General features: G+C 49.3%; 54 protein-coding genes and 1 tRNA gene (1 of these 55 running past the window's edge). 39 read left to right on the plus strand and 16 right to left on the minus strand.

The window, feature by feature from the left end:
- Positions 1-593: 593 nt before the first annotated feature.
- Both ACFVVF_RS16260 and gyrA read right to left on the minus strand, forming a co-directional pair.
- Complete coding sequence (locus tag ACFVVF_RS16260; RefSeq protein ID WP_387811538.1) at positions 594-1,664, minus strand: HD-GYP domain-containing protein; 1,071 nt, start codon at positions 1,662-1,664, stop codon at positions 594-596.
- A gap of 42 nt (positions 1,665-1,706) precedes the next feature.
- Entirely contained in the window at positions 1,707-4,244 is a 2,538-nt protein-coding gene (gene gyrA / locus ACFVVF_RS16265; RefSeq protein WP_387811541.1) for a DNA gyrase subunit A, read from the minus strand.
- Positions 4,245-4,612: 368 nt separating this feature from the next.
- Between gyrA and ACFVVF_RS16270 the strand changes: the two genes are divergently transcribed.
- Positions 4,613-5,389: a YheC/YheD family protein gene (locus ACFVVF_RS16270; RefSeq protein ID WP_387811544.1), complete on the plus strand. Its 777-nt coding sequence runs from the start codon at positions 4,613-4,615 to the stop codon at positions 5,387-5,389.
- Positions 5,390-5,468: 79 nt separating this feature from the next.
- Here ACFVVF_RS16270 and gyrB read toward each other — a convergent pair whose 3' ends face one another.
- From gyrB to dnaA, 6 genes are all read right to left on the minus strand, one after another.
- Entirely contained in the window at positions 5,469-7,385 is a 1,917-nt protein-coding gene (gene gyrB, locus ACFVVF_RS16275; RefSeq protein ID WP_387811547.1) for a DNA topoisomerase (ATP-hydrolyzing) subunit B, read from the minus strand.
- Between the two features lie 102 nt (positions 7,386-7,487).
- Positions 7,488-7,739 carry an extracellular matrix regulator RemB gene (gene remB, locus ACFVVF_RS16280; RefSeq protein ID WP_042169874.1) on the minus strand — a complete coding sequence of 84 codons (252 nt, stop codon included), beginning with the start codon at positions 7,737-7,739 and terminating at the stop codon, positions 7,488-7,490.
- 25 nt (positions 7,740-7,764) lie between these two features.
- Positions 7,765-8,877: a DNA replication/repair protein RecF gene (gene recF, locus ACFVVF_RS16285; protein ID WP_387811550.1), complete on the minus strand. Its 1,113-nt coding sequence runs from the start codon at positions 8,875-8,877 to the stop codon at positions 7,765-7,767.
- Between the two features lie 30 nt (positions 8,878-8,907).
- Positions 8,908-9,123 carry a S4 domain-containing protein YaaA gene (gene yaaA / locus ACFVVF_RS16290; protein WP_042169866.1) on the minus strand — a complete coding sequence of 72 codons (216 nt, stop codon included), beginning with the start codon at positions 9,121-9,123 and terminating at the stop codon, positions 8,908-8,910.
- Positions 9,124-9,174: 51 nt separating this feature from the next.
- The gene (gene dnaN / locus ACFVVF_RS16295; protein ID WP_387811554.1) at positions 9,175-10,317 is read right to left on the minus strand and encodes a DNA polymerase III subunit beta; all 1,143 of its coding nucleotides are present in this window, start codon (positions 10,315-10,317) and stop codon (positions 9,175-9,177) included.
- 375 nt (positions 10,318-10,692) lie between these two features.
- On the minus strand, positions 10,693-12,045 hold the full coding sequence (dnaA, locus tag ACFVVF_RS16300) for a chromosomal replication initiator protein DnaA (protein WP_387811557.1): 1,353 nt from the start codon (positions 12,043-12,045) through the stop codon (positions 10,693-10,695).
- Positions 12,046-12,614: 569 nt separating this feature from the next.
- On the opposite strand from dnaA, the gene rpmH reads away from it, so the two are divergent.
- The 12 genes from rpmH to ACFVVF_RS16360 all read left to right on the plus strand — a co-directional run bounded on the left by rpmH (position 12,615) and on the right by ACFVVF_RS16360 (position 23,859).
- Entirely contained in the window at positions 12,615-12,749 is a 135-nt protein-coding gene (gene rpmH, locus ACFVVF_RS16305; protein WP_387811560.1) for a 50S ribosomal protein L34, read from the plus strand.
- A gap of 148 nt (positions 12,750-12,897) precedes the next feature.
- A complete protein-coding gene (rnpA, locus tag ACFVVF_RS16310; RefSeq protein WP_042169855.1) occupies positions 12,898-13,254 on the plus strand; it encodes a ribonuclease P protein component in 357 nt (118 codons plus the stop codon).
- Between the two features lie 138 nt (positions 13,255-13,392).
- Positions 13,393-14,172 carry a YidC/Oxa1 family membrane protein insertase gene (locus tag ACFVVF_RS16315; protein WP_387811564.1) on the plus strand — a complete coding sequence of 260 codons (780 nt, stop codon included), beginning with the start codon at positions 13,393-13,395 and terminating at the stop codon, positions 14,170-14,172.
- Positions 14,169-14,816: an RNA-binding cell elongation regulator Jag/EloR gene (jag, locus tag ACFVVF_RS16320; protein WP_387811567.1), complete on the plus strand. Its 648-nt coding sequence runs from the start codon at positions 14,169-14,171 to the stop codon at positions 14,814-14,816. The genes ACFVVF_RS16315 and jag overlap by 4 nt, the downstream gene beginning before the upstream one ends.
- A 65-nt stretch (positions 14,817-14,881) precedes the next feature.
- Complete coding sequence (gene mnmE / locus ACFVVF_RS16325; protein WP_387811570.1) at positions 14,882-16,261, plus strand: tRNA uridine-5-carboxymethylaminomethyl(34) synthesis GTPase MnmE; 1,380 nt, start codon at positions 14,882-14,884, stop codon at positions 16,259-16,261.
- Positions 16,262-16,287: 26 nt separating this feature from the next.
- Entirely contained in the window at positions 16,288-18,174 is a 1,887-nt protein-coding gene (gene mnmG / locus ACFVVF_RS16330) for a tRNA uridine-5-carboxymethylaminomethyl(34) synthesis enzyme MnmG (RefSeq protein WP_387811572.1), read from the plus strand.
- Between the two features lie 9 nt (positions 18,175-18,183).
- On the plus strand, positions 18,184-18,906 hold the full coding sequence (gene rsmG, locus ACFVVF_RS16335) for a 16S rRNA (guanine(527)-N(7))-methyltransferase RsmG (RefSeq protein ID WP_387811575.1): 723 nt from the start codon (positions 18,184-18,186) through the stop codon (positions 18,904-18,906).
- 468 nt (positions 18,907-19,374) lie between these two features.
- Positions 19,375-20,196, plus strand: coding sequence for a nucleoid occlusion protein (noc, locus tag ACFVVF_RS16340; RefSeq protein ID WP_387811578.1), 822 nt, complete (start codon positions 19,375-19,377; stop codon positions 20,194-20,196).
- A gap of 191 nt (positions 20,197-20,387) precedes the next feature.
- A complete protein-coding gene (locus tag ACFVVF_RS16345; RefSeq protein ID WP_387811581.1) occupies positions 20,388-21,161 on the plus strand; it encodes a ParA family protein in 774 nt (257 codons plus the stop codon).
- Positions 21,142-22,002, plus strand: coding sequence for a ParB/RepB/Spo0J family partition protein (locus tag ACFVVF_RS16350; RefSeq protein WP_387811584.1), 861 nt, complete (start codon positions 21,142-21,144; stop codon positions 22,000-22,002). Before ACFVVF_RS16345 ends, ACFVVF_RS16350 begins: the two co-directional genes overlap by 20 nt.
- 146 nt (positions 22,003-22,148) lie before the next feature.
- Positions 22,149-23,336 carry an aminotransferase class V-fold PLP-dependent enzyme gene (locus ACFVVF_RS16355; protein ID WP_387813093.1) on the plus strand — a complete coding sequence of 396 codons (1,188 nt, stop codon included), beginning with the start codon at positions 22,149-22,151 and terminating at the stop codon, positions 23,334-23,336.
- A 10-nt stretch (positions 23,337-23,346) separates the two neighbouring features.
- Positions 23,347-23,859: a DUF4446 family protein gene (locus ACFVVF_RS16360; RefSeq protein ID WP_387811588.1), complete on the plus strand. Its 513-nt coding sequence runs from the start codon at positions 23,347-23,349 to the stop codon at positions 23,857-23,859.
- 8 nt (positions 23,860-23,867) lie between these two features.
- Here the strand turns inward: ACFVVF_RS16360 and yyaC are convergent, their stop codons facing one another.
- Positions 23,868-24,494 carry a spore protease YyaC gene (gene yyaC / locus ACFVVF_RS16365; protein WP_387811591.1) on the minus strand — a complete coding sequence of 209 codons (627 nt, stop codon included), beginning with the start codon at positions 24,492-24,494 and terminating at the stop codon, positions 23,868-23,870.
- Positions 24,495-24,635: 141 nt separating this feature from the next.
- Here yyaC and ACFVVF_RS16370 point away from each other — a divergent pair, with 141 nt between their 5' ends.
- The 3 genes from ACFVVF_RS16370 (at position 24,636) to ACFVVF_RS16380 (ending at position 26,065) form a co-directional block, all read left to right on the plus strand.
- Positions 24,636-24,881 (plus strand): putative Se/S carrier protein, encoded by a 246-nt coding sequence (locus tag ACFVVF_RS16370; RefSeq protein WP_387811594.1) that lies wholly within the window; start codon positions 24,636-24,638, stop codon positions 24,879-24,881.
- A 94-nt stretch (positions 24,882-24,975) separates the two neighbouring features.
- The gene (locus ACFVVF_RS16375; RefSeq protein ID WP_387811597.1) at positions 24,976-25,842 is read left to right on the plus strand and encodes a mechanosensitive ion channel family protein; all 867 of its coding nucleotides are present in this window, start codon (positions 24,976-24,978) and stop codon (positions 25,840-25,842) included.
- 1 nt (position 25,843) lies between these two features.
- Positions 25,844-26,065 (plus strand): DUF951 domain-containing protein, encoded by a 222-nt coding sequence (locus ACFVVF_RS16380; protein ID WP_387811600.1) that lies wholly within the window; start codon positions 25,844-25,846, stop codon positions 26,063-26,065.
- Between the two features lie 94 nt (positions 26,066-26,159).
- Here ACFVVF_RS16380 and ACFVVF_RS16385 read toward each other — a convergent pair whose 3' ends face one another.
- Genes ACFVVF_RS16385 through ACFVVF_RS16395 form a run of 3 tightly spaced genes read right to left on the minus strand, consistent with a single transcriptional unit; the run spans position 26,160 to position 29,078 of the window.
- Entirely contained in the window at positions 26,160-27,032 is an 873-nt protein-coding gene (locus ACFVVF_RS16385) for a glycine betaine ABC transporter substrate-binding protein (protein WP_387811602.1), read from the minus strand.
- A gap of 13 nt (positions 27,033-27,045) precedes the next feature.
- Positions 27,046-27,882: an ABC transporter permease gene (locus tag ACFVVF_RS16390; protein WP_387811605.1), complete on the minus strand. Its 837-nt coding sequence runs from the start codon at positions 27,880-27,882 to the stop codon at positions 27,046-27,048.
- Positions 27,879-29,078, minus strand: a complete 1,200-nt coding sequence (locus ACFVVF_RS16395; protein ID WP_387811608.1) for a quaternary amine ABC transporter ATP-binding protein — start codon at positions 29,076-29,078, stop codon at positions 27,879-27,881. The genes ACFVVF_RS16390 and ACFVVF_RS16395 overlap by 4 nt, the downstream gene beginning before the upstream one ends.
- Before the next feature lie 243 nt (positions 29,079-29,321).
- Between ACFVVF_RS16395 and ACFVVF_RS16400 the strand changes: the two genes are divergently transcribed.
- Positions 29,322-29,879 carry a GbsR/MarR family transcriptional regulator gene (locus ACFVVF_RS16400; protein ID WP_387811611.1) on the plus strand — a complete coding sequence of 186 codons (558 nt, stop codon included), beginning with the start codon at positions 29,322-29,324 and terminating at the stop codon, positions 29,877-29,879.
- A gap of 68 nt (positions 29,880-29,947) precedes the next feature.
- Here ACFVVF_RS16400 and ACFVVF_RS16405 read toward each other — a convergent pair whose 3' ends face one another.
- Complete coding sequence (locus ACFVVF_RS16405) at positions 29,948-31,162, minus strand: DUF418 domain-containing protein (protein WP_387811614.1); 1,215 nt, start codon at positions 31,160-31,162, stop codon at positions 29,948-29,950.
- A 140-nt stretch (positions 31,163-31,302) separates the two neighbouring features.
- Between ACFVVF_RS16405 and ACFVVF_RS16410 the strand changes: the two genes are divergently transcribed.
- From ACFVVF_RS16410 to ACFVVF_RS16425, 4 genes are all read left to right on the plus strand, one after another.
- A complete protein-coding gene (locus ACFVVF_RS16410) occupies positions 31,303-32,019 on the plus strand; it encodes a response regulator transcription factor (RefSeq protein WP_387811617.1) in 717 nt (238 codons plus the stop codon).
- On the plus strand, positions 32,016-33,758 hold the full coding sequence (locus ACFVVF_RS16415) for a sensor histidine kinase (protein WP_387811620.1): 1,743 nt from the start codon (positions 32,016-32,018) through the stop codon (positions 33,756-33,758). The genes ACFVVF_RS16410 and ACFVVF_RS16415 overlap by 4 nt, the downstream gene beginning before the upstream one ends.
- 69 nt (positions 33,759-33,827) lie before the next feature.
- Positions 33,828-33,918, plus strand: a tRNA-Ser gene (locus tag ACFVVF_RS16420).
- A 404-nt stretch (positions 33,919-34,322) separates the two neighbouring features.
- A complete protein-coding gene (locus ACFVVF_RS16425; RefSeq protein WP_387811623.1) occupies positions 34,323-37,076 on the plus strand; it encodes an S-layer homology domain-containing protein in 2,754 nt (917 codons plus the stop codon).
- 457 nt (positions 37,077-37,533) lie between these two features.
- On the opposite strand, the gene ACFVVF_RS16430 is transcribed toward ACFVVF_RS16425, so the two are convergent.
- A complete protein-coding gene (locus tag ACFVVF_RS16430) occupies positions 37,534-37,716 on the minus strand; it encodes a YjzC family protein (RefSeq protein ID WP_387813096.1) in 183 nt (60 codons plus the stop codon).
- Positions 37,717-37,915: 199 nt separating this feature from the next.
- Between ACFVVF_RS16430 and rpsF the strand changes: the two genes are divergently transcribed.
- The 7 genes from rpsF to ACFVVF_RS16465 all read left to right on the plus strand — a co-directional run bounded on the left by rpsF (position 37,916) and on the right by ACFVVF_RS16465 (position 43,699).
- Complete coding sequence (rpsF, locus tag ACFVVF_RS16435) at positions 37,916-38,200, plus strand: 30S ribosomal protein S6 (RefSeq protein ID WP_387811625.1); 285 nt, start codon at positions 37,916-37,918, stop codon at positions 38,198-38,200.
- 37 nt (positions 38,201-38,237) lie between these two features.
- Positions 38,238-38,789, plus strand: coding sequence for a single-stranded DNA-binding protein (gene ssb / locus ACFVVF_RS16440; protein ID WP_387811627.1), 552 nt, complete (start codon positions 38,238-38,240; stop codon positions 38,787-38,789).
- Between the two features lie 18 nt (positions 38,790-38,807).
- On the plus strand, positions 38,808-39,092 hold the full coding sequence (gene rpsR / locus ACFVVF_RS16445) for a 30S ribosomal protein S18 (protein ID WP_042169765.1): 285 nt from the start codon (positions 38,808-38,810) through the stop codon (positions 39,090-39,092).
- 255 nt (positions 39,093-39,347) lie between these two features.
- The gene (locus tag ACFVVF_RS16450; RefSeq protein WP_387811629.1) at positions 39,348-39,785 is read left to right on the plus strand and encodes a helical membrane plugin domain-containing protein; all 438 of its coding nucleotides are present in this window, start codon (positions 39,348-39,350) and stop codon (positions 39,783-39,785) included.
- A gap of 23 nt (positions 39,786-39,808) precedes the next feature.
- Positions 39,809-40,987 carry an NAD(P)/FAD-dependent oxidoreductase gene (locus tag ACFVVF_RS16455; RefSeq protein WP_387811632.1) on the plus strand — a complete coding sequence of 393 codons (1,179 nt, stop codon included), beginning with the start codon at positions 39,809-39,811 and terminating at the stop codon, positions 40,985-40,987.
- Between the two features lie 202 nt (positions 40,988-41,189).
- Positions 41,190-42,365, plus strand: a complete 1,176-nt coding sequence (locus tag ACFVVF_RS16460; protein WP_387811634.1) for an AI-2E family transporter — start codon at positions 41,190-41,192, stop codon at positions 42,363-42,365.
- A gap of 179 nt (positions 42,366-42,544) precedes the next feature.
- Positions 42,545-43,699: a cation:proton antiporter gene (locus ACFVVF_RS16465; protein WP_387811637.1), complete on the plus strand. Its 1,155-nt coding sequence runs from the start codon at positions 42,545-42,547 to the stop codon at positions 43,697-43,699.
- A 76-nt stretch (positions 43,700-43,775) separates the two neighbouring features.
- On the opposite strand, the gene ACFVVF_RS16470 is transcribed toward ACFVVF_RS16465, so the two are convergent.
- On the minus strand, positions 43,776-45,107 hold the full coding sequence (locus ACFVVF_RS16470; protein WP_387811640.1) for a hemolysin family protein: 1,332 nt from the start codon (positions 45,105-45,107) through the stop codon (positions 43,776-43,778).
- A 265-nt stretch (positions 45,108-45,372) separates the two neighbouring features.
- On the opposite strand from ACFVVF_RS16470, the gene ACFVVF_RS16475 reads away from it, so the two are divergent.
- Both ACFVVF_RS16475 and ACFVVF_RS16480 read left to right on the plus strand, forming a co-directional pair.
- The gene (locus ACFVVF_RS16475) at positions 45,373-46,104 is read left to right on the plus strand and encodes a DUF1836 domain-containing protein (protein WP_387811643.1); all 732 of its coding nucleotides are present in this window, start codon (positions 45,373-45,375) and stop codon (positions 46,102-46,104) included.
- A gap of 25 nt (positions 46,105-46,129) precedes the next feature.
- A complete protein-coding gene (locus ACFVVF_RS16480; RefSeq protein ID WP_387811646.1) occupies positions 46,130-46,477 on the plus strand; it encodes an MmcQ/YjbR family DNA-binding protein in 348 nt (115 codons plus the stop codon).
- 52 nt (positions 46,478-46,529) lie between these two features.
- Here the strand turns inward: ACFVVF_RS16480 and ACFVVF_RS16485 are convergent, their stop codons facing one another.
- Entirely contained in the window at positions 46,530-46,883 is a 354-nt protein-coding gene (locus tag ACFVVF_RS16485; RefSeq protein ID WP_387811649.1) for a DUF4870 domain-containing protein, read from the minus strand.
- A 238-nt stretch (positions 46,884-47,121) separates the two neighbouring features.
- Between ACFVVF_RS16485 and ACFVVF_RS16490 the strand changes: the two genes are divergently transcribed.
- The 9 genes from ACFVVF_RS16490 to ACFVVF_RS16530 all read left to right on the plus strand — a co-directional run.
- Positions 47,122-48,189, plus strand: coding sequence for an LCP family protein (locus tag ACFVVF_RS16490; protein WP_387811652.1), 1,068 nt, complete (start codon positions 47,122-47,124; stop codon positions 48,187-48,189).
- A gap of 25 nt (positions 48,190-48,214) precedes the next feature.
- The gene (locus ACFVVF_RS16495; RefSeq protein ID WP_387811655.1) at positions 48,215-48,637 is read left to right on the plus strand and encodes a CBS domain-containing protein; all 423 of its coding nucleotides are present in this window, start codon (positions 48,215-48,217) and stop codon (positions 48,635-48,637) included.
- 104 nt (positions 48,638-48,741) lie between these two features.
- Positions 48,742-50,679, plus strand: coding sequence for an amidohydrolase family protein (locus ACFVVF_RS16500; RefSeq protein ID WP_387811658.1), 1,938 nt, complete (start codon positions 48,742-48,744; stop codon positions 50,677-50,679).
- A 264-nt stretch (positions 50,680-50,943) separates the two neighbouring features.
- Positions 50,944-51,861 carry a DUF2232 domain-containing protein gene (locus tag ACFVVF_RS16505; RefSeq protein WP_387811661.1) on the plus strand — a complete coding sequence of 306 codons (918 nt, stop codon included), beginning with the start codon at positions 50,944-50,946 and terminating at the stop codon, positions 51,859-51,861.
- A gap of 18 nt (positions 51,862-51,879) precedes the next feature.
- Positions 51,880-53,841 carry a DHH family phosphoesterase gene (locus tag ACFVVF_RS16510; RefSeq protein ID WP_387811664.1) on the plus strand — a complete coding sequence of 654 codons (1,962 nt, stop codon included), beginning with the start codon at positions 51,880-51,882 and terminating at the stop codon, positions 53,839-53,841.
- Positions 53,838-54,284, plus strand: coding sequence for a 50S ribosomal protein L9 (gene rplI, locus ACFVVF_RS16515; protein WP_387811667.1), 447 nt, complete (start codon positions 53,838-53,840; stop codon positions 54,282-54,284). The genes ACFVVF_RS16510 and rplI overlap by 4 nt, the downstream gene beginning before the upstream one ends.
- A 222-nt stretch (positions 54,285-54,506) precedes the next feature.
- A complete protein-coding gene (gene dnaB, locus ACFVVF_RS16520) occupies positions 54,507-55,871 on the plus strand; it encodes a replicative DNA helicase (RefSeq protein ID WP_042169723.1) in 1,365 nt (454 codons plus the stop codon).
- Positions 55,872-56,070: 199 nt separating this feature from the next.
- The gene (locus ACFVVF_RS16525; RefSeq protein WP_387811671.1) at positions 56,071-57,360 is read left to right on the plus strand and encodes an adenylosuccinate synthase; all 1,290 of its coding nucleotides are present in this window, start codon (positions 56,071-56,073) and stop codon (positions 57,358-57,360) included.
- Between the two features lie 239 nt (positions 57,361-57,599).
- On the plus strand, positions 57,600-57,671 hold the 5' portion of the coding sequence (locus ACFVVF_RS16530; RefSeq protein WP_387811672.1) for a hypothetical protein. Its footprint extends 633 nt past the window's final position; only the first 72 of its 705 coding nucleotides appear in the window; the start codon lies at positions 57,600-57,602; its stop codon lies beyond the right edge, outside the window.

Raw genomic sequence — 57,671 nt, forward strand, 5'->3', positions numbered from 1 at the left:
TTTCTTTTGTGTGTCAACCGCGTGTGTCTCAGCGGCGACTCATATAATATATCACGGGTGCCTATAGCATTGCAAGTCTTTTTTTAAAGTTTTTTCATTCTTTTTTAATTCATCTATGTATACTCTCTATACTATAGAAGATCAGTCCATCCCGTCCTGCTAACAGGGTAACATTTATGTGCGGCATTCATCACTCCCTTTCAATATAATTCCCTTAAATCCTGCACTGTTATGGTCAGCTTTGCATTTCCTCTTAATCGTAATTACCCGAACGGTCTAGCCATGAAACACCCACACAATCATAACGCTGTCTAGGTTATGACAACCCCATTGTGAGATAACACAGGATAATACATGTGAATGACCACCGTCATGTAACGCCACCCCGCGTGCTGGGAACTACGCGCGGGGTGAATTAAGAACCATACAATAGCCATGCTGGCATAAACCAGCCAAGCTACTCCTCGTGGTTGACCACCGAAGTATGACCAAGCAACATGCCCTGGGAGACGCGATTACACATTATTATGTTAAAACCCGGTGCCCTACAACAAAACACCCCGCCAGAACGATTTCTGGCGGGGTGAAAGACTTTATCGAAGTACCTCTGTAATATGCAGCTGCCGTTCAATGGATAGATTAATGATTTTCCCATTGACGTTGACCCATGGACGGGTCGGGTGCATCGCATCCGAAAACACAATCTCACCGACACGATCATCGCTCAAGCGGACGATTGTACCGTTATGGAACTGCGTTACCTTCTCAATAAAGACCCGTACATAGGACGGCTCCAGTTTACCGAAGGAATCGCTTTGTATTTGCTCAAGAACAATATACGGCGAAGCTGCCTTCCGGTAAGACTTATTAAGCGTCATCGCGTGAAAGATATCTGCAATGGCAACAATCTTCGCATAAGGATGAATCAGCGAGGAATCCAGTCCCAGCGGATAGCCGCTGCCATCTACACGTTCATGATGCTGCAGAGCGGACAGCTTAACCCCTTCGTTAAGCGCCGTGACATTTTTGAGAAGCTGGTTGCCGTGCAGCGTATGCCGCTGAACCTCTTCTTGCTCTTCGGTTGTAAGCTTAGTAGGCTTCATCAATATCGCACGTTCGATCCGGATATTGCCGATATCATGCAGCAATCCGGCAAGCGCAACTTGCATCCACTCTTTTTGCGGCAGCTTCACCCATTGGGCAATCAGATAAGACGTCATCGCGCACGCAACGCTGTTATGAAGCCAGTAGTCCTCCTCATTAAAGCTGCGCGGCGCAAAGGTCAATACGTTGTAGCTGGGCAATTGCTGAAGCAGCTTCTCAAGCTGCGTCCGAATATCCAGAATCGGAAAAGGAAATCCGGGCGTAAATTGGCTAAATGCCCGCTTCAGCAGCACGACCATTTTCTCGTATTCATCCTGCAGTGGTGATACGGCTGCCTGCTTCGCAGAATTCGGCTCCGGCTGTGAATCTCCCTTAGGTTTGATCGCAGCACCTATAGGCGAATCAACGGTGACTACCGTAACAAGAAATGCCTGCAAAATGTCCAGCTCGCGAGACGTAACGATCTTCCCTTTATGAAACAAAACTCCGCCATGCGGGGTGAGGACATCTTCGCCAAGCTTATCGCCTAACTTCACCTGTGATAATGGTACACTCATCATACCGGTCCCCTCCCCGTATACAATCTGTCGCTATTGGACCGTTTACTCGGCGGAATCGCCATCCGCATCGGTAATCGTTTCTGTTTCGTTCTCAACCGAAGCCTGACCTTGCTGTTCAGCACCTTCGGTTTCGTCGATTTCCTCATCTGTCTCTTCGCTGCGGGCAACACGCGTTACCGTCGCTACCGTATCATCCTCGCGGGTATTAATCAGCTTCACGCCTTGCGTATTGCGGCCCATCGTGGAGATCCCTTCCATGCTCGTACGAATCATCGTACCGAACGCGGTCATAATCATCAGATCCTCATCGTTCAAAACAACCTTCAGACTGACGATTGGCCCGTTCTTGTCAGTAACGTTAAGCGTCTTGATCCCTTTACCGCCACGGTTCTGAATCCGGTACTCGCTCATCGGCGTCCGCTTGCCATAGCCTTTGGACGTAACGATCAGCACGTCGTTGTCGTTCACAACTACATCCATATCGATTACAACGTCGTCGTCGTCGAGCTGGATGCCCTTCACGCCGGTTGCCGAACGTCCCATCGAACGAACGTCATGCTCGGAGAAGCGGATCGACATGCCTTGCGCCGTACCCATTACGATTTCCTGATTGCCGTCAGTAAGCTTAACGCCGATCAGATCATCGTCTTCACGAAGCGAGATCGCGATCAATCCGACTTTGCGGATATTTATATAATCATCGAGCGGTGTTTTCTTCACAACGCCTTGACGGGTAGCAAAGAACAGGTAATGCTCGGCATCGAACTCCTGCACCGGAATAACGGCATTGACCGTCTCACCCTGCTCGATCTGAATCAAATTGATAATCGGCGTGCCGCGTGCGGTCCGGCTGAGATCCGGAATCTCGTACGCTTTCAGCTTGTACACCTTGCCTTTGTTCGTGAAGAACAGCAAGTAGTGATGCGTATTGGATACAAAAAGATGCTCGACGAAGTCGTTCTCCTTCGTATCCATGCCTACTACGCCTTTGCCGCCCCGTTTCTGGCTGCGGTAAGTCGTAACCGGCAGACGCTTGATGTAGCCGCTGTGCGTAACCGAAATAATAACATCCTCGCGCGGAATGAGATCCTCATCCATGATCTCTTCTTCGCTGATTGTAATTTCGGTGCGGCGCTCGTCGCCGAAGCGTTCCTTCAGTTCGGCAAGCTCTTCGCTAATAATGTTCAGCACGAGCTGCTCATCTGCAAGAATCGCTTTGTATTCGGCGATTTTCTTCAGAAGCTCTGCGTACTCGGCTTCGATCTTGTCACGTTCCAAGCCGGTCAGACGCTGCAGACGCATATCGAGAATCGCTTGCGCCTGCTCGTAGCTGAGCGAGAAGCGCTCGATGAGTCCTTCACGGGCAATATCAGCCGTTTGGGACGCCCGAATCAATGCGATAACTTCATCGAGATGATCAAGTGCAATTCGCAAGCCCTCTAGAATATGAGCGCGGGCTTCTGCTTTTTTCAATTCGAATTCCGTACGGCGACGGATAACCTCAATTTGATGCTGCAAATAGTAGTACAGCATTTCCCGCAGGTTGAGTGTCTTTGGCTCGCCGTTTACAAGCGCCAGCATGTTGATGCCGAAGTTGGCCTGCATTTGCGTCTGCTTGTAAAGGTTGTTCAATACGACGCTAGGCGTCACATCGCGGCGAAGCTCGATCACGATACGCATGCCGTTGCGGTCGGATTCATCGCGGAGATCCGTGATTCCGTCGATTTTCTTCTCGCGCACCAGCTCAGCAATCTTTTCTACCAGGCGAGCTTTGTTCACTTGGTAAGGCAGCTCGTATACGATAATACGCGCCTTGTTGCCGTTCTCCTCAATCGTTGCCCTTGCCCGCATCGTAACGGTGCCGCGGCCGGTCAAGTAAGCTTGACGAAGACCATGGCGGCCCATGACGAACCCGGCAGTCGGGAAGTCAGGTCCTTTGACATATTCAATCAGTTCAAGGGGTGTAATATCGGGATTCTCGATCAACGCTTGAATGCCGTCTACGACTTCTCCCAAGTTATGAGGCGGAATGTTCGTCGCCATACCGACTGCGATGCCTGTTACGCCATTCACCATCAGGTTCGGGAACCGCGATGGCAGAACGGCAGGCTCTTTCTCTTCACCGTCATAGTTCGGTATGAAATCAACTGTTTCTTTGTTCAGGTCACGAAGCATTTCCATCGCGATTTTGGACAGACGCGCTTCCGTGTACCGCATTGCTGCAGCCATGTCGCCGTCGACCGAGCCGAAGTTGCCATGCCCGTCAACGAGCATGTAACGCATCGAGAAATCCTGTGCCATCCGTACCATTGCCTCATATACCGAGGAATCACCGTGCGGATGGTACTTGCCGATAACTTCGCCTACGATCCTTGCCGACTTCTTATACGGCTTGTCCGCGGCCATGCCGAGATCCGACATTGCATACAAAATACGGCGATGCACGGGCTTCAAACCATCCCTCACATCGGGCAGAGCGCGGCTTACGATGATACTCATCGCGTAGCTCATAAAGGAATCGCGCATCTCTGTTCCGATTTCACGGTCTTTTATTTGCGAACGTTGTTGTTCTTCCGCCATGTTTTACCTCCCTGACGTCATCTATCTTCCATCCTTAAATCACGATAACCATTATATTACTTTCACAAACCGGGTACTGTTAAACCCTCGCACGCCATATTTCGCATTGCGAAGCGGTCTAGCTCTCTATCAATAACGGCCTATCTTAGCAAATCTTATACTTTTTGATCAAAAAAATAGGTAAATCACAGTTTTCGATAGCTTAATGCTGCCATAAAATAAACAGACCCAACTTCCATTATACCACTCAATCCAAAGTCTGTCTCTGCCTGATTCGCAATAACGTCGCATAAAACGGCCATTTGCCGTCCTCTTGCAGCGTTTCGCAGTTTGCAGATTCACAGGTAATTACGAGAGGAGAAAGCCGCTTGTCCATCCAACGCGTCACTAGCAAATGGGCGAAGACGAATGCACTGTTGAAGCTCGAAGAGATGAAAGAATATATCCCCGAGACGCAGCACTACAGCCGTGAATCTCTGTTCGTCATGCTAGAACAATACCAGATGGTTTATGTAAAGCCTAACAACGGCACTTACGGCAAAGGTGTTATCCGTGTGGAAAAGCTCCCCCCGCCGGAAACTGGCTATAAGTATCAGATTAGCACGACGATCCGCACCATCTCAACCTTCGACCAGCTCTTTTGGAGACTCAAACGGCATACAGTCAAAAAGCGTTACATCGTTCAGCGCGGCATTCATCTTCTGAAGCATCAGGAGCGCCGGTTTGACATCCGGGTTATGGTACAGAAAAACTTGAGCCGCAACTGGGAAGTGACCGGCATTATCGGACGCCTCTCTCATCCGGCCAAAATCGTCACCAACTATCATAGCGGCGGAACGCCCATGTCGTTTGAAAAGCTGATGTCGACGCATAAGAACGGCATTGAGCAGCAGCAATACAGAGAACGTCTGAATACGCTGGGCTTGACTATCGTTCGGACCTTGCAGCAAACCTATCCCCGTATAAAAGAAATCGGCATCGATATCGCCATCGACACCGACTTCCACCCATGGATTCTTGAAGTTAATACTTGCCCGGATCCGTTCATCTTCCGCAAGCTGGCGGATAAAACGATCTTTCGCCGCATTTATCGCTATGCGGTGGGCTACGGCCGGTACCGCCGTAAAAGCACTCGTAAAAAATAGCCGCCCGCAGCCAGCGGACGGCTCTATCAGAAAGGCTTCGCTTCTCTTTCGGGAATAGCGGCGCCTTTTTCGGTTTGTGTTAAATATCCAGGTCTTTAACGTTCTTAGCGAACTCCTGAATGAAATCGCGGCGCGGTTCAACGTTGTCGCCCATCAGCGTGTCGAAAATAACGTCCGCTTCAATTGCGTCTTCGATCGTCACCTGGAGCATCGTACGGCTCTCCGGATCCATCGTCGTCTCCCACAGCTGGGACGCATTCATCTCTCCAAGACCTTTGTACCGTTGGACATTGATCTTGGTGCCTTCGCCAAACTCGGCGATAATGTCATCCCGCTCTCTCTCCGACTGCGCATAACGGATCACCTTGTTGCGCTCAATCTTGAAGAGCGGCGGCTGTGCGATATAGATATAGCCGGCCTCGATGATTTTACGCATGTAGCGGAAGAAGAAAGTCAACATAAGCGTCCGAATATGAGCGCCGTCGACGTCGGCATCGGTCATAATAATGATTTTATGGTACCGCGCCTTGGATAGATCGAAATCGTCGCCAATACCAGTGCCAAGCGCCGTAATAATCGCGCGAATCTCAGCATTGCCCAGAATGCGGTCCAGTCTGGCCCGCTCTACGTTCAGGATTTTGCCCCGCAGCGGCAGGATCGCTTGGAAGTGACGATCCCGGCCTTGCTTAGCCGAACCGCCTGCGGAGTCGCCTTCGACGATATACAGTTCGCTGATCGCTGCATCCTTGGAGGAGCAATCGGCAAGCTTGCCTGGCAAGGAGCTGACTTCAAGCGCACTCTTGCGTCTTGTCAGCTCGCGCGCCTTCCGCGCCGCTTCACGAGCACGGGCAGCCTGCAGGCCTTTCTCGACGATCTTCCGCGATACGGAAGGGTTCTCGTCGAGAAACTCTTGCAGTTTCTCTGCCAATAGCGATTCGACAATACCGCGAACCTCGCTGTTGCCGAGCTTCGTCTTCGTCTGGCCTTCGAACTGCGGCTCAGGGATTTTGACCGAAATAATCGCCGTCAAACCCTCACGCACGTCATCGCCGGAGAAGTTGTTGTCATTGTCTTTGATCAGATTCGTCTTGCGCGCATATTCGTTAATAACACGCGTCAAGGCGCTCTTAAAGCCGGATTCATGCGTGCCGCCTTCATGCGTATTGATATTATTTGCAAAAGAATGAAGGTTCTCGCTGTAGCCATCGTTGTACTGGAGCGCAACCTCCACTTGAATGTGATCCTTCGAGCCTTCCACAAAGATCGGATCTTCGTGCATAGCTTCCTTGTTGCGGTTCAAATATTCGACGAACTCGATGATGCCGCCGTCGTATTTGAACGTATTGCTGACGCCGGTACGCTCATCCGTCAGGACAAGCTCAATGCCTTTATTCAAAAATGCAAGCTCGCGGACGCGAGTCTGCAGCGTTTCATATTCGTAAATCGTCGTATCCGTAAAAATCTCCGGATCCGGCTTAAAGCGTGTCGTCGTTCCAGTATCCGTCGCATCGCCGATTACTTTTACATCGTACTGCGGTGCGCCGCGGCGGTATTCCTGCTGATACATATGACCGTCGCGCTTGATCGTAACGGTAACGTGCTCTGACAGGGCATTCACTACGGATACGCCGACGCCGTGAAGGCCGCCGGATACTTTATAGCCTTCGCCGCCGAATTTGCCGCCTGCGTGCAAGACAGTCATGACGACTTCCAGCGTCGATTTTTTCAGCTTGGCGTTCTCGCCGACAGGAATACCGCGTCCGTTATCGATTACGGTAATGCTGTTGTCCTCATGTATGAAAATTTGAATTTTGTTGCAGTAACCGGCCAGTGCTTCATCGATACTGTTATCGACGACCTCCCAGACCAGATGGTGAAGACCTTTGCCGCTTGTGGAGCCGATGTACATCCCTGGACGTTTCCGTACTGCCTCTAAACCTTCCAGTACCTGTATCTGACTCTCATCGTACGAATTTTGCTGCTGATTTACTGACATTCGTGCTCTACTCTCCTCTCAACTGCTCTTCCTGTTCGCCAAGCCTACACGTCAATACCGGCTTGAAAAGCGGCAATCCCGTTCGGCATTAATCGTTAAGCGTCAGCCATTCGCCGCAAAATGATGGGCTCGTTTCTTCAATGTCGAGGATGATATCGGCGAATAATAGATTTTATTCTTCGTAACGACGATTGATTTCGGCTCTTCCTCGCCAATCGTCTCTACGTCTTTTCGTTTGCGGGCTCCGGCAACGAATTGCTTGGATAGCTTGGAGGATTGCTCTATAGATATATCAAAAATAGCTACCAGCTCGGCAGCCCTGATAATTTTCTCGCCGCCCAAATGGATGTACATATCCTCCGCCTCCCCATGTATGCGCCTAAGTGCGCGTGGCATGACCTGCCCGCACATCATAGATGCCGGCATCCTTCAGCTTGCTAATATTGACGCTCTCCAGTCCCGTCGTGGTAATGAATGTCTGCACTTTGCTTTGAAACGTCTCAATCAACTGCGTCTGGCGGTGCTGGTCCAGCTCGGAGAGCACATCATCCAGAAGAAGCAGCGGATATTCCCCGATTTCCTCGCAAATCAGCTCGATCTCAGCCAATTTCAACGAAAGGGCGGTTGTACGCTGCTGTCCTTGCGAGCCGTATACGGCCGCTTCTTTGCCGTTGATGAAGAAGGCCAGGTCGTCCCGATGCGGTCCGACAAGGGACATGCCTCTCCGAATCTCCTGATCTTTCACTTGTGATAACTTTAACATAAATTGTTCAAATAAAACAGTTTCATCTTCCGATCCGCCGCCGTCAAAGGAAGGGCGGTACTCAATCGTGAGGCGCTCGCCGCCCGCCGTAATGCCCGAATGAATCTGCTCGGCCCAACGCTGCAATTTATGAATAAAGTGTTTCCTTTTTTTCATAATTTTAACACTATGCTCGGCAAGCTGCGCATTCCACACCTCCAGCATCGTCTGCTGCTGCCCGCCCGGGGATGCGGTTTTCAAGAAATTGTTGCGCTGCACAAGCACTTTATTGAATTGCTGCAGCGTATGCAAATAGCCGGGCTGCACTTGGCCGATTTCCATATCGAGAAACCGTCTCCGTACCCCCGGCGTTCCTTTTACAATCTCCAGATCTTCCGGCGCGAACATCACGACATTCAACGAGCCGATAAAGTCGCTGAGCTTCCGCTGCTCCAGACCGTTAATCTTCGCTTTCTTGCCTTGCGTGGAATACATCAAGTCCAGCTTGACAGTTCCGTACCGTTTCTCTACCTCGCCTTGAATACGGGCTGAATCGGCTTCCCAGCCGATCAGCTCCTTATCCTTGGAAGTCCGATGAGACTTGGTTAGCGCAAGGGCGAAGATCGCCTCCAGCAAATTCGTTTTTCCTTGTGCGTTGGGTCCAACGAACAAATTAACCTGGTTGTCCGTTCGAAGCTCCAACTGTCCATAATTGCGGTAATTTTGAAGCTGAATGCTGTTTAGAAACAATTTCGCTCGTCCTCCCGGTTCACTGCCCGCTTACGCTCCAATAACCGTAAAGACGCCACAGCCTTCGACTTCCACACGGTCGCCTACATACAGCTTTCTGCCGCGCCGATTGTCGGCCTCACCGTTAATATGAACTTCATTCTCCTGCAAAAAAAACTTCGCATGCCCGCCTGTTGCTATGCAGTCAGCCAGCTTCAAAAACTGGCCGAGCGTAATATATTCGGTCCGAATGGCGACTTCCTTCATGGCCTGCCACCTTCCTTTCTGTCTCTTTCCATAGCCTTACTTGTACAACGATTAGCCTGTTGTACGGTAAGGAAGAATAACGTACGTGTTGTAAGCATGATCTGTCGGCTTGATGACGATAGGACTCATTGCACCGTTGAAGCCAAGTGAAATATTTTCGCTATCGATGACTTTAAGCACGTCCAGCATATATTTGGAGTTGAACGCGATACGCAGCGGATCTCCTGTAAATTGCGAAGGCTCGAGCTGTTCCGTTACACGGCCAAGCTCTGTGGAGCTCGACGAGATTTCGATCGTGCCGTCTTCAAGCGTCGTAAGACGAACGATATTCGTCTTTTCTTCTCTCGACATCAAATACGCACGGTCGATTGCATCGGTTACTTTTTTCGTATCCAGGACGAGTTCTGTTTTGAACTGCTGCGGAATAATCTTAGAAGTATCGGGATAAGTTCCGTCCAGCATACGAGTATAGAACAATACGTTGCCGATTTTGAACAGCACCTGATTGTCAGCTACGACGATATCGACAAGTCCGTTCTGCTCAGGAATGAGCTTGGACAATTCATTCAGTGTTTTGGCTGCAATAACGACATTGTGGAAACGGTAATCCATTGCCGTCTCCGCGTGAGCGGTACGGCTCGCCAAGCGGTGGCGGTCGGTCGCTACGAATTTGAGCTGCTGTTCATGCAAGCCCCAAAGCACACCTGTCAGAATCGGCGTCTGCTCATTAGTGGAAGCAGCCAGAACTGTCTGGCGGATCATCGATTTCAATAGATCGCCGGGCATTTGGAACAATTCATTTTCCTCAATGGAAGGCAAAATTGGGAATTCCTCAGGATCGAGGCCAACCATTTGAATATCGGTTGATCCGGAACGTATCGACGTTTGGAAGTGAGAGCCAACCTCGATCTCCACATTGTCGGAAGGAAGCTTCTTAACGATTTCCACAAAGAACTTAGCGGGAAGAACGACGTTTCCGGGCTTATCCACATGTGCATTAACGACGCCATCGCGTTCTACCGGAATGAAGCTTTGGATCGAAATATCGGTATCGCTCGCTGTCAGCGTAACGCCTTGATGGGTAACTTCGATTTTGATGCCTCCGAGAATCGGAATAGTCGGTCTTGAGGACGCTGCTTTCGATACTTGTTGAATCGCTTCGTTTAGTTCATGTTTGGAAATCGTTAATTTCATGTCTTCACTCCTAAATCGGGGGATAGGTTGGGTCGATCGCCGTATGCTTCGGACTGGAAGCAACACTTCGTTGTGCGTTTCGGTCCATGTGCCATTCTTGATTCCATATCATTTATTCTTACGAAATTTATGAATAGAATCTTCAAAAAGTCACCTGAACTCGAAACGCTTCACTTTGTGTTTTTTTTAAGGCGAAGCCTAAGGGCGTTTTCGCCCCTTATTGATGTTCTTTTTTATTAAAAAAAATAGTAGTAGAAGCAGTAGGCGGCGTGAATATGTGGATAACCGCCTGGAACACGGATAAAGCAAGCCTATCCACATGTGCATATCGTGTGCATAGGCTTGCTTGGTTGTCCCTATAGACGTGCATAACTTTTACGTATGATTTTTGATCTTCTCCGTAAGGTTCTGCAGTATTTTGTAAAGATCCTGGTCAATCTTCAATTGCTGGGTTATTTTCTCATGCGCATGAATAACCGTCGTATGGTCACGGCCGCCGAATGCTTCGCCGATTTTCGGAAGCGAATAGTCGGTCAGCTCGCGGGAAAGATACATCGCGATTTGCCGCGGATAGGCAACGGCCTTTGTCCGCTTGCGCGCTTTGAAGTCCTCCATGCGCAGGCCGTAGAACTCCCCGACCTTCTGCTGGATGTCGTTCATCGTAATCATTTTCGGCCGGCTTGAAGGAATGATATCTTTAAGCGCTTCCGCAGCCAAATGCGACGAAATATCCTGGTTGATCAGCGACGAATAGGCGACGACGCGAATGAGCGCCCCCTCCAGCTCGCGGATGTTCGTATCAATCTGATTGGCGATGTAGACCATCGCTTCGTTCGGAATGTCGAGGTTTTCGGCTTTCGCCTTTTTACGCAAAATGGCGATCCGCGTCTCCAGGTCAGGCGCCTGAATATCGGTGATCAGCCCCCACTCGAAGCGGGAGCGCAGCCGTTCTTCCAGCGTCGGAATTTCCTTCGGCGTCCGGTCACTGGAGATGACGATTTGCTTCCGCTCCTCGTGCAAGGCGTTGAACGTGTGGAAAAACTCTTCCTGCGTCCCGTCTTTACCGGCGAGAAATTGAATATCGTCAATGAGCAGCACGTCGATGTTCCGGTATTTGTTGCGGAAGCTTTCCCCGCGGTTGTCGCGAATCGCATTAATGAATTCGTTGGTGAATTTCTCGGAAGAAATATACATGATTTTTGTGCTCGGATTATGGTCCATAATATAATGTCCGATCGCATGCATCAGATGGGTTTTGCCAAGTCCAACGCCGCCATACAGAAACAGCGGGTTGTATGCTTTGGCCGGCGCTTCCGCGACGGCAAGCGACGCAGCGTGCGCAAACCGGTTGTTGGCGCCGATGACGAACGTATCGAACGTATATTTGGGATTGAGCATATGGGAATGGGTTTCTTCCTGTATGACAGGCGATTCAACGATTTTCGGAAAAATAGGGGCAACAGCCTCTGGGCTTCTCGCTTCTTCTATAGAGAAACGAACCTCGACCTGCCGGCCTAAAAATTCGAAAAGCGTCGTGCGGATTAATTTAGTGTAACGGCCTTCCAGCCATTCCGCGGCAAAGGTTGTCGGTGCCGTAACTTCCAGCAGAGAGTCATCAACAAAAGAAGCTTTAGTCGCTTTGAACCAAGTATCAAAACTTGGCTTGCTAAGCTTCGTCTGGATGATTGACAACACTTGTTGCCATAAATCATAGGTATGGCTGTCCACAGACGTCACTCCTTATCAAAAATCGCCCATTGGGCGCAGTTAAGCCATAACATGTCGAAATAACCTTTATTAGAACGAATACATCCACAATATGCAGGATCATGAATGGAAGAGTTATAAATAGGGGATTGTTTTGTTCACAATCTTATCCACAGGTTGTTGATAAAAATGGGGATGGAATGATCATATCCACATCGAAAACATATTAATCATAGCAAAAGATGCCTTATATTTCAACGAATTGCGGGATTTTATCCACATATTCAATAGCTTGTGTATAGAAGTTATATACAACACTAGATATTGTTTATATCTTGTTACCATTTCGACAAGGTTCGCCTAAATACCTAAAAAATTATGCACATGTTATTAATTTGATAAGAATTCGGACCTATGCCTGTTTTTTATCCACAATATTTGGCTGGGAAGCATCGGATTGACTTTTCCCCCTTCGCGTGGTTTAATAGAAAAAGCGTATTTTGTGCGAACGGTGATGTTTTCGGACTTGGACGAGGGCTGAATGCCGATCGTGATATACAGGGAATATGTTGTACGGGAGGTGCAGAATAATGAGACCTACATTTAAACCGAATGTTAGCAAACGCAGCAAAGTTCATGGCTTCCGCAAACGGATGGCTTCGAAAAACGGACGTAAAGTTTTGGCGGCGCGTCGTCAAAGAGGAAGAAAAGTTCTTAGCGCATAAGCAGAAGACCACGTCAGGTGGTCTTTTTTTTTGCCCTGATGGCGATACTGCAAAGGATTGGGGCAGAAAATCGGCATTTCAGGGACATTGAACAGCGAATCATTGGTTATGCAGGTGAACCATACAGGCAGGCGGAGGATTGGGAGTCGTGCAAAGAAAACTGCGTCTTAAAAACAGGGCGGACTTTAACCGGATCTATCGCTGGGGCAAGTCGTTTGCGAACGGCCAATTCGTCGTTTACTGGTCCAGGCAGCCGGTGGCTGAACCGTTCCGGCTTGGCGTATCCGCCAGCAAGAAGATCGGCAATGCCGTCGTGCGCAATCGGATGCGCCGCGTTATTAAGGAAATCGTTCGGTTGAATGGCGATAAAATCGTCCCCCATATCGATTTCATTCTAATAGTAAGAAAACCAGCGGTGGACATGGAAACGAAGCAGCTGGAGAAGAGCATTTTGCATGTGCTGAAAAAGGCGGGTTTATTGCGTAAGGAAGAGCGGTTTCATTGAAGCCGGACAAGGAAAGAGCACTGTTTCTTTGTCCTATAAATTATGGTATAGTTTAAAAGATCAGAAAGTGTAGGCTTGGGCAAGTTGTGGGCCTGCAATTTTTTTGGTGAACGCATTGGCCTTCAGAGAGGAGATTTCATGTTGGTTCGGAAAGTTAACCGCAAATGGCTAATAGTTCTCGGCCTCGTGCTTATGGTTGTACTGCTCGCTGGATGCGGCGGTCAAATCAATCAGACGACAAGCACGGAAGATTTGCAGCACGGGAACTTCTGGCAAAAGAATGTTGTGTACTATTTTGCGCTGACCCTTGATACGTTCGCGGATTGGTTCCATGGCTCATACGGTCTGGCCATTCTGTTGATTACGATAATTGTAAGGACAGCCATCTTGCCACTAACGCTGAAGCAGTATCGCAGCTCCAAAGCGATGCAGGCTCTGCAGCCGCAAATGGCCGAAATCAAGAAAAAGTACAAGGATAATCCGCAGAAGCAGCAGGAAGAAACCATGAAGCTGTTCCAACAGCACAAGGTGAATCCGATGGCAGGCTGTTTGCCGCTTATCGTGCAGATGCCGGTGTTCATCGCGCTGTATAATGCAATTTATATGAACCAAGAGGTTCGCACGCATGAATTTTTGGGCTTGGAGCTCGGGGAGCCGGGACCATGGTACATACTTCCGCTGATCGCGGCGGCAACGACCTTTATCCAATCCAAAATGATGCAAAAACAACAAACACAGACGATGCCGGGCATGGGCATGATGCTGGCGATTTTCCCGGTGCTGATCTTTGTAATGGCACTGAATTTCCCGTCGGCTTTGCCGTTGTACTGGATCTACTCTAACATCTACACAATTGTTCAAAACTACTTCCTGTACGTTCGTTCATCTGACAAGGGTAAGGAGGCCCTCGCGAAATGAAGAAAATCGTAGCATCAGGGAAAACGATTGAAGATGCGGTACGTAGCGGTCTGGCACAATGGAATGTAACCGAGGAACGTGTGAAGGTATCGGTCCTGGAGCATCCTGCAAAAGGGTTGTTCGGGTTAGGACTGATTGGCGTGAAAGAAGCGAAAGTCGAACTGGAGCTTATACCTGATCCAACGAATGAGGCCGAGCAGTTTCTTCTTGAAGTGGCAAGTGCGATGGGACTATCGGTCACCGTTGAACGGAAACAAACGAGAGAAGGAACGCTGCTGTCCATTTCGGGCGGCGGCGATCTCGGCATGCTGATTGGACGCCGCGGGCAGACGCTCGATGCGTTGCAGTACCTGGTTAATATTGTTGCAAATCGTTACTCCGATTCCCATCTGAGAATCGTACTTGATGCTGAGGATTTTCGCGAGCGGCGCCGCAAGACGCTGGAGGAATTGTCGGAGAGGCTGGCTGGCAGAGTGATCCGCACGAGGAAAGAGGTTGTGCTGGAGCCGATGTCGCCGCATGAGCGGAAGGTGATTCATTCGCAATTGCAAAACCATCCGAGGGTGAAAACCTACAGCAAGGGCGATGAGCCGAACCGGCGCGTCGTCATTGCCTTGAGAGAAAAGAGCAGTATAGCTGAATGACATCGATTCGCAGCAATGGCTACTATGGTCATTGCTGTTTTTCCATTTGAGAGGTGCTGAAACACGTGGTATATGATACGATAGCCGCAATTTCGACGGCAGTCGGAGAAGGCGGCATAGCGATAATACGGATTAGCGGACCGGATGCAATCGAGGCAACATCCCGAATCTTCCGTTCGCGGATCGATTTGCGGGAGGCAGAATCACATACGCTGCATTACGGGCATATTGTGGATCCGAAAACCGGGGAGCAGGTTGAAGAAGTTATTGTGACGCTGATGCGCGGTCCAAGATCGTTTACAGCAGAGGATGTTGTAGAGATCAACGCCCATGGCGGCGTCGTTGCGGTGAAGAAGGTGCTGGACGTCGTTCTGCTGCAGGATGGGCTGCGGCTTGCTGAGCCAGGTGAATTCACCAAGCGGGCGTTTCTGAATGGCAGAATCGACCTCATGCAGGCAGAGGCGGTTATCGACTTAATCCGTTCCAAATCAGACCGTGCTTTTTCCGTTGCACGCAAGCAGGCTGAAGGAACATTGTCCAAGCGAATTAAGGCGCTGCGGCAGACAGTCATTGAATTGCTGGCGCATATTGAAGTGAACATTGATTATCCCGAGCATGATGTTGAGGATTTAACGAGTGCTTATATTCGCGAGCAAAGCGATAAAGCGCTGGATGAGATCGGCAAGCTGTTAAAAACAGCAAACGAAGGCAAAATATTAAGAGAAGGCATTATGACGGCGATTGTAGGCCGGCCGAATGTAGGCAAGTCGTCATTGCTGAATATGCTGGCGCAAGAAAATAAGGCGATCGTTACCGACATACCGGGGACGACGCGTGATGTGATAGAGGAATATGTAACGCTGGGTCCGATTCCATTGCGTCTGCTTGATACGGCAGGCATTCGCGAAACGAATGATGTGGTGGAGAAGATTGGTGTCGAACGTTCCCATTCGGCTTTAGAAGAAGCCGACCTGATATTGTTCGTTCTGAATTATAATGAAGAAATGCATGAAGATGATCGGGTGCTGCTGGAGAAAATGGCGGATCGTCCGGTTATCGTCATTATTAATAAAATGGATTTGAGCGGCAAGCTCGATATGAATGAAGTAGAGCGGTTGTGCAAGCCGGAATCGATCGTCCGCATGTCGGTGCTTGAGGAAGAGGGGCTCGATCTACTGGAGAAAACGATCAGTACGATGTTTTTCGAAGGGCAGCTTGATTCCGGCGATTTGACATATGTCAGCAATGTTCGGCATATTTCTTTGCTGAAGCGGGCGCAGCAGTCGCTTGTGGATGCAATTGATGCGACTCATTCCGGCATTCCGATCGATCTGATCCAGATCGACGTGCGGTCGGCGTGGGAGTCTTTGGGTGAAATTCTCGGCGATGAGGTTGGCGATTCGCTAATCGATCAAATCTTCTCGCAGTTTTGTTTGGGTAAGTAAGGCAGCTAGGAAGTGGAGGGATAGAGATGAATTATGAAGCAGGACAATATGATATTATCGTCGTTGGCGCAGGGCATGCCGGCAGTGAGGCGGCGCTGGCCGCTGCGCGGATGGGCTGTGAAACGCTGCTGCTGACGATTAACCTGGATATGGTCGCATTCATGCCATGCAATCCGTCTATTGGCGGACCTGCAAAAGGTCATGTCGTGCGTGAGGTTGATGCGCTTGGCGGCGAAATGGGCCGGAATATCGATAAGACGTTTATTCAAATGCGGATGCTGAATACAGGCAAAGGGCCGGCTGTACACGCCCTTCGGGCGCAAGCGGACAAATTCGCTTATCAGCATGAAATGAAAAAGACGATCGAAGAAACTGACCATCTGACACTTCGTCAGGGCATGGCAGAGGAACTGATTGTAGAAGAGGGTAAAGTTGTCGGTATCGTAACGAGCACAGGTGCGATCTACCGTGCCAAAGCTATAGTTATTACGACAGGTACTTATCTTCGCGGCAAAATCATTATGGGCGAGCTGATGTACCAGAGCGGCCCGAACAATCAGCAGCCGTCTCTTAAGCTGTCGGCAAGTCTGAAGGACCAAGGCTTCGACTTGGTTCGCTTTAAGACGGGAACGCCGCCTCGCGTGCATAAGGATTCGATTGATTTCTCCAAGACGGAGATTCAGCCGGGCGATGACAATCCGAAATTTTTCTCCTATGAGACTGTCTCATCCGACAATGAGCAGCTGCCTTGCTGGCTGACCTATACGTCGGAGAAAACGCATCAAATCATTAATGACAATTTGCACCGGGCGCCAATGTTCTCGGGAGCGATTGAGGGAACAGGTCCTCGTTATTGTCCGTCTATTGAAGATAAAATCGTACGTTTTGCCGATAAGCCGAAGCATCAGATTTTTCTGGAGCCGGAAGGCAAGAATACGTCCGAATACTATGTGCAAGGCTTATCCACAAGCATGCCGGAAGATGTTCAATTAGGAATATTACGTTCTATTCCAGGATTGGAAAAAGTTGAGATGATGCGCAACGGCTATGCAATCGAATATGATGCCGTGAGACCAACGCAGCTTTGGCCATCCCTGGAGACAAAGCTCGTTGACGGGTTATTCACAGCTGGACAAATCAATGGCACCTCTGGTTATGAGGAAGCTGCTGGACAAGGCATTATTGCGGGTATCAATGCGGCACGTAAAGTGCAAGGGAAAGAACCTGTTATTATTGAACGCTCGCAAGGCTATATCGGTGTAATGATCGATGACTTGGTGACGAAGGGGACTAATGATCCTTACCGTCTGCTAACCTCACGTGCTGAATACCGGTTGCTGCTTCGTCATGATAATGCAGACTTGCGGCTTACGCCAATCGGTTATGAGATTGGTTTGATTCCGGAAGAGCGTTATGAAGCGTTTCTGAATAAGAAGGAGCTTGTATCCCAAGAGGTGGAGCGTCTTCGTACGACAAAGATTCGTCCAGATGTTGCAGAAGCGATGCTGGTAGCTGCAAACTCGGCGATTACGAATAATAGCATTGATGCGCTGACTTTGCTCCGCCGTCCTGAAATTACGTATGCGATGCTGGAGAAGCTGTCGCCTTCGGAGCTGCCGTTGACGGATGAGATGAAGGAGCAAGTCGAAATTCAAATCAAGTACGCGGGTTATATTGAGAAGCAATTGATTCAGGTAGAGCGCTTGAACAAAATGGAGAAGAAAAAGATTCCGGATGACATCGACTATTCTGACGTCCATGGTCTTGCTTCCGAAGCGAAGCAAAAGCTGGCTTCGATCCGTCCATTGTCAATTGGTCAGGCTTCGCGTATCGCTGGAGTTACACCGGCTGACATCTCCATCCTGATTGTCTATCTGGAGCATTATAATCGCGTTATCGCGGCGAGAGGATAACGATAACGAATGGATGAGACGCATAAATGGTTTACGCAGCTGATGGAGGAGAAGGGGATAACCCTAACGCCTCGTCAGCTGGAGCAATTTGATATCTATCACCGGTTATTGGCTGAGTGGAATGAACGAATGAATTTGACGGGAATTACGGAGAGAGATGCTGTATACGAGAAGCATTTCTATGATTCGATCTCGCTCTCCTTTTTCGTCAACATGGATGAAGCGGGCAGCTTGGCAGATATCGGATCAGGTGCAGGCTTTCCGAGCATTCCGTTGAAGATCTGTTTTCCTCATCTGAAAGTGGTCATCGTAGATTCTTTGAATAAACGTATTCAGTTTTTGAGCCATCTCGTTGAACAGTTGGGTTTGACTGATGTGGAATGCGTTCATGGAAGAGCAGAGGATCTCTCCAGACTGCCACAACACCGCGATAAGTATGATATCGTTACAGCAAGAGCTGTTGCGCGATTAAATGTGCTGAATGAGTTTTGTCTGCCATTCGTGCGTAAGCATGGAACGTTTGCAGCAATGAAGGGTTCGCAAAGCGGGGAAGAGGTTCGTGAGGCAGGGGCCAGCCTTCGTGAATTGAAAGGGAAGATTCGTGGAGAGCATGATTTTAAGCTTCCATTCGAACAATCCGAACGTCACATCGTTCTGATTGAGAAGCTGGACTCGACACCCAAGAAATATCCGCGTAAAGCGGGCACGCCAATTAAGCAGCCTATTGTATAAGAAATAAAGAGGCTGATAGAAGAGAGCAATGTTTCACGTGAAACATTGCTCTCTTTGTTTTATGTTTTGCAATATTTTCTTTAGTTATCGAGTACCGACATCATATTCATATAGTTATTTGGTATGATTTCGGTGATAAAAGCAGTTGTTAAGGGATGTCAAGCAGGAAATGAGAGGATACAGGTCGAATTTTTAATTACAGGCATGAACGGTGATGCCGTCTACCGTAGGCGGAGTAGAGTGTACGTTGGGAATAGAAGCGAATGCATAATCGGGCTTCGAAGAAGCTCCTTACACCGTCAGTTAGCAGCAAGAGGGTATTTGCCTCAACAAGCCCTCTATTGATTGAATACTCTCATACGTATAAAATGGTATAAGAGCTCATTCCATTGTTGAGGCGGGCACAAACATCTTTGAAACGATAATCTCGCAGGGGATTCGTTTCGTGATCGGGTGATAGTAGATACGATGAAAGAACAACTTTCCCGTTTGTTTGGTCTGAATGACCAGCGCAATGGACAAGAAGAAGTTAGACAAATTCCAATTAACGAAATCGATACGAGTCCGTTTCAGCCAAGAACGATATTTGATGATGACCGTATTGAGGAATTATGTCAAACAATTAAGACACATGGCGTGATTCAACCTATAGTCGTTCGTCTTCGCAATAACCGTTATGAGATTATTGCTGGCGAGCGTCGTTGGCGTGCGGTTACAAAGCTGGGTCACGAGACAATTCCGGCTATTATTCGGGAATTTAATGATTCACAGACCGCTTCCATCGCTTTGATTGAAAATCTGCAGCGTGAGAATCTGACGGCAATTGAGGAAGCGATTGCTTACCAGAAGCTGATTGAGCTTCATCAATTGACACAAGAGAGTCTGGCACAGCGGCTTGGCAAAAGCCAGTCCACCATTGCCAATAAACTCCGTCTGTTAGCACTTAGCGACACGATCAAAGGTGCGTTGATGGAAAGGAAGATTACCGAAAGACATGCGAGAGCACTGCTTTCTTTGGACACAGAGGAATTGCAGCATCAAGTGCTGGAGGAAATCATTGCTAAGGACTTAAACGTCAAACAAACCGAAGTACGCATTGCTTTTTTGAAAGAATCATCTAAAATGAAGAAAGCGAAACGTATTTCCTTTACGAAGGATGTGCGCTTGGCTGTAAATACAATTCGTCAATCGATAGAAATGGTCGTTGGATCGGGACTGCCGATCAAGACGAATGAGAAGGATCATGGCGATCATTATGAGATTGTCATTCAAATTCCGAAGCGTCAATAAACCATTATTTCTTATATTAGCGTTGAAAAACGCTCTAAAAAGCCGTCCTCAACCAGAGGGCGGCGAATCCATTTGTACAAGAATAGGTTGATAGATTGCCTGGCGGTAAGGTTGGTAAGGCTGGCTGGCAGGTAGAGACAACTGGGCTTCACACATCTAATAAAGTTTGCTAGAGGCAGAGGTGATAACGCTTGACTAAGATCATTGCAATAGCCAATCAGAAGGGCGGCGTCGGTAAGACGACGACGACAGTCAATCTTGGCGCCTGCTTGGCTTCGCTCGGCAGAAGAGTGCTGCTAGTCGATATTGACCCGCAGGGCAATACAACCAGCGGAATTGGCATCAACAAAGCGGATGTCGAGAATTGCATTTATGATATTCTGATTAACGAAGTACACCCGAGTGAAGCCATGCAGGATACGGAAATTGCTGGTTTGAAAATAATTCCAGCCACTATTCAGCTCGCAGGCGCTGAAATTGAACTGGTTCAGCGAATTTCGCGTGAGGTTCGTCTGAAGCAAATGCTCCATATGATTAAGGATCAGTTTGATTACATACTGATTGATTGTCCGCCGTCCCTGGGGCTGCTTACTATCAACTCTTTGACAGCGGCAGATTCGGTTATCATTCCAATTCAATGTGAGTATTACGCATTGGAAGGATTAAGCCAACTGCTTAATACGGTGCGTCTCGTTCAAAAGCATCTGAATACATCTCTTCAGATTGAAGGGGTTTTGTTAACGATGCTGGATGCCAGAACGAACCTGGGTATCCAAGTTATAGAAGAAGTGAAGAAGTACTTTCAACAGAAGGTATATCAAACCATTATTCCGCGCAATGTACGTTTGAGCGAAGCGCCTTCCCACGGGCAGGCGATTATCACCTATGACCCGCGTTCCAAAGGTGCGGAAGTGTATCTTGAACTCGCGAAGGAAGTGATTTCGTATGAGCAAGCGGCTAGGTAGAGGGCTTGATGCGCTCATTCCATCGCTGTCGGTAAATGAAGATGATAAGGTCATTGAGATTAATCTTAGTCAATTAAGACCGAATCCATACCAACCGCGTAAAACGTTCGATGAGGATTCAATCCGAGATCTGGCAGAGTCCATCAAGCAGCATGGTGTCATTCAGCCGATTATCGTTCGGACCGTACTTAAGGGATTTGAAATCATCGCAGGGGAACGCCGCTTCCGGGCTTCGCAGCTTTGCGGCAATACGACAGTTCCGGCTGTTGTCCGCTCCTTTACGGATCAGCAGGTTATGGAGATTGCACTCATTGAAAACCTGCAGCGTGAGGATCTCAATGCGATAGAGGTAGCAATTGCTTACCAAGGGCTGATGGACAAGTTCAAGCTAACGCAAGAAGAGCTTTCGATGAAGGTCGGCAAGTCCAGATCGCATATCGCAAACTTCATCCGTCTGCTTGCACTGCCAAGTGAAATTAAAGACAATGTTTCACGTGGAACAATTTCAATGGGACATGCGCGTGCACTGGCAGGGATTAAGCAAACGGCCGTACAGAAAGAACTTGCAGAAATGATCGTTACACATGGCTGGAGCGTACGGCAGCTGGAAGAGGCTGTGCAGAAGCTGGAGGCGAAAGAGTCGGCCGAAGAAGCGCCAGCGAAAGCGAAGTCTAAAAATCGCGACCCGTATATTGAAAGCTTAGAAGAGTCATTGCGGGAGAGATTCAAGACGACGGTTAAAATTAAACATCAAAAAGATAAAGGGAAAATCGAGCTGCAGTACTATAGCAAACAGGATCTGGAGAGGTTGCTGGAGCTTCTGCAATCGATGGCCCAATAGCGGATAAATAGAGTAGCATACCTATGTTGTAATCTTTGATTCGAAAGATTAAACTAAGGTATGCTATTGTTATTTCTGCATGAATAGAAGCTGTGAGTTAAACAGTGAATATAGAGTTTTATAATGTGCAAGAGTTGCTGAATGAGATGATTCCAGTGAAGGAGGTTAAAGAAGTGAGTGAGGAAACGTTTATCTATATGGATCATGCGGCTACTTCCTGGCCAAAGCCGTTGGCGGTCGTTGAAGCGGTACAGCATGCCATGCTGCATGATGCAGCCAACCCGGGACGCGGCAGCCACCGGATGGCGGTTCGGGCGAGCCGGGTACTGTTCGATACAAGGAAGCGATTGAGCAAGCTGTTCCATATTAAAAATCCGAATGACATTGCTTTTATGTCCAATACGACGGCTGGCTTGAATCTAGCGATTAAAGGGCTTCTTAATCCAGGGGATCATGTGATTGCTACATCGGTTGAACATAATTCAGTCAGGCGGCCGCTTGAGTATTTGAAACATGCAGGCGGTGTAGACGTAACGTATGTAGATACGGATGAAGAAGGCAATTTGAATATTAATCATGTTGCAGAAGCGATAACAGGCCGGACCAAATTGATTATCGTCAATCATAGTTCCAATCTGCTGGGATCGATTATACCCGTTGATAGAATTGGAGAGCTGGCTAGAGCGAAAGGGATCAAGCTTCTGGTTGATGCCGCACAAAGTGCAGGTATTTTGGAGCTGGATGTGGAGTCCATGGGGATTGATCTGCTGGCCTTTCCTGGGCATAAAGGTTTGCTTGGCCCACAGGGCACAGGAGGGCTTTATATCCATCCGGACGTTGATCTGGTGCCGCAATTGCACGGAGGCACTGGAAGCCAATCTGAGGCGCCTGAGCAGCCTAACGTTAGGCCGGATAAGTATGAGGCGGGAACGCAAAATACACCTGGCTTAGCTGGGCTGAAGGCCGGCGTTGAATATGTGCTGAATGAGACGGTGCAGAAAATCCATACTAAGGAATGGTCGTTAACACAGCGGATGATGGAAGGCTTAATTGCCATTGACGGTATCAAGCTGCTTGGTCCAAAGCTTGGGCAGCAGCGAACAGGCATTGTATCGTTTGTAGCAGAGGGGATCGACCCTTCCGAGATGTCCTACATTTTGGACCAGCACTACGGGATTGCTGTCAGGGCAGGGTTCCATTGTACGCCATTGGCGCATGGCAGGGCCGGTACTTTGGGCACAGGGGCTGTGCGAGCCAGTGTAGGCTGTTTCACGACGGAGTCAGAGGCGGACGCGCTTGTGGAAGCTGTGAAAGAGATAAGAAAGCAATACTAAGTATTGAGGCTTGAAAGAACATCTGGGGGCGGGACGGAATATGGATGAGTGGATGAACAACCCGATGAACGGGGTTACGGTCGTTTTGGCTATCATTGTGATTATCATCGCAATTCGCATTATGGTAGTAGGGAACCGGTTGAAGAAGCTTAGAAAGCAGTATGTTGAAGTGATGGGCAATACAGGCGTGACCGATCTGGAGAGTGTTATCGTCGATTTGAAGCAGACGATCGCTGCGCAAGCCGAGCATACGCAGCACATTCAATCGCAGATGGAAATTATGCAGCGTGTGCAGATGCAAGGGAAGGGCCGCATTGGCATTATCCGCTACAATGCGTTTGCCGATCAAGGCAGCGATCTCAGCTTCTCTATAGCGGTTGTAAACGGGGCAGACGACGGTATGGTGATCTCTGGTATTCATAGCCGCGAGAATACGTATGTGTACGCTAAGCCGCTTGATAAAGGAGAGTCCAGCTATCCGCTCACGCCTGAAGAGCGCAAAGCAATTGAGCAGGCGAAGTAGATTTAAGATTATTGCGGGAAACGGCCGTTTAGATTCTCAAGCGAAGCAGCGTGTTCCCGCGTTCTTGCATGAATAGGAGCGCTGTTCACGACCGCTGAGAATAAGCTGCAGGTAATAATATCGGCCATTTTCATAACCAGGTGCAGACGGGTGTTTTGCAGGACAAAGTATTCCATGAAACCGCCGACGTTGACGATACCGGTAATGTGAATGTCGCCGACAGGGGGAAGCTCCTTATTAACGCCTGCACCAGGCCGGACAGGGCCCATGCCGACTTGAATCGAGCCGATGCTCGATACTTGTCCAAGGCAAGCGTCAATGCCAATAACGAATGGCTTGTGAAAATTGCGGTTGATATGCAGGAGGGTGTCTTCTAGATTCATGGCATGAACAGGCTCTTCGAGCGTGCCGTAAATGGAGAAATGGGGACTTTGATATTTGGCGAGCGATGTGCCAATAATAGGTCCAAGCGAATCGCCGGTGGAGCGATCGGTCCCGATGCATACGATGACGATGGGCCGGTCGGCAGACATCTCATCGAGGATGGCGGACAGCCGGTTCACCAATATGCCAACTACATTCAATTCGGTGTAGGGTACTTTGAGCGGTATATCCTTCGTAAAAGATAGTTTCATAGAATCCCCTCCGTAAATGCCAATCTTTCGCATTGCACATCACATGCTGCGAAATATAATACTAGTATATGGATAAGAGAGCCATTTTATACGTCAGAAACGGCGTAACTTCGTTTTGCGAACTGAGGGAGAGAGAAATTTATGCTTATTGCCTTCGATTCCACGCAGCAAGCGCTCCGTGCGGAGATGCTGCTCGAATATGCCGAGGTAGATATTGATATTCGTCCCACACCAAAAGAAATAACGGCAGGCTGTGCATTGTCGATCGAATTTCCAGAGGATGCGCTACATACAGTTAAGGAAGTCATCTTACAGGAAAATGTGGAAGTGCGCGGCGTATTCAGGCTGCTCGAGGCCGGCGGCGGTTACGAGCAAGTAGAATTGTAGGCCTGAATTTGCAGGGCGGATACGAATGCTCTAGTGTCTGAACAAGAAGAGCTGAAAACCTGTACAGCGGTTTAAAATAGGGTAGGTGGTAAGTGTGACGGGAGATGGGCTTGCACTGTATGAAAGTGTAACGGCATGGTTGTCCATCGATGGCATATGGGGGCTAATCGGGGAGTCTGTTCTGCGAATTGCCGCTATACTCATCGCAGGGCCGATCGTGATCTGGATTGCCAATAAAATGATTGATCGGGTCATCTTGAACCAAGCAGCCAAGAGGATGCCAAGTCAGAGCCGAAGAATGACGACGGTAGGCAAGCTGATCAAAAATGTATTTTCCTATGTAGGATACTTCATTACATTGATGATTATTTTATCGGAATTCGGCATAGAGCTTGCTCCGCTGCTTGCCGGCGCAGGCGTCATTGGCTTGGCCATTGGTTTTGGCGCGCAAAGTCTGGTTAAAGATATTATTGCAGGGTTCTTTATCATTCTGGAGGATCAATTCGCCGTAGATGACATTATTCAGACGGGGCAGTTCAAAGGCAAGGTTGAAGTCGTAGGGCTGCGGACGACGCGAATATTGAGCTGGACGGGCGAAGTGCACATTATCCCTAATGGAATGATCAATGAGGTAACGAATTTCTCGGTCAACAATTCCGTTGCTGTAGTGGACGTAGCAATCGGCTATGATGAGGATGTGGAACGGGCGACTGCTATTATCCGGGATGCGGTAGGCAAGCTGGAGGATCCGAATCTCGTGAAAGAGCCGGAAGTGCTTGGTGTGCAGCAAATAGGAGCCTCTAATGTGCTGCTTCGGGTGACTGCCGAGTGTTTGCCTCACACGCACTTTGCTGTAGCAAGATCGATGAACTTATTGATTAAGAAAACGATGGACGAGCACGGGATTGATATTCCTTATCCAAGAATGGTCACTTATCATCGAACAGAAGGGGGCACTTAAAGTGGAACGCAAACATTTCGAGCTTGGAGACATCGTACAGATGAAAAAGCAGCATCCTTGCGGTTCCAACGAGATGGAGATCATCCGGATGGGGATGGACATTCGCATCAAATGCGTGGGCTGCAAGCATAGTGTGCTGATCCCGCGTGCGAAGTTCGAGAAAAACATGAAAAAAGTGCTGCGGTCCGCAAACTCAGCTGAGGACAGCGATCTGCAGCAGTAATAGTAGCGATAAATAGCTGAAGTAGTGTAGAACAGCAAAAAAGACGCCCGCATGTGCGATGTGCGATTGAGGCGTCTTTTTTGCTGTTTGCTGTTTATTTAGCCAGCCATGCATCCACTTTGTCGGCGTTCGCTTCTACCCATGCTTTAGCTGCTGCTTCAGGGGATTTGCCTTCCTGGATTTGAATCATAACTGCTGCCATATCATCTGGCGTCCAGTTGAACTTATCGAGGAATGCATAAGCATCTGCATCATCCTCTTTCAAGCCTTGGCGAACGACGGTATGAATCTGCTCGTCACCGCCGTATACGTTTTTCGGATCATCCAAGTATTTCAGATCCATCTTGGCGAACATCCAATGCGGTGTCCAGCCGGTAACTACGATAGGCTCTTGGTTGTTATAAGCCTTCTGAAGCTGCTGCGTCATAGCGGCAGAGGAGCTCTCAAGCAGCGTCCATTTATCGCGAAGACCGTATTCATCGAGTGCCTTCTCGGTCGACATCATCAGACCTGCGCCGGGCTCAATGCCGATAATCGTATAATCGACAGCTTTGCCTGTCGTATCGTTTAATTCATCCATGCTTTTGATATCCATATAAGAAGGAACGACAAGTCCGGTTTTGGTACCTTCAAGATTGGGGCCGAGGTCTTCGAATTTGCCGTCATACTTCTGAATATAAGAAGCATGGGTAGTCGGAAGCCATGCAGCTACCATCGCATCAGCGCTGCCGTCGGATACGCCTGCCCACATCGGGCCGGCATCCACTTGCAGCATTTCTACTTTATAGCCGAGCCGTTGCTCGAATACCTCTTTGACTACATTCGTGCTGGCGATTTCTGAATCCCATGCGACATAAGCAAGCTTGATCTTTTTGCCGTCGCCGCCGCCTGAGGCAGAGGAGCAGCCTGCGACGACTGCAACGAATAGCAGAGCGGATAATGCGGTAAGCCAAGTTTTTTTCTTCAAATCGAACAACTCCTTAATTTGTTTTCGTTTTGTTCATAGACTGCTGAGTAAGACGGTCGAGAATAATGGCTAAAATAACGATGGCAAGCCCCGCCTCAAAGCCTACGCCGGTATTGCCCTGCGTTACGGCTCTGTAGACGTAGGCGCCTACCCCTTGTGCGCCAATCATCGATGCGATAACGACCATGGAGAGCGAGAGCATAATCGTCTGATTGATGCCCGCCATGATCGTTGGCATAGCTAGCGGGAGCTGCAGCTTAAACAGCTTTTGTGCCGGTGTGGAGCCAAACGCATCGGCTGCCTCCACAAGCTCGGCCGGAACCTGCCGTATACCCAAATTCGTCAACCTGATCGTTGGCGGAATCGCGAAAATAATCGAGGCGATTACACCGGGAACGACACCGAGCGAGAAGAATGTAACGGCAGGAAGCAGATAGACGAATGCAGGCATCGTCTGCATGAAGTCAAGCAGCGGCGTGATGATGCGAAGCACCGTCTTGCTTCTTGCACATAGAATGCCAAGCGGAACGCCGATCAGAATCGAAATAAAGGCGGCTGTAATGACGAGAGCGAGCGTCTGCATCGTTTGACTCCATAAGCCGAGATTATCGATGATGGCAAGGCCTATGAATGAGAACAGCGCCATTCGCCATTTGCCGATCAGCCAGGCAATTGCAGTGAAGATAAGAATAAGGACGAGCGGCGGAAACCATTGCAGAACCGCTTCAAGGCCGCCTACGGTCTCGCCGACGATAAGCCGGATGAATTGGAAGAGCGGATCGAAGTTCGCTTCCAGCCATGCTTCGAGCCATTCAATCCAGTCTGCTAGCGGAATTTTGGGGAGATTCATAGGGTATGGCCTCCTTCCTCAGGCGAGTTGCCGGATAGAGCTGCCAGAACGGCGCCCTTCACGACGACGCCTCTTAGCCGGTTGTTTTCCCCGATTACCGCGACGGGAAGCCGGGTTTGGCCCATCATCTCGAATAAATCGTTGAGCACGGTGTCTGGAGAGGCTGTCGGCACCTCTGTCTGAATAATCGATTCAAACGGAAGGCCTTCTTTGATGGAGCGAACCGCATCCTCGGCTGTAATAATGCCAAGCAGCTGCATCCGCTTGTCGACGACATAAAGGCTGGATACGCCTTGCTCCCGCATAAATTGCAGAGATACACGAGGCCCTTTCTCCGGCGTAATCGTTGCCGCCTTCTTCATGACATGGGAAGCGGTCAACACCTTCGACAAATCGACGTCTTCAACGAAACGCTCTACATATTTGTTAGCCGGCTGCATCAGAATTTCTTCCGGCGTACCGATCTGAACGATGCTGCCATCCTTCATCAAAGCGATTTGATCGCCGATGCGCAGCGCTTCATCCAGGTCATGGGTGATGAAGACGATCGTTTTTTTCATTTTCAGCTGCAGCTCAATCAATTCATCCTGCATATCCTTCCGAATAAGCGGATCAAGTGCGCTGAAGGCTTCATCCATAAGCAGAATCTCCGGGTTGTTCGCTAAACCGCGAGCCAGCCCGACACGCTGCTGCATGCCGCCGCTAAGCTGCTCGGGATAGCTGTTCTCCCAGCCCTTCAGACCAACAAGCTCCAGTGATTCCATTGCCATTTCCCGGCGTTTCTTCTTGTCGATGCCTTGGATTTCAAGGCCGTATTCGATGTTCTGCACGACTGTGCGATGAGGGAACAGCGCAAATTTCTGAAAAACCATGCCGATATGCTTGCGTCTATACTGCCGGAGCAGCTCCGGCGACATCTTCAGTACATCCGTGCCGTTGAAGAGCAATTGGCCGGAGGTTGGCTCGATTAGCCGGTTGAGCAGCCGCACCAGCGTCGATTTGCCGCTGCCGGACAAGCCCATAATGACAAAGATCTGGCCAGGCTTTATCGTAAAGTCGGCTTGATTAACGCCAACGGTGTGCTTGGTTTCTGCTAAGATCTTTTCCTTGGACCACCCTTTATCTAATAAAGCGGCCGTTTTCTTGGGGTCGGACCCAAATATTTTTGTAAGCTTTTTGGCTTCTATAATCGCCATAAGTGCGCCCCCTTTGTATGTGGTCTCACCTGTAATAGTGTATCTGGTTAACTTTGTAAGGGTCAAAACGGGTGAGAGACGATATAGAACGTACAGTTTAAACTTTACGTACTGTACGTGCCGAATACTCTGGATAACTCCTTTTTCCGGTCGAGAACGAATCTTTACATGCGGATAAGCTCTGTTTACAATACAAGATGTAGGATTTATCGGGAGCAATCAGGTTCCCTCAGGAGGAAAATCATGAATGAACTTGCAGATCTGACAGACGAGCAACGGGAACAGCTGCTGCATACACGTCGTCGCGCGATCGAGTCAATCGGTAAAAATATGGACTTATACGGCATTACGTTGTCTATTGGTCACTTGTACGGCAATATGTACTTTAATCAGGAGCCTGTTACCTTGAATGAAATGAGCGAGGCGATGGGGCTCAGCAAGACGTCGATCAGCACAGGTATGCGCACGCTCCATGATTTGAAAATGATTAATAAAGTATGGGGAAAAGGCTCGCGGAAGGACCTGTACGAAGTGGAGCCGGATTGGCATCAAAACTTCGCCGATTTCTTCTCGATTAAGTGGAGAAAGGCCGTTGAGCAGAACCGAAGCGCTTTGCGCAAATGTATGAAAGAAATTGAAACGCTTGAGGAGAAATATAGCGAGGACGCCGTCTTTATGAAAGTGCTGGAGCATGATCGGTTGAAGATGCTGGAATCGATGAAATATTATAAATGGCTGGAGCGGTTAATCGATTCCTTCGAAAGCGGGGATATTTTCACACTTATTCCTAAGGAAGAATAGCAGGGCTCCAATTGAAAAAGCGGATGATGCGAGGGGCATCATCCGCTTTTTTTCGTGCATAATACGGCTTAAAGGTCGGCAGAAACAGGGGGGACTGGCTTTGCCTGCGGGACATTGCGCAGCTTGCCGTTCAGTGAGAAGTACGTTCCGATGCGAAGCAGCATCTCGAATGGACCGTTCTTTATCCGCTTTAACAGCATTGCCGATACAATGGCTTGAAGCGCATAGATCACAATAGCGAGCAGTGTGCCGGTGATTACGCCAACTTTACCGAACCAGCCTAAGCCGTAGCCATAGAACAAAGTGGTGCAAATGACGGTCTGCATCAAATAGTTCGTCAAGCTCAAGCGGCCGACCGATTCAAAGGCTCTGAGCAAGTAAGACGATCTAGACAGATGAGAGAGCACCAACGCGAATGCCGCGAGATAACCCAAGGCAAGCAGGGGGCCGCCGATTTGAGTAAGAACGGGACCGATTTGCGTCTGGGACATCGCTACCCCAAAGCCTTTCAACAGGAGACCTGCAGGCAGAAGTACAGCAGTACCATATTTATAGGTGTTCCGTTCCTGCCGGGGGTTGCGGAACCAGCCTTTTTTGGCGGCAGCTATACCGAGCAGGAACATCGGCATCAGCATGAAAGGAAGCATAAAGGCTACAAATATGAGGCCGGCATCTGGAATATCGAGCGGGCTTTCCTCGCGGAATTTGGTAATATCGCCGTAGCTTCCTTCACTTAAAATGGGGATCGAGCGTTGCACATATTCTACTGTTTTCGGGTCCTCACCTTGGGAGGAGGGCTCATACATCCCATAAGTTGCCGCAGCGAACAGGACCCCTAGTATAATCGCCCAGATTAGCAGCGTCTTTGGCTTGCGGTTCACGAATAATAGAAGAACGAAGCCTGTAATGCCGTAAGGAAGCAAAATATCGCCATCCCACAACAGTGTCGAATGGAGCAGGCCGGCTCCGGCCAGTAAGGCAAAACGTCTGAAGAGCGCTCGCCAAGGCTTTAGCCCGCTCTGTACCAGCCGCTCTCTTAGCTTGAAGAGACTGTAGCCGAACAGGAACATAAAGATCGGCATAAAGCTGCCCTCCGCCACGACAAGCAGAACGTTATGGGCGGCAATGTCTACAGTGGACGCATGGAACAGCTCCAGCATTCCTTTTCCGTACAAGCCGTATTGGAAAATCAGCATGTTGCATATTAGTATGCCTAATAAACTAAACCCTCGAATCGCATCGATTATTCGAATACGATTGACTGAATCGGTTGTCTCCTTCATATCTCCATCACCTCAATAAACAGGCTATCAGCGGTGCTTGAATAAGAAGCAAACAATACTGTAACGACAGCTTAATTTTTGCCAGTTTTGTTAAACTGCTGTTAAGGTTTATGTGGTAGCCTATTGGTGGGTGATAAATAATGACGACGAGCAAAATATTAATCGTAGATGATGAGCCTTCCATTGTGAAAATGCTGCGTATGGTGTTGGTTAAAGAAGGCTTCGAGCAAGTATATACAGCGGGCAGTTGCCGGGAGGCGCTGGAGCAAATTGAACGTTATGGAGCGGATATCATCATCCTGGATGTCATGCTTCCGGATGGCAACGGCCTGGAGCTCTGTTCCAAGCTTCGCACTTATGGCAATCCTTATATTTTATTTCTAACGGCAAAAGTATCGGATCTCGATGTGCTTAACGGCTTCGCGGTAGGGGGAGATGATTATATTCTAAAGCCTTTCAACCCGTTAGAAATCGCTGCGCGCATTAAAGCACGAGTGCGGAGAATGGGGGAGACTTCTGAGCCGTTAGCGAGAGCTATAAAGCCTGTCTACAGCTTTGGACGCTTCCAGTTGAATGAGTCGGAGGGAGAGCTGTTAGTCGATGGCAAGCCTGTCAACTGCCCGGCTCAAGTATTCCAGCTGCTGTTGCACTTCTGCAAGCATCCTGGCATCGTGTTTTCCAAAACCCAGCTGTATGAGGCGGTATGGGGTCTTGACGGCCTGGGTGATGACAACACGGTAATGGTGCATATCCGGCGGATTCGCGAGCGGATTGAGCATGATCCGGGAATGCCTACGCATCTGCTGACGGTACGCGGACTTGGCTACAAGCTGGCGAAGGAGCCCGAGATGCGATGAAGCTGCAGCGGAGATTGGCCATTCATTTTACGTATCAGCTGGCGGCTTATTCGATTGTGGTTGTCGGGCTTATTGTTGCAATGGTGTTAGTAATGGTTAACGTGGTGACCCGGGAGGAGATTAAACGAAACTTCCCGGTCAACGGATTGGAGAGCCTCGTCACCGGAACTTATTTCAACAATGGTGAAATTCAAATGTCTAAGCAATGGCAGGATATTATAACCGAACGTAATGCCTGGCTCCAGGTGGTCGATGTGAAGGGAGCCGTCATCTTCGAGGTCAATACGCATGGGGAGCAGCCGCAGAAGTATACCCTGGCCGAACTGGTCCATATTCAAGATAGCAAACAAAGCGGTGGTTATAGTATCGAAGCTTATTTGGATGACACGTATTCCAGCCCGTTGCTCTTCCTTCTAGGGTATGAGAATGCAAGGTTGGAGAATCTTGCCGGATTGTATGAGCAATACGGGAGCGGCGGGCTCGTGCCGGCAGCGGATATTCCCTCGTTAGAGCGGCAGCTTAAAGAGACAGGAAGCTACTTGACGATTGTAGATGCAGAGGGAGAAGAACTGCAGGCAATCGGGGAAAAAGCGGCTGAGCCCCGGCATTACGATCCGCTGGAGGTCATTGCGATGCGCCAATCGCCGGGCTCCTATGATACGAACATTACAATCTACTCTTCGGAAGAGGGATATCCTACTTGGATTCTCCATGCGCCGAATGTGGACAGTAGCGGGTCCAGCAAATGGATGTACAGCACTGAGTTATGGCAGTTTTCGCTTCTTGTAGCGGGTATTTTACTATTTGCCCTGGCGTTGTCGGTATGGCACGGCTACCGTTATGCGCGCCCGCTTTTGCTGTTCACGGGGTGGTTTGAACGCATGGGGAAGGGGCTGTATGAAGAGGTGCTTACACCGAAGGACCGGAAGAAGCTATTCCGCCGCAGAGGCCAGTTGAAGCTGCGCTACCGGCTGTACAAAGAGGTGCTGCAATCCTTTTACAGCATGGCCGAGCAATTGGCTCAGACGGAAAAGGACCGCAAGAAGCTGGAGCAGATGCGCGAGGAGTGGATGTCCGGCATTTCTCATGATCTTCGTACACCACTCTCCACGATTCAAGGGTACGGCTATATTCTGGAGAGCAGCGCCTCAGGGGCATGGTCCGAGGACGAATTGCGCGACATGGGGACACAAATTCGCGAGAAAGGCGAATATATGCTGGAGCTGATCACCGACTTCTCCCATATATCCGAGCTGAAGCAGCAGCATACTGCCGGTATCGTCCGGAGCCGGATCGAGCTGAGTGAGCTGCTTCGCGTATCTGTGCTGGCTTATGTGAATGATGCTACGCTTTCCGCCGCACAGTTCCGTTATGAGAGCGAGGATGTTCCTTTGTTCATTCGCGGCAATGAAAAGTGGCTGCAGCGTCTGTTCGAGAACTTGCTCTCCAACGCGGTCAAGCACAATCCCTCCGATGTTATCGTTACGGTGTCCAGCGGAATGGTCAATGATGAAGTGTATATCCGGGTGGAGGACAACGGCGTAGGAATGGACGCTGTAACACAGCAGAAGCTGTTCGAGCGTTATTACAGGGGAACGAATACGGAGGAGTCGACGGAAGGGACAGGGCTCGGTATGAGCATTGCCAAAATGGTCGTAGAAGCCCATGATGGACGGATTGAGGTCCATTCGAAGGTAGGAGAGGGAACTCGTATTACGGTGTATTTGCCGGCTGTTTGACTGCTCCAAAAAAATCAGAACAAGCCCTTGCAAAGAGGTAGCCGCTGTGCTATATTATTTATTACATGCGGAGAGGTACCCAAGAGGCCCAAGGGGGCTGACTCGAAATCAGCTAGGCGTGTCAAAGCGTGCGTGGGTTCGAATCCCACCTTCTCCGCCATTAACTTTTAAATGACAACCTTCTACAGTTTGACTGTAGAAGGTTTTTTTGTTGTCTTCATTTTTATACACCTCGTTCAGTCCACTACGGTCTTCATCAAACAATATGAGCTTAATGGCCCAGTCCTCCAAGCTTCGACTTCTTTCTTTTAAGCAAATCATCCCTCTTAATCTATATCGATATCACTATTAAAAAGGCTATCATCTAATAGAACCGGATAAAATTGGAACATTTATCGTTGAAATTAATTCTTCTAATGGTATTATTGTACTATTGGAAAATTTACTATTTTTCGATAATTCAACACAAAAGGAGCAATGGTTATAGAATTTTGCAAATAAGTAACGGGGATGTCAGCTTGTATTTTGCCAAAAAGAAATAAAACAAAAGGGAGAGAATGTATTTTGTTGAGAAAACAAGCACGAAGAAAAATTTCTATTGTACTCGCTCTAGCAATGATTCTATCTATTTTCTCTACTAATTATTTCGCTTTCGCAGCGGAGACTACAACGGCAGCAACGTTGTCGGATATTGACCAATCGTATGCTAAAGCAGAGATTACTGCACTTGTTGAAAAAGGAATTTTGGCCGGATTTACGGACGGAACCTTTAAGCCAGGCGACTCTTTAACTCGTGCACAGTTGGCTAAGGTGCTCGTGTTATCGTTGAATAAAGAAGAAGATTTATCGGGCGCGGCTTCCTTCAAGGACGTAGCAAGCAGCGACTGGTTTGCAGGTTACGTCGGAGCGCTTGTTAAATCGGGCATTACGCAAGGCACTTCGGCTAACAGCTTCTCCCCTAATCAGACGGTAACGAGAGAAGAGCTGGCTGTGTTCTTCATTCGTGCTTTCGGATGGGAAGAGCAAGCTAAGGCTGCAGCTTTGGAAACGAGCTTATCTGATTTGAACAGCGTATCGGTATGGGCAAAGCCTCACGTGTCCTTCGCTTACAAAATCGGCTTTATTAAAGGCAGCACGAACAATGACGGTTCCATTAGCTTTAACCCGTCGGGCAAAGCAGACCGTCAAGCGCTTGCGCGTCTGGCCTATGAATTTGTCGTTAACAAAGCGGCTTACGCTGATAAAGTAAGCGCACTGGGTACCAAAAAGCCTGAGGACGACAAAAAACCGACGTCGTCCCCTAGCGGCAACGGCAGCAATGGCTCGGGCAGTGGCTCGAATCCAACCCCAACACCTGTACCGACGCCAAACCCTGAAACGACAACAACAATTAACGAGGCCGGCACACGCAGCTTGGGCACTGTAACTGGCGACGTTGTCATCAGTGCAGCAGACGTTACGCTGAAAGATACGACCATTAACGGTAACCTTACGCTTACCTCGGCTATTGGCCTGGGCGACGTTACGCTCGACAATGTTACTGTAACAGGCACGACTAACGTTCAAGGCGGCGGCCCTAACAGTATCCATGTGTCCAATTCGATTCTGGCTACTGTCGTTGTAAACAAAAGCGACGGCAGCATCCGTCTTGTTCTGGAAAATGGCACTGACGTACAGCAAGTAGAATTGCGTTCCGGCGGTATTGTTCAAGCCAATGCTGCAGGCGAGATCGGTCCGATCAGCCTTACGAACACGATTCCGCAAAATGCTACCGTTACGCTGAACGGATCATTTGATACGGTAAACGTAAATGCTCAACAAATTAATATCAGCTTGGCAGATGGCGCTTCGATTGGTGATCTGAATGTATTGGCAGGCGCAGTTAACAACGCATTCCAATTGTATGCAGGCTCGTCTGTTACACACTTAATCGTTAATGCCATCACATCGTTTGCAGGAGCAGGCATCATTTCTTCCGCTCAAGTGAGTGTTGACGGTGTTGATTTTGGCGGTCTTGCTACGCCTCCGGTTATGGCTGCAGATCCTTCGGTTACTGCCGTTGTTCCTAACCCGCAATCATTGGACCTAACGGCTGCTGGAGCGACTAAGCAAATTGTGCTTACCGGCGTTAGAAATCAAGGCGATATCGATCTTACTCAGATTGCTGCTTGGAACAGCTCCTCGCCTTCCGTAGCTGAGGTTGTTTATGGTGTGGTTAAAGCAGTAGGTGAAGGTACGACAACAATTTCTGCGAGCTACGGTTCGTACAATATTGAAGTTCCTGTATCGGTATCCGTCTATCAGCCGGTTACGCACCCTACAATTACGGGCATTGTAGTAACAAATGGCCAAATCGATGTTCAATTCGATCAACAGATTGAAGATCTGTCTTTGGAGCATTTCAAGGTAACAGCATCATTAAACGGTGTTGAAACACAGCTCCGCGGCTTGAATTATTCGAATGGCAAAATTAATTTCCAGCCTGTCAGCACTTACGGCAAAACGTTGTATGTGACGGTTCAGCATGATGCGAACTTCACGAAATTCGCTGGCAGCCAAAGCGGTTCCATTAAGCTCACAGGCTTCGGCGGTAAAATAACGGACGTTCGCAACCAGCCTGTTACCAACCTGACAATTAAATTCCGTAAAGGCTTGAATGCAAAAACAGGTGATGTCGTTGCAATCGTAACAACGGATGCAAACGGCAAGTACTTCGTGAATCTTCCTGCCGGTATTTATACAGGTGAGATTGGCGGCGAAGGTACGGACTACATCAAATCGTATTTGATTGGTGTTGCCGCAAGCAATGTGTTGAATCAGAATGAGAACTTTACGGCGATTAAAATTCCGCTTTCTTCTGAAACCCGCATTGTTCTGACATGGGGATTGAAGCCAAGAGACTTGGATTCTCATTTGATTGGGCCTGCCGTTAATGGGGAAGGTCAGCAGTTCCACACTTGGTACAGTGTGAAAGACTACAAAGTAAACGGAGAACTTGTTGTTGATCTCGATTGGGATGACGTAGACTCCTACGGCCCAGAAACAACGACGCTTCGCAAAAAAACACCTGGCACTTACCTGTTCTATGTGCATAACTACTCGAACGAATCTCCAATGACTGCATCTGGAGCAAAGGTTCAAGTGATTCAAGGAACAGACTGGGAGAATCCAGTAGAATTCACGATTCCTACAGGTGCTGATGAGCGGTACTGGCTCGTTTTCGAATTTACAATCGATGAGAACGGAGTCATTACGTTTAATCCAATCAATGAATTGACCAACGTTAATCCGGCTTCAGGATTTTACGTCAACAACTAATAGAACTAACTAAGCAAAAAAGACTGGCTCTCAGACTTAAACGTCTGAAGGCCAGTCCTTTTTATGTCTGGGCACAAAAGAAGAGAGCTCTTGCGAGCTCTCCCCCTGTGACGGCGCTTGATCGTTGAGTCATGAATTCACACTTCGTAAAGAAATTAGGAGCTAACATTCTTCAATCCGGCAAACCCAATTCCACAAAAGCTTCATCGTTTAAGCCGTATGAATGATCAGGATCTTAAGCGGCTGTATCTAACAGCTTGTATTAAGTCTGATCTTGAATGCGCTTGTGTTACAGATAAGTGTCTTTGGCACAACCCTCCGCTTCTATGCTGAGTGGACCAATTCCTCTTGCAGCCATTGCACCATTTGGTTCAACGGAACCACACCTCTCTTCGCGCCGTCGTTTAGTATGATGTCCGAAGCTTCAATTCCTTATGCATCACTTATGCAAAAAAAATTAGTGGCCCATCTTCTTCCACTTACGTTCGTGGTTGGTTGTATCCGGGAATCGCTCGCCTTTGCGCAGCTGTACCTTTTTCGGGTTGTTTACGCCCATGTGAAAGGAATTGACTCCGTCTTCAATATAAGTGCCGTCATTCGGAGCCTTGTCCCCAGGGGAAAACAGTGTCCATTCGCCCATCATGTTCACCTCCTTGAAAGCCGTATCGCTCTATTATTCTCTGGTGGGGGAGGGATCATGAACGGCATAAAACGCCAATGCAAAGCGACTTGTCAGACGATGGGCGATTTGGTATAGTATAAAGATGCGAGTATGATCTAATCATAACCGCTCCTTGCTCCCTAGCGGAGCCGCTTAGTCCAAAAGGAGGTGAAACAATATGCGCAAATATGAAGTGATGTACATCATTCGTCCAGACGTTGAGCAAGAGCAAGTTCAAGCCCTCGTTGACAAATTCAATGGCATCATCAACAACGGCGGTGAAGTCACGAAATCTGACTTGATCGGTAAACGTCGTCTTGCGTATGAGATCAATAAGATTCGTGATGGTTACTACGTTCTGGTTCATTTCAATGCAACGACTGAAGTTGTGAACGAACTCGACCGCATCATGAAGATTACGGATGAAGTTATCCGTTCTTTGATCGTCAGAGACGTTGCCTAAGCCACGCCAGGATTGATCGATTGGGAGGTCTGTAACGATGTTGAACCGTGTAATACTGATTGGCAGATTAACGAGAGACCCCGAGTTGCGTTATACGCCCGCAGGTGTAGCCGTCACTCAATTTACAATCGCAGTAGACCGTCCGTTTACGAGCGGGCAGGGCGAACGCGAAGCGGATTTTATTCCGGTCGTAACTTGGAGACAGCTGGCCGAGACTTGTGCCAATTACTTGCGTAAAGGCCGTCTAACAGCGGTTGAGGGACGCATTCAAGTGCGGAATTACGAGAACAACGAAGGCAAGCGCGTCTACGTGACGGAAGTTATTGCCGATAACGTTCGCTTCTTGGAATCCAATCGTGAAGGCGGAGCTCCGCGCGAGGACAATGGCAATAGCTATGGCGGCGGAAATAACGGCAACACCGGATCTTTTGGCGGCGGCGGTGGCGGCAGCGCTTCTTACAGCGGTGGCGGCAACAGCAGCGGCGGAAGCCGGTCCGGTAACTCCGGAAACTCACGTAACGACAGCCGTGATCCGTTCTCGGATGATGGTCGACCGATCGATATATCAGAAGATGATTTGCCATTTTAATTGAAAGGATGGGTTCGAATGAGCTTTAAGCAAAGAGAAGGCGGAGACGGAGAGCGTCCAGAACGCAAATTCGGCGGTCGCAAAGGCGGACGCAACAAACGCCGTAAAGTTTGTTACTTCACTGTTAACAAAATCACTCACATTGACTATAAAGATACGGATTTGCTTCGCAAATTCATCAGCGAGCGCGGCAAAATCTTGCCACGCCGTGTAACTGGAACAAGCGCGAAATACCAACGCTTGCTGACTGTTGCGATTAAACGTTCGCGTACAGTAGCTTTGTTGCCATACACAACTGAGTAGTTATCTGCTCAGCAAGGCCTGTTAGAGATCATTCTCGGCAGGCCTTTTTCTTGAGAAAAATGTACGATTCCTGAAAATAGGAATTGAACATTTGGTGAAAGAGGAATACAATGAACATATTGAGGGGCAACGAGCCGTCATAGTTTGTCGGGATTGTGAATGTTTTCACAAGAATTTGGCACATTATTAAGGAATGGTTCGTGAAAGCAACACAGCTCATAATACACAGCATGCATAAGGGAGGCTGCAATTCGTATGTCCGAAACAGTAACGAAACAACTCGAGAACGGTGAAGAAGCCGTATCTGTACGTGAACTGGATGTGCTTGAACAATTGTTGAAGCCGGAGGTTCAAGCGTCGCTTACCGTATTGGTTGAGAACCTGCCGAAATTGGCTGAAATGGTGACACTGCTTACGAAAGCGTATGACGTAGCATCGACAGTTGCGAACGACAAAGTATTGGTTAACGACATGATTCATGGCGCAGGAGACTTTATTAAACCAATCGCTGACAAGGCTAAAGGTTTGGCTTCCGCTGCAGTAGAAGCTAATGATCGCGCACAGGCTGACGCTTCGGCGACTATCGGTCTGTTTGGATTGTTGAAAATGCTGAAAGATCCGCAAGTGCAATCGTCATTCCGTTTTGCACAAGCATTTCTAGCGGTATTGTCCGAGCGTAAAGGCGCTAACTAACATACTAAGGACGGAGGATTAGCATGGCTAAACAAATTTTAATTCTGGGTGGCGGCTACGGCGGCTTGCTGAGCGCTCTGACTGCCCGCAAACATTTCTCGGCTGATGAAGCTAAGATTACGCTCGTTAACCGTGTGCCTTACCACCAAATCGTAACCGAGCTTCACCGTCTGGCTGTAAGCGGCCTGGATGAGAAGAACGTTGCTTTGCCTTTGAGCAAATTGCTGAAAGACAAATCGATTGAGCTGATCATCGACAACGTTGAAAGCATCGATCCGGAGAAAAAACAAGTTCGCCTGCTGGCAAGCGGCAACCTGGGCTACGATAAGCTCGTTGTAGCGCTTGGCGGCGAAACAGCATTCTTCGGCATTCCAGGTCTGGAAGAGAACAGCATGACGCTGAAATCGGTTGAAGAAGCGAAAAAAGTATCCGCACACATTCAAGCTCGTCTGGATGCTTATGCGAAATCGAAAGACGCGAAGGACGCTACGATCGTTGTTGGCGGCGGCGGCCTGACTGGCATCGAGCTGATCGGCGAAATCGCGGACATGCTTCCAAAATGGTGTGAAGCTAAAGGCGTTGACCGCAATGAAATCAAGCTGTACAACATCGAAGCTGGCCCGTCGATTCTGGCTGGTTTCCCTGCTGAGCTGGTTGAACGCGCGAAAGCTAGCCTTGAAAACCGTGGCGTTACGCTCATCATGGGCGTTGCTGTAACGGAAGTACAAGGCACGAAAGTATTGCTGAAAGACGGCAACGCGATCGATACGAATACATTCGTATGGACTGGCGGCGTAACAGGCAACCCTGTTGTCGCGAACTGCGGTATCGAAGTTAACCGCGGCCGTGCTACGGTTAATGAATTCCTGCAATCCACTTCGCATGCTGACGTATTCCTCGCAGGCGACAATGCGGTTGTATTCGGAGCGGAAGGCCGTCCATTCCCGCCAAGCGCGCAAATCGCATGGCAAATGGGCGAAGCAATCGGCTACAATCTGTATGCAGAGCATAAAGGTTTGCCATTGAAAACGTTCGAGTTCGTGAACTCTGGCGTATTGGCAAGCTTGGGCCGCAAAGATGCGATCGGTACGGTTGGCGCTAGCCAGCTTCGTCTGAGAGGCCTTACAGCTTCCTTGATGAAGGAAGCGAGCAACGTGCGTTACCTGTCGCACGTGAACGGTCTGTTCTCCCTGATTCACTAATTCATTAATAACGGCTTACAAGAAGTCCTCTTCTTTGGAGCAATGTCTTTTTATAAAGATATTGCTCCCTGGAGAGGGCTTTTTTTGACGTGCAAATACAACTCCTGCAAATTCGCAATCGCCTTTGCCCGAATGCTATAATATCCCTTATAGTGCAAGCATAACTTCAGTTATGGATTATATAGATCAGGGAGGAAACGATATGGAACCGACGCAAACGGGCCCAAGCCGGTTCAAGCAATTATTTCTGAACAACAAGTTCGTCATCTTTCTGTTCGTGCTTCTGCTCATCGGGCTGAATATTATGGTATTTACGAAAATATCGTATATATTTACGCCGCTGACCGTGCTGCTCAAGACGATATTACTGCCCGTATTATTAGCGGGAGTTGTCTATTATTTATTGAATCCAATCGTCGATTATCTGGAACGATGGAAGGTGAAGCGGGCCTATTCAATCCTGCTGTTATTTATTATTATTATTGGCTTGATTACGATCCTGCTTGTATCCGTCATTCCGCTCATCACCGACCAGATTACTGGTTTTATTAATAACTTCCCGGACTATGCGGAGCAAATCCAGAAACAGTTCGATTCCATTATTGGGAGTTCACTCTCCAGTCAAGTTCAGGATTGGCTCAATATTAATACTGCCGAATTGACCAGCAATGTAACGAGCAAGGTTACTTCTATACTGAACAATGTGTGGTCCAGCGTCGGTTCTTTCTTCAGTACGCTGAAGGAAGTCGTGCTTGCGATCATTACACTGCCGTTCATTTTGTTCTACTTGCTGTACGAAGGCAAGAAGCTGCCGCGCACGATCGTCGGCTTCCTTCCGACCAAGGTTCGCGGTTCGTCGCTGCGCGTATTCGGCGAGATGAACTCGCAAATCAGCAGCTACATCCGCGGGCAAATTATCGTCAGCTTTTGCATCGGTGCTTTGCTTTATCTGGGCTATATCATTATTGGGCTCAAATATTCGCTTGTACTGGCTCTGATCGCGGCTTGTACGGCTGTCATTCCATACTTGGGGCCAGCCATTGCCATTACGCCTGCACTTATCGTCGCGCTCGTAACGTCGCCGATTATGCTGGTAAAGATGATCGTAATATGGACTGTTGTCCAACTGATCGAAGGGAAATTTATTTCCCCGCAAATTATGGGCAAAAGCTTGAAGATCCATCCCATTACGATCATTTTCGTTATTCTGACCGCAGGCAATTTATTCGGTATAGTAGGAATCATATTAGCCGTTCCTGGCTACGCGGTGTTGAAGGTTGCCTTTATGAATCTGTTCAACTACATCAAGCGCAAATCTTCGCTATATAATGAAGAGGAAGCTGATCAGCCGCCGGTTTCCATTGAACCAAAAGCGTAATCCTTGTATAATAGAAAGCAACAATCGAATAAGCACGGACTGGAGGAGCCTGTCAACGACGGGCTTTTTCTGTCCTTTAACGACTTGAGGAGCCTGTATATACGCAGGCTCCTTTTGTTATAATAAAGCCATTTTACAGAGGACTGCCGTCGTGCTTAGAGTCGGAGGGGAAGGGAATTATGATTTTTATTTTGTATTTAGCTTTAATTATCTTATTCACGAAGGCCGCAGGGGCGATATCCGTCAAGCTGGGCCAGCCTTCGGTGCTGGGCAAGCTGCTCGCCGGTATTTTACTTGGGCCGGCCATACTTGGCTGGGTGCAGCCGGATGACTTCATTGGCCACTTCTCGGAGATCGGCGTGCTGCTGCTGATGTTCATTGCTGGACTGGAGACCGATCTCGATCAGCTTCGCAAAAACTGGAAGGCAAGCTTTGCTGTAGCAGTAGGGGGAATTATTTTACCATTTATAGGGGGATATGCTTTGGCAGCGGGCTTTGGTCTGACGAACAACGAAGCGTTGTTTCTTGGGTTGCTTCTGTGTGCAACCTCGGTCAGCATTTCGGTACAGACGCTGAAGGAAATGGACCGGCTTGGGTCCAGGGAGGGAACGACGATACTTGGTGCGGCTGTATTGGATGATGTGCTAGTCGTTATTTTGCTGGCTGTTATGATGAGCTTCCTGGGTACGGCCGGCGATGTCTCGATCGGTTTGCTGATTGGCAAGAAGGCGTTATTCTTTATCATTGTTATCGCTGCCGGCTGGTTCATCGTGCCAAGGTTCATGAAGCTGTTTGCTCCGTTTAAGGTAACAGAAGCGGTGATGAGCGCAGGACTGATTGTCTGTCTCGCTTTTTCTTACTTTGCCGAAATGATGGGCATCGCAGGCATTATTGGGGCATTCGCAGCAGGGATTGCGATTTCGCAGACGTCCTTCAAGCATCAAGTTGAGTCAAAAATTGAACCGATTGCCTATACGTTATTTGTACCGGTCTTTTTCGTCAGCATCGGCCTTAACATTACCTTCGACGGTGTCGGCAGCCAATGGCTGTTTATTATACTGCTGACGATTGTAGCCGTCATAACGAAGCTGATAGGCGGCGGCGTTGGGGCGAGGCTTACGGGCTTCGATAACCGGTCCTCCCTCGTTATTGGCTCAGGCATGGTGTCCAGGGGGGAGGTAGCACTTATTATTGCGTCAACGGGCTTGCAGGCAGGTCTGCTGCTGCCTGACTATTTTACCTCTGTTGTATTGGTCGTCATTCTAACGACGCTTATTACCCCGCCGCTGTTGAAAGCGGTGTTTAAAGAAAATCGTCAGCTGGCATCCAAATAAGCGTGAGAATAAGGAGACAAAAAAAAGAACCCGCTGCCAGCAGCGGGTTCTTGTCTTTATAAAGGGTGTATAGAGATTATGCCGTTTCGACTACGGCTGTCTCTTCAGTCGCCTCATTCTCGATAATCAGCTCAACCTTCTTAATCCGATGCTTGCCGACCTCGCGAATAATGAATCGCATATTGTCATGGCGAAGCTCTTTGCCCGGCTTCGGATCTTGAATGACGCTGTACAGCCAGCCGCCGACTGTGTCCACTTCATCATTGTCCAAGTTGGCGCCGGTCATGTCGCTAATCTCATCGAGCGATACTTTACCGTCGAGCAGGTAGCAGTTATCGGCCAGCTTCTCGATTTCACGGCGTTCGTCGCCATCGAATTCATCACGGATTTCGCCGACGATCTCTTCCAAGATATCTTCAATCGTAATGAGGCCTGATGTACCGCCATATTCGTCCATCAAGATGGCGATATGAACTCGTTCCTGCTGCATCCGTTTGAGCAAGTTCTTAACCGGCAGGACTTCGGAAACCGTCAGAACCGGGTGAACAAGCTTTTTGAAATCAAACTCGCGGTTGTCTTGGAACTCCAAGAATAGCTGCTTCGTGTTGATCATGCCGACAATGTTGTCTTTGCTGTCGGTTGCAACCGGGAAGCGTGTATATTGTTCCTTACGGATAATGTCCATGTTCTCAATTAAAGAGTTGTTCGTGTACAAGCAAATCATATCGGTGCGGGGCACCATAATTTCTTTGGCAAGCATTTCGTCAAAGGCGAAAATCCGGCTTACATAACCGTATTCGGTATTGTTGATTTTGCCGCTTTGGAAGCTGTCATTCAGAATGATCTGAATTTCTTCTTCGGAATGCGCCTCTTCGTGTTCTTTGGCCGGCTTCAGTCCAAACATGCGGGTTACGGCATTCGCGGAGCCGTTAAGCGCCCAGATGAACGGATACATGATTTTGTGGAACAAAATAATCGGCCGTGCAACCTGAAAGCTGATAAACTCGGCTTTCTGAATTGCCCATGTTTTCGGGGCCAGCTCGCCCACCACGACGTGAAGAAATGTAACTGAAGCAAATGCAATGATAAAGGATAAAATATGGCTGATGTCATTGTTGATATGCAATCCATCAAATAACGGAAGAAGGATCTTCTCTACTGTAGGCTCGCCGAGCCAGCCTAAGCCGAGAGCAGTAATCGTAATACCTAATTGGCAGGCGGACAGATACGCGTCCAAATTACTCGTTACTCGCTGTACGAACTTCGCATTCTTCTTGCCTTCGAGGACCAATTGATCCACCCGGCTTGCGCGAAGTCTGATAATTGCGAACTCCGTCGCCACAAAAAAGGCGGTTAATACGATCAACAACGCAATCAAAAATAAATTTAATCCTATACTACTGTCCATTTCGGTTCTTCACAATCCTTCGTATTGTAGATTTTTGTAATATATATATGCTCTACTATACTGAATATTATAGTCGCTATGCAAATTCGCTATATTGCTCTGCAAGTCGGTAACGGATTGTTTTAGGTTGGAAACCGGAATCAGGAGGGTATTATCTGCGATTATCTCGTCTTTACAAGGCATTGTTCATGGGCGTATGATAAGTTCAAATGAACTCCAAATGAGATGATTGCTCTTTTATTTACGTCTGAGGAGGAAAGCGACCATGGAGACCTTCACGCTTACTCGCAAAGAAATGGCAGGCCTGCTGCTGGCGCTGCAAGGCAGCGGCCAGGACAATCCGCTGCAGGTTCTTCAGCAAGCATGGAAGAAAACGCATTGTGAAGCTTATGCCGCAGGATCGCCGCTGCCGGCTTTTTTATCGACCGCTTTGCCTCCTGTACTGGATAAGCTCATTAAAGGAAATAAGGTAAGAGGTTTTTCGCTGCAGGAGATTTCTGCGCTAGGCCAGCTTATTGAATACTCTCAGATTTCGATGACCTCGATGCAAAATTGGGTAAAACGAGATTTTAAAGCTTACTTTGAATGTCCGCAGGTGGGCAAGAAATATTCGCTTAAGCAAGCGGCGCTTCTGTATATCATCGATGATCTGAAGGCGAATCTCGACTTTGATTCGATTCGCAAGCTGTTTGATCTCTTATTCTGCAAACCGCAGAGAGAAGGGACTCAAGCCCAAGACGACTTGATCGATCCGCTTGCTCTATACGCGGCTTACTCCACGCTGTTTGCTGAACTCGAAGGAACGCGGCATCCGCTGCTGGAGCAAGCGATCCGTACGGCTGCTGACAAGCTTGCGAGTTCATTTACGCATTTAACGGATGAGCAGGGCGAAGCGCTGCGCAATATTCTGTTCATCGCTGCGCTGTCCATCCAGTCCGCGTATTTTCACTCGCTTGCCAAGCGGTATTGCAGCGCAACGTTGTTTCTAAAAGGCTGATTAGGGGTATGAAGGAGAGAATCTAGTGACGGATCGTGTTACAAGCAGCATTGAATATTGCGATAGCAAGCCCGGTGCGGTTCAGGAATATCCGTTTGGTCCGCAGCCGCTCGTTATGAAGGTGGGAGGCAAGATGTTCGCCTTCTTCTCGAAGGATTCGATTACATTGAAATGTAATCCGCGTATTGCGGAAAATTTGCGTGAGCAGTATACCGACGTGAAGCCGGGCTATCACATGAACAAGAAGCACTGGAACACAGTGATGCTTGAAGGAACGCTTACGGATGAGGAGCTGCAGAGCATGATCGATCATTCTTACGAGCTCGTCGTTGCGGCTTTGCCGAAAGCAGCCAGGCAAGCTTTGCAGACATAGCAAAAAAGCAGGCCGGATCGTAAGTCCGGCACTGCCTCTTTTTGCTGCTGCCCTAGAATTTGTTGGCTTGCTGCTCGGCCCAATCTCCGATATACGGCACTTTGAACTGCTTGCCTTGCAGCGCAAGGAGCATCAGTGCGATCCAGAGAATGAAGCTGACAGGCGCCAGAATCGCGCCAAGGATCCAGCCGATAAACGGAAGAATGCCGAACAGAATGTTCAAGACAATCAGTATGACGGATACCGCTATCGATTGCATCGCATGAAACTTTACGAATCGGCTCTGCTTCTCAATGGCAAGAAATATAATTCCGGTCACGAACCAACCCAGATAGACCAGCAAGCCAGCGATTTTCGGGTCGAGTCCGGTCGAGGAACGATCGGGCTCGATACCAGGCGTGTTCATCCGAAGAGTCACCCTTTCTATATGTAATCCTGCCTTGATTGTATTCGTAGCGATAGATGAATATTCCTCCCAAATCTTTCAACTTTACTAAAAATAAAAGAAGATTTCGGCGAGTGTTGTATAAATTGGTAGAGTCCTGTTGTAAAAGTTTTGTAACTCTTCAACGAATTCGCTCGTTTACAATGGAGAAGGTGCACTTATGTGCTCATTAGACTATAGTTAGGGGTAGACATCTCCAATGAAGAAGAACATGAAAAAACGCTGGACTTATACAATAACGATAGCTGTTGTTCTGCTTGTGCTTGGTACGACCGCTTATGCCAACCGGACTTCACTAGCTTTGCTTGGCTTCAATCTGTTCCTGTCTGATTCGGTAGAGAAGAGCTTGGAGAACAGCTATAAACCGCTCGAAGGCAGAGAGCCGGTCAATGTCACGAAGACCAACCCATTGCAGAAGCCATTCTCCGTTCTGCTGCTCGGAGTTGACCAGCGCGGCAAGGAAACGGGACGCTCTGACACGATGATCTATACGGTCGTCCGTCCGAAGGATGGAGCGATTCTGATGGTGTCGATACCGCGTGACGCATATGTCGAAATTGTAGGCAAAGGTACTGAAGATAAAATTACCCATGCCTATGCATTTGGCGGTGCGAAAATGGCGGTTGAAACGGTCGAGAAGCTGTTTGATGCTCCCGTCACTCATTACGCGGCGATTAATTTTGCCGGATTTCGTGATGTCATTGACGCGATGGGAGGAATTTCGCTCCCGATTGAGAAAGATTTAGTGAATAAAGATCCGGACCATGAGCATTTCATTGTGAAGGCTGGCCAAGATTCCTATAACGGGGTCGACGCATTGAATTACGTCCGTTACCGTGAGGATGCTGGCGGCGATATGAGCCGGACAGAGCGTCATCAGACGTTCTTGAACGCGATGATGGAAAAAGCATCTTCCATCGGGCAATGGACGAAGATTCCTGAATTCATGGACATTATGGGCGGAAACTTCAATACGGATATGCCGCCTAGCCAAATGATCGATTTGGCGAAAGGGATGCTGCAATCGAATAACCGCACGATCTACAGCCATACGCTGAAAGGCGAAGGACACCGGCTGAAGGCAGGCGGTGCATGGTACTTTTTTAATGATGAAGACGATTTAAGCCAAACCAAGACGATGATTCAAAGCTGGCTGAACGAGGATACAGCGAAGAGCTCGCTAATGCTGCCGGACAAATATGTCTCGAAGACAACGAAGCCGGTGCAATCCCTCTCGGCTGGCGGTGAGACGGAATCGTCCAAATAAAGAGAGAGACGGAGTTGAATGACGGATGAATATTGCGTTTTTTCTGCTGCCCAAGCAGGAGGTGGTCACCGTAACGCAAGAAGCAACGCTCAGACAAACCCTTGAGAAGATGGAGCATCACCGCTATACGGCCGTACCGATTATTGATCATGAGGGCGGCTATGCGGGAACCGTGACAGAAGGCGATCTGCTCTGGTTTATGAAGAACCGGCCGGGCATTACGTTCGAGACCGCCAATCGGGTAGGCCTCTCCGAGGTGCCGCTGCGGCTTAACCATCGCTCGGTGCGCATTGATTCCAATATGGAAGACTTGATCAGTCTGGCCAAAGTTCAAAACTTTGTACCGGTCGTGGATGATATGGAACGCTTTATCGGGATTGTAAGAAGAAGTGAAATTATCGATTATTGCCAGACGATTATGCAAGGTGCTGCTGCAGTAGAGGCCTAGTCAGGCAAAGCTGCGAAATGTTGCTCGAACCGCTGGTCTATTTTTCCAAGTAATAGGGGACAATAGGGCCATACCATACGGTTTGAACTTCAGGAGGGGCTTGCATGTCGGATAAAAAGCGCCAAAGAGACGGAAACCGCGGACGGTTCCGTCTCTTTGGCTTATTAGCGGTTATCGTCGTCGCCCTGTACCCGGGCTGGTACGGCCATGGCGGCGGGAAAGAGAGCAAGGGCAGCGTTACGTCTGCAGATAAGGTGAGCAAGCCGACCTCGGTCGTCCAGCAGCAATGGACGGAGGAGGAGCTTGCAAGGGAATATGATATCGTCATCGCGGGCGGACGAGTCATCAATCCGGAGACGAAGCTCGATGAGACGGGCTGGAATGTCGGGATTAAAGGCGTTGAAATCGCGATTGTAACGCCAAAGCCGCTAAAGGGCAAACGTGTTATTGATGCGAAAGGAATGGTTGTCGCGCCGGGCTTCATCGACAATCTGTCGTATGATCCCAATCCGCTCGGCGTCTGGCAAAAGATTGCCGACGGTGTGACGACCAACATCGCCATGCATGGCGGCACTTCAACGCCTGCGAAATGGTATGACTACTACGAGCGCAATGAGACGCCGCTTCACTACGGGGCGTCATTCTTCTATACACAGTCGCGCAATCAGTTTAGGCTGGGCCGCTATGACAGCGCTCAGCCCGAGCAGATCGGAGAGCTGGCGCTAGAGGCCGAGAAGGCGCTTAATGAAGGGGCGTTAGGCATTTCGTTCAGCCTGGAATATGTGCCGGGTATATCGTCTGCGGAAATTATTCCGCTTATGGAGCTGGCGCATGAATATAACGTACCGGTCTATTTCCATGCGCGTTATTCCGATATGGAACAGCCGGGTACGAATATCGATGCGATCGAGGAGCTAATCGGCTATGCCGAGCAGACCGGCGCAGCCGTCCATATCGATCATATTAACAGCACAGGCGGCACGTTCTCGATGAAACAGTCGCTCGCGCTGATCGATGCCGCTCGCGCCAAAGGGCTGGACATTACCTCCTGCGTCTATCCGTATGATTATTGGGGGACGTACCTCAATTCGGCGCGATTCGATGAAGGCTGGCAATCGCGATTCCGGATTTCCTTCACCGATCTGCAAATTGCAGGCACGATGGAGCGGCTGACGGAGCAGACTTTCGCCCGGTACCGGTCAGAGGGCAAGCTTGCCGTTGCTTATGCGATACCGGAACAGGATGTCGTCGACGCACTGAAGGCGCCGTATGTCATGATCGGCAGTGATGCCATATTGGAGCCGGGCTTGAACAATCATCCGCGGGCATCCGGCACGTTCGCAAGAACGGTGGGGCTGTATGTGAGAGAGCAGCAAGCGATATCGCTTATGGATGCGATCGCGAAGATGAGCCTGCTGCCCGCACAGCGGCTGGAGAAGCAGGCTCCTGCGCTTCACCGGAAGGGACGATTGGCGAAGGGAATGGACGCGGATATCGTTATTTTTGATTACAACACGATTATTGACCGTTCTACGGTCGAGAGCCCGGACCTCTTGTCCGGAGGCATTCGTGATGTTCTGATTGACGGCAAGCTTGTCATGGAGAACGGGAAGCTGAATAAGCGAGTCCGGGTCGGCGAGCCGATTCGCAGCCAGTTTGTGCGGCTGAAAAGTACGGCCGGACAATTGCAATGGTCGGGCAAGCAATATCCGGTCATTTCCTTCTACGGCCAGCCATATGCGGACATCGGCATGCTGAGTCAGCATGGTTACAGCGTGATGTGGGATGAGGTTCAGCATAAGTATACGGTTCAATCGGCAAAAGGCGTATTTTCTGGCCGCGGAGCAGCGGACAAGTCAGCGATCGAAGAGGCTTCAATCGGCGAGCTGATGCTGGAGCGGGGATATAAGGCGGAGCTGGAGGGCGGAGAACAAGTGCAGCTTCTGTCGGTCGGGAAGCGGGATTATGTGCCGCTATCGATGCTGAAGCAGCTTGGTTACACGGTGACGAATGATAATGATAAGTGGGTAGCAGCAAGTTAAGAGAAAGCGGCGGCGCAGCCAGAGCGTAATGGGCTCGGTTGTGCCGCTTCTTTATTTGCATGGTTTGTATAGCGGTTGCCGGCTGCTATGCAGCAGAGTCTGAATCCCATTCGCACAGAAAGGTAAAAATAAGGGCACAGAGCCATGGAAGAACGAACCGTTCGCGGATGGGGATGCGGGGCGGAGCTTTTGTGTTATAATGGAATGTGCAAAGCTTATAGGCTTGATTGTAAATTAATGTTGCTGATGATTATGCGTGCAGAGGTGAAAGGTTTGAAACCCGGATTGAAATCGGTTTTATGGAGCGGAGCGGCATTGCTCCTTATTTTGTTACTGGCAGTGCCTGGTCTTAATTTATTGTCTGTTCTGCTGTTAATGGTGCCTTATGTCGTGCTGTTCAGCACGCTTTCGGCGAGATCCTTCTTGCTGCATTTGGTTCCGGTATGGGTAATAGCAGCCATCGTTCTGGGTCCGGGAATATTGATCGTAGCGTTGTTTTTCCTGATCCCGGCAGTCGTGATGGGACAGCTGTACAAACGGAAGGAACCGGCCGCCAGGGTGCTTAAGATGACCTTTGTGGCGGTACTGGCTTTATTGCTGCTTGAACTGATCGTATTCGAATACGTGCTGGACTTGTCGGTATTTGACCAAATGCGTACGGTGGTGCGAGACATGGTATCGGATCTGCGCAGCAACAATTTGGTGCCGGCAGTATGGACCGATGATTACACCGATCTTATGATTCGTATGATGATCAACTCGATTCCTGTAGCTTTCATGATGATCGCATTCATGTACTCGGTCATTACGCATTTTATTGCCCGCCGGATCTTGAACGCCAAGGCATACGGCATGGAGCTGCCGGGCACACCGGAGGCGAAGGACTGGAAGCTGCCGCGTTCGCTCGTTGTATTTTACTTAATCGTATACGTGCTGGATCTGTTTGTATCTGCAGAGAGCAGCTCGTTTCTCCCCATCGCGTTAATTAACCTGATGCCGCTGCTGCGGCTTGCGTTTGCGATTCAGGCTGTCGGATTCTTCTTCTTCATTGCCCATGAACGGGGTTGGCATAAAGTGGTTCCCGTACTGATTGCGATACCGGTGCTGCTGTTCCCGCCGCTGAGCATCATTGGCGTGCTGGATGCCGCTTTCCCAATCCGCAAGTCGTTTAAGAAAACATAGCACGGGAGCGAAAAGGAAATGCCGAAGTTTCTTGTCACGCGATGGCACGGAATGCATCAGGTCTGGGCTTTCGCATTAATGGTATTGATGACGGTGGCGCTGGCCTGGTTTCAGTGGATACTGGGCCTCATCGCCCTGTTGCTGACGATTGCCGCAGGCGTCTACACGGTGCTTGCGGAACGGGCGTTCCGCAAAGATTTGAAAACTTATTTGGGGACGTTGTCCTACCGGGTGAAAAAGGCGAGCAACGACGTCATCACCGAGCTGCCCATTGGCATCATTCTGTATAACGAAGAGAAGACGGTTGAATGGCATAATCCTTATATCTCGCAAATGATGTTTCAGGATTCGGTCGTCGGGCTGCCGCTGGGTGAACTGTTTCCTACGCTGCAGCAGGCCAAGGACCGAGAGGGAACGGTGGAGGCTACCTTCGGGGGCCGGATTTACCAGCTTCTGTTCAAGCAGAAGGAACGTATTCTGTATGTAACTGACATAACGGACAACTGGCAGCTGAACAAAAAGTATGATGACGAGAAGCTGGCGCTTGGCGTAGTGATGATCGACAGCCTAGAGGAAGTGACTCAGGGCATGGACGATCATCAGCGAAGCTCGCTTCAAGCGAAGGTAACGACGGAAATTACGGAATGGGCCCAGCGCTTCCATATTTACTTGAAGCGGCTGACGTCCGACCGGTTTCTGCTTATTACCGATCAGAAAACGCTGCGTCAACTGGAACAATCCCGATTTGTTGTGCTGGATGAAGTCCGCGAGATGACCGGGGATCAGAAAATTCCCATTACGCTCAGTATCGGCTTTGCAGCCGGAGCAGAAAGTATCGTAGAGCTTGGGCAATGGGCCCAATCCAGTCTCGATATCGCGCTTGGCCGCGGTGGCGATCAGGCATCCGTCAAGTTTGGCGGAAGACAGTCGTTCTACGGCGGCAAATCCAATGCCGTGGAGAAACGAACCCGTGTCCGGGCCCGTGTCGTGGCGCATGCACTGCGTGATCTCATTCGCGAGAGCAGCAACGTCGTCATTATGGGGCATAAGATGCCGGATATGGATGCGATCGGCGCGGCAATCGGCGTGCTGAAGGCAGCTCAAATCGGCGGCAAGGAAGCTTATATTGTATTGGAGGGCATCAATCCCGCCATTCAGAAAATGATGGAGCTGCTGCGCGAGGACGACAAGTTCGCCAAACGATTCGTTACGCCGGAGCAAGCCCAAGGGCTGATGGATTCGGGAACGCTGGCAGTCGTCGTCGATACGCATAAAGCTTCGATGGTGAAAGAGCCGAAGCTGCTCACCTTGACGAATAAAATCGTCGTCGTCGATCATCATCGCCGGGGCGAGGAATTCATCTCCAATGCAATACTCGTCTATATGGAGCCTTATGCTTCATCGACTTGCGAGCTGGTAACGGAGCTGCTGCAATACATTCATGACCGCATCACGCTGGATGTGCGCGAATCAACAGCGCTGCTGGCGGGTATTACCGTCGATACGAAAAGCTTCTCGCTGCGAACCGGCGCGAGAACGTTCGAGGCGGCGTCGTTTCTGCGCCGCAACGGTGCCGATTCGATGATGATTCAGCGCATGCTGAAGGAGGATCTCGAGGAGTATGTGAAGAAAGCCGAGATCATTAAGCATGCTGGCGTCTATTATGAGCATATCGCCATCGCGGTGGCGGAGCCTGGCCGGAAGGTTCAGCAGCTGCTGATCGCACAGTCAGCGGATACGCTGTTGAATATGACCGACATTCTGGCTTCTTTTGTGATCGGCGAGAGGCCAGACGGTTTGATCGGCATTAGCGCCCGTTCGCTGGGCGCGATGAATGTGCAGGTCGTGATGGAGCGGATGGGCGGCGGCGGACACTTGACAAATGCCGCTGCGCAGTTGGAAGGCACAGTAATGGAAGTAGCCGATAAATTAAAGCAGGTATTAGAAGAAATCGAAGCGGAAGAGGGGTTATTTGAATGAAAGTGATCTTTTTGAAAGATGTGAAGGGTCAAGGCAAAAAGGGTGATATTAAGGATCTGTCGGAAGGCTATGTGCGTAATTTTCTGCTGCCGCAAGGACTTGCCAAGCTGGCATCTGACGGCAACCTGAAGACACTGGAGGTTCAGAACGCCTCCGAAGCGAAGCGCAAGGCGCAGGAGAAAGCTGACGCTCAGGAGCTGGGCAAGAAGCTGGAAGAGTTAACAATCGTCATTAAGGCGAAAGCTGGTGAAGGCGGCCGTCTGTTTGGCGCAATTACAAGCAAGCAAATTGCAGAAGCTCTGGCGGATCAACAAGGGATTAAGGTCGATAAGCGTAAAATTGAGCTGGACGAACCGATTCGCACGCTGGGTGTAACGCAAGTGCCGCTGAAGCTGCATGCTGACGTAAAGGCGAAGCTGAACGTTCAAACGGCTGAAGAATAAGCTCTTGTGCTTCCCCCTGCTGGAGGCAGCAGCACAGAAGATTTTAGCCATTATATGAACAGCAAAGGTGCAGTTGAAAGCGACTGAAAGTTGGGCTTTAGAGCTTTTTGAGCGATCAGCCTGCACTTTTGTTTTTTACGGCTGGAAACAACCTGCACGATGACAGGCAGGGTATGATCCTGTAAACTTTATAAGTTGCACGACAACCTTTAGGAGGGAACCATGAGTACAGAGCTGATGTTTGATCGTGTTCCGCCGCAAAATTTGGAGGCGGAGCAGGCCGTTATCGGCGCCATCTTGCTGCAGTCCGAGGCGCTTATTACAGCGATGGAACGGGTACGCAGCGAAGACTTCTACGGCGTCCCCCATCAACGCATTTATGAAGCGATGGTCGAGCTGGCGGAGAGCAACCAGCCGGTTGACCTCGTCACGCTGACCGCGCATTTGCAGGATCAGCAGCTGCTGGAGGAGATCGGCGGCGTGTCGTATCTCGCCAAGCTGGCGAATGCCGTGCCGACAGCAGCCAATGTCGACTATTACGCGCAAATCGTCGAAGAGAAGTCGATGCTTCGCCGCCTGATTCGTACCGCTACCAATATCGTCTCGGACGGTTATGCCAATACCGATGAAGTGAGCGTGCTGCTCAGCGACGCTGAACGCAAAATTCTAGAAATCTCGAACCGCCGCTCCAGCAGCGGCTTCATCTCCATTCGCGATGTGCTGATGGAGGTGTTCGAGAAGGTCGAGACGCTTTATAATACGAAAGGCCAAGGGATGACCGGCATCCCGTCGGGCTTCACTGATTTGGACAAGATGACTTCGGGGTTTCAGCGAAGCGACTTGATTATCGTAGCCGCTCGTCCATCCGTAGGTAAGACAGCGTTCGCGCTCAACATCGCGCAAAACGTCGGTGTTCGCGCCCGCGAGACCGTAGCGATCTTCAGTCTCGAGATGTCCGCGGCACAGCTCGTCCAGCGGATGATCTGTGCGGAAGCGAACGTTGATGCCGGACGGATGCGTACCGGCTATCTTGAAGGCGATGACTGGGAGAAGCTGACGATGGCGATTGGCGCCTTGTCCGAGGCTCAGGTCTATATCGATGATACACCGGGCATCACCGTAGCGGATATCCGCGCGAAATGCCGCCGCTTGAAGAAGGAACGGGGCCTTGGCATGATTCTGATCGACTACCTCCAGCTCATTCAAGGGCGCGGCAAAGCCGGCGAGAACCGGCAGCAGGAAGTATCGGAAATTTCCCGTACGCTGAAGCAGATTGCCAGGGAGCTTGAAGTGCCGGTAATCGCCTTGTCGCAGCTTAGCCGGGGCGTAGAGCAGCGGCAGGACAAGCGTCCGATGATGTCCGACCTTCGGGAATCCGGCTCGATCGAGCAAGATGCTGACATTGTCTCCTTCTTGTACCGGGACGATTACTACGATAAAGAATCCGAGAAAAAAAATATTATCGAGATTATTATTGCCAAACAGCGTAACGGTCCGGTCGGAACGGTAGAGCTGGTCTTTCTAAAAAATTTCAATAAATTCGTAAGCCTTGACCGATCGCATGAAGATCCTTCACAAGCTTCCTAAATTGCTAGATTATATCCGAACAATTGCATGGGTCTCTGTGCAATTGTTCGTTTTTTGTTTGACTTCTTTCCAGTAGACTGCTACACTAATATTGCTGTCTTTCTGACAATTGACGGGCTGCTCCTCAGTCGGGCATCGCGTACTATGTTCACAGACGGTAAATTTCGATGTGCTCAAACATCGGACGGGGGTATGTTTTATGTCTACGGTAGTTGTTGTCGGTACGCAATGGGGAGACGAAGGGAAAGGCAAAATTACCGACTATTTGGCGGACGGTGCAGACGTAGTCGCTCGTTACCAAGGCGGTAACAATGCCGGGCACACTATTCTCATCGACAATAAAAAGTACAAATTAACGATGATTCCATCAGGTATTTTCAATCACAATAAAATATCCGTAATCGGCAACGGCATGGTTATTAACCCGCAAGCGCTGATTGACGAAATTAACTATATTCATGACAACGGTTTTTCGACCGACAACCTGAAAATCAGCGATCGCGCGCATGTCATTATGCCGTATCACCTCGTATTGGACGGTTTGGAAGAAGAGCGTAAAGGCGATAATAAAATCGGCACGACCCGCAAAGGCATCGGTCCTTGCTATATGGATAAAGCGGCGCGCAACGGCATCCGGATTGCCGATCTGATGGACGCTGAAGAATTCGAATCGAAGGTTCGCCGTCTCGTTATCGAGAAGAACCAAGTGATTCAACAGGTTTACGGCGGCGAGCCGCTGGAAGCAGACACGATCGTTACAGAATACTTGAGCTATGCCGAAGTTCTTCGCAAATACGTAACGGATACTTCCGTTGTATTGAACGATGCGATCGACGCTAACAAAAAAGTGCTGTTCGAAGGCGCGCAAGGCGTTATGCTTGATATCGACCAAGGTACTTATCCGTTCGTTACTTCGTCGAATCCGTCTGCGGGCGGCGTATGTATCGGATCGGGCGTTGGCCCGTCGAAAATCCAGCAGGTTATCGGCGTAGCCAAAGCTTACACCACTCGTGTAGGCGACGGCCCGTTCCCAACGGAGCAAATCAATGAAATTGGCGACCTGATTCGCGATAAAGGCCATGAGTACGGTACGGTTACAGGCCGTCCGCGCCGTGTAGGCTGGTTCGACAGCGTTGTTGTCCGCCATGCACGCCGTGTTAGCGGCATCACGGGCTTGTCGCTCAACTCGCTTGACGTAATGAGCGGGCTTGAAACCGTTAAAATTTGCACAGCTTACAAATACCGCGGCGAGACGATCGAGCACTACCCGGCAAGCCTGAAAGTATTGGGCGAGTGCGAAGCGGTATATGAGGAGCTTCCGGGATGGTCGGAAGACATTACGGGCGCGAAGACGCTGGAAGATTTGCCGGTTAATACGCGCAACTACTTGAACCGCGTATCCGAGCTGACAGGTATTCCAATCGCTATCTTCTCCGTAGGCCGCAACCGCGAGCAGACGAATCCAGTTGTATCGATCTACGGCGAATAATAGCATACAGCTTTCATCTAATAGGATGGTCCCTTAGGGGCCATCCTATTTGGTTTGTTCAGCCTGTGTTTGCAGTGAAGCGGTTGTCCAATCTCTCCACTTTCCGAGACATAAGAGTTAGACTGCGCAGTTGCCATCTCAAACATACATTACATTCCAATAATGTCGCTAGTGAAGGGAATGTATGCTCTTATTGTTGACCATAATGGTTGATAGAGCATAGAAGAGGGTAGGGAAGGGTGAGCGCAATGTGGAAAATGACAGGCTGGCTGGCGAAGACTGTAGCGGCCGGGCTTATCATAAGCTTTCTA

This window comes from Paenibacillus sp. NPDC058174 (assembly GCF_042883865.1).
Lineage (GTDB): Bacteria > Bacillota > Bacilli > Paenibacillales > Paenibacillaceae > Pristimantibacillus.

Coding starts and splice junctions, on each gene's coding strand:
- ACFVVF_RS16490 (WP_387811652.1), top strand. CDS start 47,122: ATGAAGAAGAACATGAAAAAACGCTGGACTTATACAATAACGATAGCT.
- remB (WP_042169874.1), bottom strand. CDS start 7,739: ATGTACATCCATTTGGGCGGCGAGAAAATTATCAGGGCTGCCGAGCTG.
- ACFVVF_RS16405 (WP_387811614.1), bottom strand. CDS start 31,162: ATGAAGGAGACAACCGATTCAGTCAATCGTATTCGAATAATCGATGCG.
- ssb (WP_387811627.1), top strand. CDS start 38,238: ATGTTGAACCGTGTAATACTGATTGGCAGATTAACGAGAGACCCCGAG.
- gyrA (WP_387811541.1), bottom strand. CDS start 4,244: ATGGCGGAAGAACAACAACGTTCGCAAATAAAAGACCGTGAAATCGGA.
- ACFVVF_RS16350 (WP_387811584.1), top strand. CDS start 21,142: ATGAGCAAGCGGCTAGGTAGAGGGCTTGATGCGCTCATTCCATCGCTG.
- ACFVVF_RS16450 (WP_387811629.1), top strand. CDS start 39,348: ATGTCCGAAACAGTAACGAAACAACTCGAGAACGGTGAAGAAGCCGTA.
- rpmH (WP_387811560.1), top strand. CDS start 12,615: ATGAGACCTACATTTAAACCGAATGTTAGCAAACGCAGCAAAGTTCAT.
- ACFVVF_RS16390 (WP_387811605.1), bottom strand. CDS start 27,882: ATGAATCTCCCCAAAATTCCGCTAGCAGACTGGATTGAATGGCTCGAA.
- ACFVVF_RS16410 (WP_387811617.1), top strand. CDS start 31,303: ATGACGACGAGCAAAATATTAATCGTAGATGATGAGCCTTCCATTGTG.
- ACFVVF_RS16370 (WP_387811594.1), top strand. CDS start 24,636: ATGCTTATTGCCTTCGATTCCACGCAGCAAGCGCTCCGTGCGGAGATG.
- rpsR (WP_042169765.1), top strand. CDS start 38,808: ATGAGCTTTAAGCAAAGAGAAGGCGGAGACGGAGAGCGTCCAGAACGC.
- ACFVVF_RS16455 (WP_387811632.1), top strand. CDS start 39,809: ATGGCTAAACAAATTTTAATTCTGGGTGGCGGCTACGGCGGCTTGCTG.
- ACFVVF_RS16500 (WP_387811658.1), top strand. CDS start 48,742: ATGTCGGATAAAAAGCGCCAAAGAGACGGAAACCGCGGACGGTTCCGT.
- yyaC (WP_387811591.1), bottom strand. CDS start 24,494: ATGAAACTATCTTTTACGAAGGATATACCGCTCAAAGTACCCTACACC.
- jag (WP_387811567.1), top strand. CDS start 14,169: ATGAAGAAAATCGTAGCATCAGGGAAAACGATTGAAGATGCGGTACGT.
- noc (WP_387811578.1), top strand. CDS start 19,375: ATGAAAGAACAACTTTCCCGTTTGTTTGGTCTGAATGACCAGCGCAAT.
- ACFVVF_RS16395 (WP_387811608.1), bottom strand. CDS start 29,078: ATGGCGATTATAGAAGCCAAAAAGCTTACAAAAATATTTGGGTCCGAC.
- ACFVVF_RS16415 (WP_387811620.1), top strand. CDS start 32,016: ATGAAGCTGCAGCGGAGATTGGCCATTCATTTTACGTATCAGCTGGCG.
- ACFVVF_RS16430 (WP_387813096.1), bottom strand. CDS start 37,716: ATGGGCGAATGGACACTGTTTTCCCCTGGGGACAAGGCTCCGAATGAC.
- rsmG (WP_387811575.1), top strand. CDS start 18,184: ATGGATGAGACGCATAAATGGTTTACGCAGCTGATGGAGGAGAAGGGG.
- ACFVVF_RS16355 (WP_387813093.1), top strand. CDS start 22,149: ATGATTCCAGTGAAGGAGGTTAAAGAAGTGAGTGAGGAAACGTTTATC.
- ACFVVF_RS16510 (WP_387811664.1), top strand. CDS start 51,880: ATGCCGAAGTTTCTTGTCACGCGATGGCACGGAATGCATCAGGTCTGG.
- ACFVVF_RS16460 (WP_387811634.1), top strand. CDS start 41,190: ATGGAACCGACGCAAACGGGCCCAAGCCGGTTCAAGCAATTATTTCTG.
- rplI (WP_387811667.1), top strand. CDS start 53,838: ATGAAAGTGATCTTTTTGAAAGATGTGAAGGGTCAAGGCAAAAAGGGT.
- ACFVVF_RS16525 (WP_387811671.1), top strand. CDS start 56,071: ATGTCTACGGTAGTTGTTGTCGGTACGCAATGGGGAGACGAAGGGAAA.
- rpsF (WP_387811625.1), top strand. CDS start 37,916: ATGCGCAAATATGAAGTGATGTACATCATTCGTCCAGACGTTGAGCAA.
- gyrB (WP_387811547.1), bottom strand. CDS start 7,385: ATGTCAGTAAATCAGCAGCAAAATTCGTACGATGAGAGTCAGATACAG.
- ACFVVF_RS16400 (WP_387811611.1), top strand. CDS start 29,322: ATGAATGAACTTGCAGATCTGACAGACGAGCAACGGGAACAGCTGCTG.
- ACFVVF_RS16465 (WP_387811637.1), top strand. CDS start 42,545: ATGATTTTTATTTTGTATTTAGCTTTAATTATCTTATTCACGAAGGCC.
- ACFVVF_RS16470 (WP_387811640.1), bottom strand. CDS start 45,107: ATGGACAGTAGTATAGGATTAAATTTATTTTTGATTGCGTTGTTGATC.
- mnmG (WP_387811572.1), top strand. CDS start 16,288: ATGAATTATGAAGCAGGACAATATGATATTATCGTCGTTGGCGCAGGG.
- ACFVVF_RS16485 (WP_387811649.1), bottom strand. CDS start 46,883: ATGAACACGCCTGGTATCGAGCCCGATCGTTCCTCGACCGGACTCGAC.
- dnaB (WP_042169723.1), top strand. CDS start 54,507: ATGAGTACAGAGCTGATGTTTGATCGTGTTCCGCCGCAAAATTTGGAG.
- ACFVVF_RS16495 (WP_387811655.1), top strand. CDS start 48,215: ATGAATATTGCGTTTTTTCTGCTGCCCAAGCAGGAGGTGGTCACCGTA.
- ACFVVF_RS16260 (WP_387811538.1), bottom strand. CDS start 1,664: ATGATGAGTGTACCATTATCACAGGTGAAGTTAGGCGATAAGCTTGGC.
- yaaA (WP_042169866.1), bottom strand. CDS start 9,123: ATGAAGGAAGTCGCCATTCGGACCGAATATATTACGCTCGGCCAGTTT.
- dnaN (WP_387811554.1), bottom strand. CDS start 10,317: ATGAAATTAACGATTTCCAAACATGAACTAAACGAAGCGATTCAACAA.
- ACFVVF_RS16315 (WP_387811564.1), top strand. CDS start 13,393: ATGTTGGTTCGGAAAGTTAACCGCAAATGGCTAATAGTTCTCGGCCTC.
- ACFVVF_RS16475 (WP_387811643.1), top strand. CDS start 45,373: ATGGAGACCTTCACGCTTACTCGCAAAGAAATGGCAGGCCTGCTGCTG.